The organism is Lentzea flaviverrucosa, assembly GCF_003350445.1.
Lineage (GTDB): Bacteria > Actinomycetota > Actinomycetes > Mycobacteriales > Pseudonocardiaceae > Lentzea > Lentzea californiensis.
Genome location: NZ_QQAU01000017.1, coordinates 113,124 through 170,794, shown reverse-complemented (window position 1 = coordinate 170,794; position 57,671 = coordinate 113,124). Strand labels below are relative to the sequence as shown.

Below are 57,671 nucleotides of genomic sequence, written 5' to 3'. Positions count from 1 at the left end.
TGTCGGGTGCGGTGTTCGGGCTGGTGCGGCGGGTGCTGCGGGACCATGCGCAGTCGGAAGAGGTGTTCCAGGAGGTGATGCTCGAGGTGTGGCGGACCGCGAGCCGGTTCGACCCCGAGCGGGGCAAGGCGATGACCTGGATCCTGACGATGACGCATCGGCGCGCGGTGGACCGGGTGCGGTCTGCGCAAGCGGCGGCCGACCGGGACGAGCGGGTCGCGGTGCTGGGCGCCACGACACCGTTCGATGAAGTGGTCGAACAGGTCACCGAACGTCTCGAGCAGCGCAAGGTCCGGCGGTGCCTGGGCTTCCTGACCGAGCTGCAGCGCGAGTCCGTGCAGTTGGCCTACTACCAGGGTTACAGCTATCCGGAAGTGGCGAGGCTGCTCGATGTTCCCCTGGGCACGGTGAAGACCCGGATGCGTGATGGTCTGATCAGGTTGCGCGACTGCGTGGGGGTGACGGCGTGAGCGCGACTGTGGATCCGCACACGCTTGTGGGCGTCTACGCGGTGAACGCGCTGAGCGACACCGAACGCGCCGAGTTCGAGGCGCATCTGCACGGTTGCCCGTCATGCGCCGAGGAGGTCGCCGAACTGCAGGCCACCGCGGCCGTGCTGGGGACGGTGGCCGAGATCGCACCGCCCGCGCATCTGCGCACGCGGGTGCTGACCGATGCCACTGCCCTACGTCAGCTGCCTCCGCAGGCGTCTGTCCACGTGGAGCCGATGGCCGCGTTGCCGACGCGCAACCGATGGTTGGTCCGTGCCAGCGTGCTCGCGGCGGCGGCCAGTGTGCTGGTGGCCGTGGTCGTCGGTGTCCAGGGCGTGCAAGACCGTCGTGAGCTCGACACCCTGAGGCAGTCCGCGGCCGGCTACAGCCAGGTGCCGGACCTGCTGAGTGCTCCTGACGCGAAGGTTCTGAGCGAGCCGGGTGCCGGTGGTGGCAAGGCCACGGTGGTGATCTCGCCCAGCCGCAGCAAGGCGGTTTTCCTCGCGAGCGGGTTGCCGAGCCTGTCCGCGGACCGCGACTACCAGTTGTGGGTGGTGGGAACCGGTGACCCGCGTCCGGCAGGGTTGCTGCGGGGCGAACCCGTGGTCGTCGGCGGGCTTGCCGACGCGCGGGCGTTCGCGTTGACCGTCGAACCGAGTGGCGGCTCCCCGGCTCCCACGACGGAGCCCGTTCTCGCGATCGCGGTGGCCTGACCCGCGGAGGCCGCCGCTCGGCACCGGGGGCAGCGCGGCTGGAGGATGCCTGCGTGATGCGGTCGGTGTCGCAGAAGTGATGAGACTTAAGGGAAGCGGGCGGTGTCGATCGTCGACTGTGGACCGAGGAGCGCCTGGTTCGGCTTCGTGCTGGTCATGAGCGTTCTGCGGGAAGTTTGGTAACGGATCGGTAACCGCACCCATCCGTTCTTGAGGGGGTGGCGAATCACGGGCAGCAAGTCCCCCGTTCACTTCCTTGGAGATGTCTCGTCATGAACAAGACCGTCCGCAACACCGTCCTCGCCATCGGAGCCGCCTCGCTCGCCCTGTTCGGCGCGGCATGTGGCTCGGGCGACATGGCCAGCTCCAGCTCCAGCACCGCGCCCACCTCGGCGACCTCGATGGCGCCGTCGTCGTCGGCGATGGCTGACCCGGCCGCGAACCTCGTCGGCCCCGGTTGTGCCGACTACGCGAAGCAGGTGCCGTCCGGTGCCGGTTCCGTGTCGGGCATGGCCGCTGACCCGGTTGCTGTGGCTGCGAGCAACAACCCGCTGCTCACCACGCTCGTGAGCGCGGTGTCGGGCAAGCTGAACCCGAAGGTGAACCTGGTCTCGACGCTCAACGGCGCCGAGTTCACGGTGTTCGCGCCGGTCGACTCGGCGTTCGCGAAGATCGACGCCGCGACGATCGAGAAGCTCAAGACCGACGACGCGCTGCTGACCAAGATCCTCACGTACCACGTCGTGCCTGGCCAGATCTCCCCGGACAAGATCGCCGGTGACCAGAAGACCGTGCAGACCGGCACCGTGAAGGTCACGGGTTCCGGCAACGCCATCAAGGTGAACGACGCCAACGTGATCTGTGGTGGCGTGAAGACCGCGAACGCGACGGTCTACCTGATCGACTCGGTGCTGCTGCCCGCCTGACATCTCCAGAGGTGGCAGTACCGCGACTCCGGGAACCGCGCTGTGTACGCGGTTCCCGGAGTTTTTGCGTACGCGGAGCTTGATCCGCGTATCGCATGTGGACGGTCACCGCACCTTCGGAGACGGCCAGCCCGTTGTTCTCAGCTGCGCATCCGGTTGCGAGGCCGGGACCGAGTTGGCGGCGTTGCGACCTGTGTCGCCGTACCCGATGACGAGGAAGTTATCGGTCACGCCTCAGGATTGGCGCGTCACCCGAACCGGATCGGCTCTGTGCTCAGCTCAGGGAGAGAGTGAGGACCGGAGCGCCGGTCGGGCCTGATGATCCTCCCGCGGGCTCGATGGTGAGGATTGCCTCGCTGGCCCCGTTGAATCCACGCACCAGCAATGAGGCCACGCCACCGGCTTGGTGGGTGGTCCCGGCTGAACGCGGGCCGTGGTCGTCCACGAGCCACAGCTGGTAGGCGCGGCCGGGCGGCGGGGTGCGCAGGCCGTCGGCGAGGAAGAGCATCTCGTTCCGGCTGTCCGACAGCGCCGCGCTTCCCGCGAGATCTGCCGTGCTGACCAGGCGCAGGTCCGCTGCTGCGAGCAGATCGCCGGTCGGAGTGCGCGAGGTGGCCGTCACCGGTTTGGTGGACGCCGAGGTCAGTGTGCCGTGCACGCCGGCCACCGCCCCCGCCACCAGGCAGGCGGCCGCGACCAGTACGGCGGCGCGCTGGAGGCCTTGACGCCGTGAGGAGACGTTGACGTGCTCCGAACTCGACGGCACCTGCTGCACGAACTTGACCGCGTTCAACACCCGCGCGCGTAGAGCTCTCGGATGGAGGTGGTCCACGGCGCTCCCGAGCAGGGCGGCGGTCTCCCGCAACCCCGCTGTCTCGTCCGCGCAGGCCTGACATCTGTTCAGATGTGTCTCGAATTCCGCGTGCTCGAAGTCCGGCAGCGCGTCGAGTGCGTGTGCACCGGTCTGCAGGTGCGGGTTGATCGCACGCGTCCTTCCCGGTTTCACACCGGTACTTCGGCGCAGTCCGGCGACCGGATTGCCGCGCTCCGTCGATCTTGTTCCTCGGAACTGCGAGAACACCGCCGCTGTCAGTCCGAAGTGGACGGTTTTCGTGGTGTTGACACCAGAAGGCCGCCCCGGAGCGCGGTCGGGGCGGCCTTCGCAAGGGGGTGTGTCAGAGACTCAGGTCGAGGTCGTTGAGCACGCCGCCGACGTTGACGTCGCCGAGCTCGCCGGAGAGGTCGCCGATCTTGCCGATGTCGCCGATCTGGCCGACGCCGGTCACGTCGCCGAGGTTGCCCACGTTGGACACGACGTCGGTGACGTTGCCGACGTGGTCGAGCGAGAGGTCGTTGCCGGTCACATTGCCCAGGGTGGAGGTGATGTCGCCGTTGAGCACGTCGGTCACGCCCAGGTCGCCGGTGTGCGCGGTGCTGGTGACATCGCCGACGACGTCGGTGATGTGCGCGGTGTCGAGCAGGTCGGTGCCGTTGCTGATGTCGCCGACGGTGTCGGTCACCTCGAGGTCGGTGACGGTCTTGGTGACGTCGGTGATCTCGGTGGTGCCGGCGACGTCCAGCGCACTGGAGGGGTCGCTGAGCACGTCGAAGCCGTTGGTGACGCCGTGCACGGCGGCGGTCAGGCCGGAGACCGAGCCGAGGACGGAGTTGTCGTCGATCTGCTGGCCGACGGTGTTCTGCAGCGTGCTCATCAGGTCGAGCTGCTGGTCGAGGTCCAGGCCGGAGATCGTCGACCCGAAGTCGCCGACGGCGGTGGCCGGGGCGAAGTCCAGCACGAGGGGCAGCAGCTCCTGGATGTCGGACGGGTGCACGTCACCGAGACCGGCCGCGTCGAGCGAGCCCTGGGGGTCGAGCTGGAAGGCCGAGCGGGCGTCGGGGTCGCCGAGCAGGTTGAGGGTGAAGTCGTGCAGCGTCTGGGGCAGGTCCACGTCGAACTCCAGGTGCGTCGTTGTGCTGGTGCCACTGAAAGCTACGAAGAACGGTGCTCTCACCGCATCGGGTGACATGCCTGGTCTCGTCCGGCGTTCGCGGATCGGGGATTTGCTCGACTCCGAGTAGGGGGATAGGGGTATTTCCCGATCTTGAGGCGATGACCAAACCTGAACGGGTGACGCACCGAACCAGAGAGGTGAGTCCGACCCGCTGGAGGTGCACGCGCCCATGTCCCCGCTGTCGGACACGCCCTTGTTGATCGACGACGGGACCAATCGAACGCTCGAACGCGCACGCGGCGCGGACCACGTCGTGCTGACCGGACCGGCGGGGTGCGGCAAGACCGCACTGTTGACCACCTTCGGTCATCCGATCGTGGTCGACGACGGCCACCTGCTCGGTGATGACGAAGCCGACCGGTTGCTGGAGGAGGCGGACGCCGGAGGCCGGCTCGCCGTGGCCCATCGCACGTGGCCGGACAACCGGGCGCTCGCCCGTCTCATCGGGAAACTGCCCGGTTCGGTGGTCCGGGTGCAGCTGCGACCGCTGTCGCGCGAACACGTGCGGTCTCTCGCCGCGCACGTCCAGGACGCCGAGGTGAGCGAGGAGTTCGCGGAGCTGCTGCACGAGCGAACCGGTGGCACCCCGGGGTTCGTGCTCGACGAGCTCTCGCAGGATCCGCGCACGACGTTCACCCGCCACTTCGACGGGCTGTCCATCGCCTCGCACGACGTCCTGCTGGCTCTCGCCTCCGGCGCTCCCTTCGACGTCGGCCTGCTCACGGCGGTGCTCGCGCTGGACCTCGGAGCGGTGTCGGAGTCCGTCGAAGCCCTCAGGTCGGCAGGTCTGCTCAGAATCGACGGAACACCGCTCGCCGTCGCGGCGGACGCGATCGAGACGTACGCCCCGGCGGAGCAGCGAGCGGATCTGCTGCGCAAACTAGCCCTCAACCAGGTTGAGCGCGCCCAGCCGGTGGCCGGCTACGCACGATCCTTGCTGGACCTCGGTGTGGCGGATCCCGGACTCGCTGCCGTGTTCGTGGCCGCCGGCCAAGAGGTGATCGACGACGATCCGATGTTCGCGGCGCGCTTGTTCACCCTCGCCGGCACCGGGTCCTCGGCGCTTCTGGCGAGAGCCCGCGCTCTCAGCGGTGATCTCGACGGCGCGGTGAGCGCCGTGGACCTGGAACACGCCGACGCGGACGCGTTGCTGGTGGCCGCGACCGCGCTGACCCTGCGAGGACAGGTCGGCCGAGGAGGTGAACTGCTACAGCGCTCGGACAACGGTCTCGCGCTGGGCTTCGCGGTAACGGGCCTGCTCGGCGCGGGGCGGCTGCAAGACGCCCTGACCGTCCAGGCCGGAGCCCGGTCGCATCCCGCCACGTCCTTGACCGACACGCTCGGGCACCGGCTCGCCGACGTGGTTGTGGGGACCGTCACCGGGGCGCCGATGGCCGCGGTCGCCGCCTCGGTCGCCACGGCCGGGGTGAACCAGGCCGGAGTCCGCGCCTTGGTGCAGCCGGACAGTCCCACCGCGCTCGCCGCGTTGATCTGCGTCCATGCGGGGGAGCTGACGGTGGCGAGGTCGTTGCTGGCCAAGGCCGTCCAGGACGATGGCGGCAGGGGATTGCACGCGGATCGCCATGAGCTGTTGCTCGCGTGTGTGGAACTCCTCGGCGGTGACACCGAGGCGGCACAACGACTCTCGCGTCCGGACCTCGCCAGGGAGCCACGCGAGGCCTTGCTCGCCGCAGCGCTGGAGCTCGGCATCGCCCGCCGCGCCGGAGATCTACGCGCGTTGTGGTCGGCATGGGAGCCCGCCCAGCGGGCCCTGGTCGTCCACCCCGTCGACCTCTACACCTTGATTCCGCTGACCGAGATCGCCGTCGCCGCGGCCAGAATCGGCCAGTTCCACCGAGTCGAGACGCACCTGAACGAGGCGTGGACGCTGTTGGCCGATCTCGGTGATCCTCCACTGTGGTCGGTTCTCCCGCGCTGGAACGCCTTTCACACCGCGCTCCTGCTGGGTGATCACGGATCTGCGAAGGAACATCTCACGATCTTGGACGCGGCGGCGGACGCGCTGCCGTTTGCCCGTGCGCTCTCGCTCGCCGCGCACTGCTGGAGCCGGGCGGGCTTGGGGGACGTGGACCACGCACGCGTCGAAGCGGCGGCGCGGGAACTGCACGCTCACGGCATGCGCGCGGACGCCGCCAGGCTCGCCGGACACGCGGCCATGCACACCACCGACCGCAAGGCGATGACCCGACTGCTCGACATCGCCCGCCAGTTCCACGGTAGCGGCGGACAGAGCAGTGGCGGCGCCCAAGTCCTGAGCGAACGCGAACAGGAGGTGGCCGCACTGGTCCGGGACGGGCTCACCTACCGCGAGGTCGGCGACGCGCTGTTCATCTCGGCCAAGACCGTCGAGCACCACGTCACCCGCATCCGCAACAAACTCGGTGCGAAGAACCGGCGCGAGCTCGAACGCGCCCTGGCGGACGTCGACCTGTCCTAGGCAAGTAGTAACCCGATCAGGTGGACTGGGCCTCGGTGTCGATCCGGCTTCGGGACCTCGTGCGGATGTGGTGTGCGCGGATCCGCCAGATGCGGTTCAGCCGGTTCGGGACGGCGCCACGCACGTCCCTGTGCGTCCAAGATGGACCCGGACGCACAGGGACAGGGCGTCGTCCTTCGCGGCTGGCACCGTCTCGGGCGTCGCCCCGCGGTGGTGAGTTCGGTCGTCGTCCAATCTGCCGCAGGGTTCGTCCCGAACCACTGGTGTGAAGGCAACGCGATCCATCCTCATCGGCCTCGTGTCCGTGGCCGCGGCATTGGCCGTGGGACATCTCGTCGCGGGACTGGTGAGCCCGCTGGCCTCGCCGTTCCTCGCGGTGGGCAACACCGCGATCGACCTGACCCCGCACCCGGTCAAGGACTTCGCGATCCGCACGTTCGGCGAGAACGACAAGCTGGTGCTGCTCGGCGGCATGGCGGTCGTGCTCGCCCTGCTCGGCGTTGTCGCGGGTGTGCTGTCGCGGCGCAGCCCGTGGCCGGGTACCGCGCTCGCCGGCCTGCTCGGCCTGATCGGGATCGTCGCGGTGCTGGCTCGGCCGACGACGACGGCGTGGTCGGTGCTCGCCCCCGCGGTCAGTCTCGTCGTCGGTGTCGCGGCCTTCCGCTGGTTGTGGTCCCAGGCTCCCGCGGTGGCGCCGGGAAGGCGGAAGTTCCTGCTGTCGACGGCGGCGGTCGCGGCGGGAGCCGCGGTTGCGGGAGTGGGTGGGCAGTTGCTCGCGGGCCGGGTGGACGTCGAGGCCTCGCGGCGCGGAATCACGTTGCGGCCGGGGAAGAAAGCGCCGGAGATCCCGTTCGACGCGGACTTCTCCCGCGAGGGCACACCGACTTTCCTGACGCCCAACGACAAGTTCTACCGCGTCGACACCGCGCTCTCCATCCCACGCCTTCGGGCGGAGGACTGGCGGATGCGCGTGCACGGCATGGTGGACAACGAGATGGTGCTCACCTACGACGACCTGCTGCGGCGTCCGCTGGTGGAGAAGACGATCACGCTCGTGTGCGTGTCCAACGAGGTCGGTGGGCCGTACATCTCGACCTCGAACTTCATCGGCGTGGACCTGGCCGACCTGTTGCGCGAGGCGGGCGTGCGGTCCGGCGCCGACCAACTGGCGACGCGCAGCGTGGACGGCTGGACGTGTGGCACGCCGGTCTCGTCGATCATGGCGCCGGGGTCGAACGCGATGCTGGCCATCGGGATGAACGGTGAGCCGCTGCCGCTGGAACGCGGGTTCCCGGTGCGCATGGTCGTACCGGGCCTCTACGGCTACGTCTCGGCGACGAAGTGGTTGGTGGACATGGAACTCACCACCTTCGACGCGTTCGACCCCTACTGGGCGCAGCGCGGCTGGGCGAAGAAGGCCCCGGTCAAGGTGATGTCGCGGATCGACCGGCCGAAGTCGTTCGAACGGGCGCCGGCGGGCCGGTTCGTCGCGGCGGGCATCGCGTGGGCACAGCACCTGGGCATCGACAAGGTCGAGGTCAGGGTCGACGGCGGGCCGTGGCAGCAGGCGAGTTTGAGCAAGGAGGTCAACGTCGACACCTGGCGGATGTGGCGGATCGAGCTCGACGTGGCGCCGGGCAACCACACCGTGGAGTGCCGGGCCACCGACCGCAACGGACTCACCCAGACCAACGACCGCGCCGCCCCCATCCCGGACGGCGCCACCGGCTGGCACTCGATGGTCTTCACCGCCGTCGCCTAGCGTCGTCCGGCCGCCTGTTCCTGCAGGACCGCGAGAGCCTGGTCGGCGTGGGCGTCGAACTTCAGCTCGCTCTTGATCACTTCGAGGATCCGGCGGTCGGTGTCGATGACGAAGGTGCGCCTGCGGGTGTGCAGGGGCAGGAAGCGCCGCCAGGCACCGAACTGCTTCGCGACAGCGCCGTCCACATCGGACAGAAGAGGGTAGTCGAAGCCGTGGGTGGTGGAGAACTCGCTCTGTTTGCCCACGGTGTCCGGGCTGATACCGATCCGGTGTGCCCCGAACGCGCGGAACTCCCTGGCGAGATCGCGGAAGTGGCAGCTCTCCTGGGTGCAGCCGCCGGACAGCGCTGCAGGGTAGAAGAACAACACGACCGGGCCGGTGGCCAGGAACTCCGACAGCGTGCGAGGCGTGCCCGTGTCGTCGGGCAGGGTGAAGTCGGGGCAGGTGTCTCCGCGTTTCATGCTGGTGCTTCGGGCCGGTGGCCGACGCGGATTGGTGCCTGCTGCGGTAACGGCATCGAGCCGCCGGGTGTGCCGGGCACGTGCCCGGGCCTCGTCGATGGCGACGTTGCGCGCGATCGTGAACAGCCACACGCGCAGGCTCGCCAGATCCGGGTCGAAACGGTCCGCGGACCGTCACGCTCTCAGGAACACCTCGTGCACGGCCTCCTCCGCGGCCTGGCCGTCCCCGAGTTGCCGGAGCGCGAAGCGGTACAGCTCAGGTCCGTGCGCGGCGTAGACGTCCCGGAGCTCCAGATCCGTCCGCCTGCCGATGATCGCCATGAGCTCCCATCACCGCACCTGAAAGCCGGTTCGTGGCGGAGCCGGTATGGATGAGTTTGATTTGTCCGGTTCGCCCTTCAAAGCCGGACGAGGACGTGTCGTAGACACCCGTGTTCCGCGTTCACGGCCTTTGGGAGAAACCATGCGCATCGTCCGCACGACCGTCATCGCCGCCGCGGCAGCACTGCTCGCGGACGTGCTCGGCGCGGCGCCCGCCTCGGCGTCCGGCGACCAGCTCCGCGTGCACCTGCTCACCGACGACGGCGTGCTCAGCACCCGGACGTGGTCGTCTCCGCTATTCGCCCAGTACCGCGTCCGCGTCACCGGCTTGAAGGCGCACGACCGGCTCGCCGGCATCGACGTGCGGCCCGCCACCGGCGTCCTGTACGCGATCGGGCGCTCGGGCCAGCTCTACACCCTCGATACCCGCACCGGCCGCGTCACCACGGTCTCGCTGGTGGCGAAGTGGTCACCCGCTCCAGGAACCGAACGGCGGGCCGAACTTCTACCCGATGGCGACCGATGCGCGCTACGACATCAACAACGACAACGACGGCGATGAAGTCCGCCGCATTGTCATGGTCGGTCACCATGCCATGCAACCAGAGCACGAGATAGACGGGCAGAGGTGGCGAGGGTGCTGACCCGACGTACCCGGTATACCCAGTGATCAGTGGTCGTCATGCTGGGTGACTTCTGCTGCAGCGCATCATCCCATCGTGGCGATAGCAATCCGGATGGCCAGCGCGCCACGAACTAGAACGACACGACATCTGCACATCTGCAGTGCGCCAGCGAGGGGAGATCGACCGATGCCCGATCTGGACGATCCAGCGAAATCCGCATCAGCAAACGCGGTCGAGGTCACCGGTCCGGACGCCGAGGGCTCAGTCACGGTGCGGGCGCGTGGAGTGGTGGACGCGGCCGCGTTCGCTGCGGCGTTGGCCCGTACCGGCGACCCCGAGACCAGCACTGTGGTGGTCGACCTGCTCGAAGTTGACTCCTTCTCCATGGAAGCCGCCAGTGCGTTGTTGAGCCACCAACGCGCTGTCAGCAGAGCAATGACGCCAAACCGCCGGCTGCTGCTTCGGCCGTCTCCTGCCGTCATCCGCAAGCTCGACTTGCTGGGACTAACCGCGGTGCTCTTGGGCAACAGCGAGTCCGCCAAGTGAACGCCTGGACTGGACAGGGCAGGTCATGAGGGATAGGGCGCCAGCAGTTCCGGCGGTGAGTCATGGTGTGGCCGTGCGTCCCAAGGCGGAGAGGATCTCGACGATGGTGGGGAGAGGCTCGGGTCAAACGCTCAGGGGCGTGGCTGGCGCCGAGGCGGGCCTGCGGATGATCGGTGCCGGTGCGGTCGAGTTGGTCGATGGCCTTGGTGAACCGGTAGGCGACGTGTCCCTGCTCGGTCACCATGTTCCGGGGGCGTGGGGCATCGAGGGTTCGGCCGGTGCAGCAGACGCCGGCTGCGGAGGCCGGCGTGGCGATGACGACCGCGATCGCGGTCCAGGTCCACGACCGGCCCAAAAGTAGTCGCAGTCTGCAGCAGGCGGGAGGGCGACGCAGAGTGACCGGGCTGTGCGCTAGGCGCCGCGAGCGGGCCGGGCGCGGCGGAGGTGGGACACGCGGCGAGGGATCACAGGCCGAGGGTGACAACTTCTCGGATCTGTATGTGCTTTACCCCGGCGGTTCCACCGTCGACGACAGCGACGCGGAGGCGGCTGTGCGCGCCGGATGTAGACCCTGTTGACCGTTCCCGGCATACCTTCGGCGGTGTGCGAGCCGAGGTGGCTGACGGGCCATAGCTCCGCGCTCATGGACGGCTGAGCCATTCCCTGTCCGCTGCGGCGTCCAAGGCTTCGAATGACGGGCTGCTTACAGTCGCGGCCGCGTACACCGGATTGCGGTGGGGCGAGTTGGCTCGACTGCAGTAGATCAGGATTCAACTCTCTGGACGACCCCAGGATCGAGGTATCCCGAGTTCGGTGCCCTGCACGATGTTCGAGGCCGGACGCTCGAACCTGGCCCGCCCAAGACACCTGCCAGTGAGCCTTTCATCCTGGGCTGGATGCGCTGGCGGGCAGATACCTGTCCAAAGGCGAGCCATTCGCCGACATCGGCGCCGGATTCGCGGTCTCGACCACGACCTGCTGGCGCTAGGTCAACGAACCCGTCGAGCTGCTGGCCCAGCGGTCCCCGAAGCTGCGAGAAGCTCTGCGCAAGGCGGAACGCAAGGGCATCGCCTACGTGGTGATCGACGGCACGCTCATTCCGATAGACCGGATCGCCGCAGACCGTCCCTCCTGCTTCGGCAAACACAGGATGCACGCGGTGAACCTGCGGGTGATCGCCTCCCCGGACGACACGATCCTGTAGGTATCCGGCGACCTGCCCGGCAGCATCCACGACACCGCCGCGGCCTGCATCTGGAACATCCTCGCGGTTCTGCGCGATGCCGGGCTGATCGCCTTGGGAGACAAGGGCTATCACGACTACGACCAGACTGGTCGACTCGTGATCACCCCGTACAAGGGTCGTAACGAGCCCGAGTCGCAGGAGGACGTCAAGCGCGCTCATGCCGCCTGTGCGGACCTGGTGAACGCGCCAACGCCCAGCTCAAGACCTTGCGCATCCTGCGCAAGCTCCGCTGCTGCCCCCGCCGCGCCGGCCGACTGGCCAAGGCCATCCGTGTCCTGCGAACTACGAGGTCACCGCAGAATGAAAAGGCTCGATGAGAAATACTTCGCCGAAGGCGCGAGTTCTGATATTCCGGGCTCCATTATGGATCGGACAATCATTCGACGCGAATGAGCGGCAATATTGAGAATTTTGCGTAAGACATTGCGATATTTCCGGAGTTGGTCGTCTGCTGGAGTGCTCTGCGTCTACATTCGATTGGTCGGAGACGTTCGCAAAAGTGAGGAGAATCGATGAAACAGTACGTCAAGAGGGTGACGACAGTTGTCCTCTCGATACTCAGTTTCTTGGCTGTGGTGAGTGTTTCAGAAGCTTCCGCAGCTCGTGTCTGTGAAATTCGACGGCCATGTGAGGTGACACTCGAAATCCTTGAAGCTTGGGGTGATACGCGATCGCGCGCCCTGTCGGGTGCGTATGAGGTCTACGGTGGGGGAGCATACAAATGTGTTCCTCGAACCGGCGCGTCTCCGTCTCATGCAAATATTCCAGTTACCACGTACTCAACTATTCGCTCAGGACAGGCATTCGTTGCAGGTCAAGCTTATGCAGGCTGCAACGGGATCGACAACAACACGCATATCTGCGAATTTTCCGTTCCCTCCAGTCCGTATCTGGCGGCAATGAGGGTTCGGCTGTACAAGCACAGCTGTTCAGTTCAGCAGATCTATCACTAAATATCGAAATATTTGTGCTCGCCGCAACGTGGATCCGGTAATGGAGTGTCCGGGCGACCGGCAGGCTGGTCGCGCATATCGAGTGTGGAAGGTGGTCATGGCGGGCCTGGAACGGTCAGCATGGGCCGCAGTCTGTGGAAGACGGCCCGAAGTCAGCGCGGATCAGCAGTACTGCACGGACTCCGGGGAAGCCGCGCCGGGCGATCGTGGCGTTGATGTCGGGCCATAACCAGATGGTCAGGTACATCACGTCGCCGATGCAGGTCAGCGACGTGATGTGCGAGACGTGATCATACGTTCAACGAGCAGGTTCGACGCGCTGGAACCCACATTAAATGGGAAACGCCCGAAGATGTTCGGGCAGATCCGCGAACGGATCTGCCCGAACGTCCCCGCTGATCGGGGCCTCACTGCGTTCGCCACGTGGTCACTATCGGCGCTGCGTGAGCATCTGCTCGACCGCGGCACGGTCGCCGCGATCAGCCGGAAACCTGCGCCGAATCCTGTGCGCCGACCTCGCCTCGCGACAGAATGTGACAACCTGGAAGCCTTCACCGACCCAGGACTTGCTGATCAAGATGCATCGGATCCTGGGCATCTACTAGCATTCATCTGCGGGATGGGTGGGCGATCTGAGTGGACGAGTTCGGCCCGCTCCGCCTTACACCCCGCATGGGAAAAGCCTGGCAACCACAAACCAGACTGCTCCGCTCACAGGCGATCTGCAATCCTGCGTTCCGACCGCGGCGGCGAGAAGCCATGTCCCTCTGGCCGACAATGGCCGCGTGAGCTCGATGCGGTTGTCACGTTCGTCCATCGCTAGCGCGACCTTGGCGAGCAGCTCCAGCGACGTCCCCGCGCCGAGCGTGACGGCGTTGACCAGGATCACTGCGGTGATCACCTTGTTGAACCACGGGGCGTCGACCAGGACGCGCAGCCGATCACGGGAAACGCGGAGATCAACATCGAGTTGATCTCCGCGCCCGGTGGTTCGCCCGAACGGCCGCTACACGGTCGAGGCGACCTCGATCTTGCCTTCGATGATCTGCTGCTTGTAGCCCTCGAGGATGCCCTGCAGCTTCGCGTCGATCTTGCCGCCCGACGTCGCATACCCCATGCCGTTCGACCTGAGGTCGAACACCTTCGGCAGCGACGCCAGGTCGTTCTTCGCGGCGGCGTGGAAGAAGTCGTACACGGCGACGTCCACGCGCTTGAGGCTGGAGGCCACGATGACGTCGCGGTTGGCCGCGAGCGCGGGCTGGTTGTACTGGTCGGCGTCGCAGCCGATCGCCAGCACGCCGGACTGCTTCACCGCGGCGAACACACCGATGCCGGACACCCCCGCAGCCGGGTAGACCACATCGGCACCCTTGTCGATCAGGCCCTTCGCGGCCTCCTGGCCCTTGGGCGGGTCCTGGAAGCCGGTGAAGTCGCCGGCCGGGGTGATGTACTTCTTGTCGAGTGAAATCTTCGGTGCGGCGGTCTTCGCGCCTTGGTAATAGCCCGCCTCGAACTTCTGGATCAGCGGGATGTCCACGCCGCCGATGAAACCGACGTGGCACTTCTTGCTCTGGTACGCGGCGACGACGCCCGCGAGGAACGCGCCCTCCTGCTCGGCGAACACCAGCGGCGTCACGTTCGAGACCCCGTCCACGACTGAGTCGACGAGGCCGAACTGGACGTTCGGAAACTCCGGCGCGACGACCCGCAGCGACTCGGTGTAGGCGAAGCCGACGCCGACGATGGGGTTGAAGCCCTCGGACGCGAGCTGGCGCAGGCGGGTCTGCTTCGCGGACTCGTCCTCGTTCGGCGCTGCGGAGAGCTCGCGGGTGTTCTCCTTCTTCACGCCCATGTCCGCGATGGCCTTGTCGAACCCGGCGGCGGCCAGGTCGTTGAACGACGCGTCGCCGCGGCCGCCGATGTCGTAGGCCAGGCCGATCTTCAACGCGCTGCCGTCGACCTTGTCCCCGCTCACCGCATCGGTGCTCGACGTGACGGGCGCGGTGGGCGCCTCCGCGAACTCACAGCCACCGGTCGACCCGGTGGACGTGGTGCTACCGCCGGAGTCCTTCGCGCAGGCGCTCACCATGAGGCTGGTCAGCGCGATCGCGGCCACGGCGGTGCCACGCATACGACGACGCACGGTTCGTCTCCTCAAACTCGGCTAGGAGGCGGACGGTACCTCGCACGCAGAGCAAACCTGTTGAGTACGAACACTTTTCGGAAAACGAGGAAGTCGTACGGGTAAGCGAGGTACGGCGCCAGGAACGTGTAGTCGTCCTCGCGCACGACCGGTAGCCGATCCGCGTGTACCAGCCCGCACGAACTCTCCACTGGGCGCTCCCACGCAGCAAGCCCTTGCGGGGCAAGAGATTCCCGCAGTTGAGGAATCGCCCGACACGATCGCGCTCACCGACGTCCTCCTTCCTGAAGAGGAGGCCATGGAGACGGCTCACGAAGACACGAGCGCACTCACCCGGCAACTGGCGCGCATGGCAGCCGATAGCCCGGCGGAACCCGAGAAGTTCTGGCAGCCGGTCGCGGACAGGGTGCACGTTTCTCGGCTTGCCCGTAGAGGGCTGCACCGCCGTGCGCGCCATGGCCTACGTCCTGCGCGAGCACCTGCAGTAGACCGATCTACCCCGGCGTCATCACACGAGCGTCAGGGCGGGTTCCGGTGATCTCCTCGTATATAACCCGCACGGTGGCCGCGTGGCGACTGAGCCACTTCCCGCGGCTCGGTGTCTCGTTCGTCCGTGCTGTTCACGATCGGTGCCGCCAACCAGCGTTGCGGTAGTGAGCGATGATCGCGAGTTTCACTTCTCGTCATCGCAATCGCCACCAACCTGCGGGCTGCGTGGGCGGCCGTCATCGCGCTGCAGACCCGCCGAGCAGGGCACTGGCCACGGCGCGGCCGGAGAGCCAGGCCGTCTGCACGCGTGGGCGCCCGAACGCGTCTCCGCACAGCCACACCTGGCCGTCCCTCGCGTACGGGGCCTCGGAAGTCTTCCCGGGCTGGGCGTAGGTCCAGCGGTGCGTCTCGATCTGCGGCGAGACGGTGATGCCGAGCAGTTCCCCCACGGCTGCGGCGAGTATCGGACCGGCCTCGGCAGGCGAGTGCAGGTGTTCGGAGGCCAGTTCGGCGGTGGAGTGGGCGACGAGGACCGGTGCGGCGTCGCCTCGGCGGTCACCGTCGTCGCACACGGTGGCGAGCACCGGGTGGTCGTTGACGAACGCACCGCGAAGGCCACTCCACGAGCGGGCAGGATAGGTGAGGATCGCGGCGATCACCGGCCGCCAGTTCTGCGAGGTCGCGGCGGAGACGATCGCCGGCGGCGGCGACAGCCTCAGTGCCTGGGGTCCGGGCATGGCCAGCACCACCGCGTCCGCGCCCTGCGCGACGGATTCGATGGAGGCGACCGGAGTGGAGAGGCGGACGTCGAGTCCGTCAGCGAGATCGGTGGCGAGGCTGCGCAGCCCACCGGGAGCGGCCCAGCGCATGGGACCGCGCGTGTCCGTGCCTGCGGGGTAGACCCGGAAGGTGTCGGTCCAGGGACGGGCGAGGCCCCGCGCCTGCCAGGACTCGGTCTGCTCTGCGAACGCGGGGTCGTCGGCGACCAGGTAGGCGGCGCCGATGTCCGCGTATCGGCCGTTGATGCGCCGGCTGGCCAACCGCCCGCCCACGACACGGCCTCGGTCGAGAACACGTACTCGTGCTCCGCCTTCTGCCAGCGCACGTGCGCACGAGAGACCCGCTATGCCTGCCCCGACCACGACGACGTCCACGAAAGACACATTAAGTGCCCCGCAGGGAGGTCACAGGACGACGTGCCTTCGCAGCACCAAGAGCGCGAGAACAATGCCGCCCTGCTCGTGCCCTGGCCCGCACGACGCTGCGTTGGGTCCTGCTCCTGGTCAGCCTGGACACGGCTCGGCCTGCTCATGGTGGCCGCGGTGCTGGTCAGGGCCACCATGAGGGGTGGCGGTCATCGCCCTGCTGGTCAGTCTCGCGAGCGGTGTCCTGGCGTTCCGCCGGTTGTGGTTCCAGGTGCCCGTCGAGGTGCCCGGACTGCGGAAGTTCCTGCTGCCAACCGCGGCGATCGCGGCCAGCGCCGAAGTCGCGGCCGCGGGTGGTCAGTTCCTGGCCGGCAGGGCGGAGGTCCCGGCCTCCCGGCGTGGCATCACGTTGCGGCCCAGGGGAGAAAGCGCCGAAGATCTCGTTCAACGCCGACTTCGCCCGCGAGGGCACGCGATTGTTCATCACGCCGAACCGTCGGCTGGCGCCGTCCGGCTGCCTGTTCCTGGTGCACTGCGAGAGCCTGGTCGGCGTGGGCGTTGAGCTTCAGCTCCTGTTCGCATGAGCCGCAACCGCGGGCGACGCCGAGGAATTGTTGCCTCCACGGCTAGAACAGGCTGACCCAGGGGAGTTCCTCGCTGCGATCGCGGACTTCACCGCCCGCCGCAGCATACCTCTTCTCGCCCGGCAGCCGCTCGGATTGGACGCAGACAGCGCAGTCCACGATGGTCGCTTCTCGAACGCGCGGACAGTCCTGTGCGACCTACTGTTCGCGTCACTGGGAACGCAACTGGTAACCCACTCCGCGTATCGTTCGAATCAGCTGCTCGTCCGGCAAGTTGAGCTTACGCCGCAGGTAATGAACGTATATTTCTACATTTCGCGAATCGCTTGCGAAATCCACGTTCCAGACGTAGCTTAGAATCTGCGCTTTGGAGATCACTCGCTCTTCATTGATCATCATGAAACGCAGTAACTTAAACTCAGTGGCCGACAGTCTGATGGGTTCCCCGTTTCGCCACACCTCTAGGCTGTCTTCGTCCATTTCAAGAATTCCCGCCCTCAGTCGCTCTCTGGGTTTGTGTTCAATTCGTCCCCGTTCGAGCAGGCTGTTGATCCTCGATATCAGATCATGCAAGGAGAATGGCTTGGTCAGGCAGTGGTCGCCGCTCGGTGCGAGGCCGCCGCCGTTGTCCTGGAATGTCTCTCGGGTGGTGAGGACGAGGACTGCTGCGAAAGCGCTCGCGTTTCTCAGTCGCCAGTAGATCTGCGCTTCATCTGCACCGGGCCGCGCGATGTCGAGTAGAACGACTTGCGGACGGTGACGTGTCACCTGGGCTAGGGCCGTGCCGTACGCGGACGCAACTACGTCAAAGCCTGCGGACTGCAGCGAGGCAGCCAACCAGGACCGGCTCTTGTAGCTGCTTTCGACTACAAGAACCCGAGGTGATGAAGGTGACGTACCCATCATCGGATAGCACCACAAATTCCCTTCTTTGTGAGTGTGGCTGAACGATTTTCCGAATTTTTCCTGCAATGTAGCGAGAGAGGGGAGCTGATCTTCCTTGAGTTCGGAAGGATCAACGTAGTTGTTGGTGTTTAGTGTTTGTGCTCGTAAGAGTCCTTTGTGGACCAAGTTGGCAGTGGGGGTCAGTGGCTCGAGTGCTCCGCGGTTCCGAGAAGGAGTGGATCTTCAGGGCTGGGGCCAACGGCGGTTAACCCACTTGATCATTCGTCAACTGCGCTCAACTGTGCGGAACGTTCTGTTTATGCAGGTCAGCGGCCTGCGAACCCGTCTGGGGTCAAGGGGTCGCAGGTTCAAATCCTGTCGTCCCGACGGTCGATGACCAGCGGTTTTACCTTTCGAAGTAGACCCGCCGATGTCGTTTTGCCCGATTGTCGTCGCGAAGTGATCGCGCTGCGGCGAAAACCCGCCAGGGCGACGAAGGCTGCCACGCGAACCAGGTGAGCTGGATGGCCAGGTGACCCGGCACCGGACTGGTGGAGAACCCCGCCGCCGTGCTGGCCTGCATGGCCCCGTAGGACGGCAGGAAGCGCATGATCGGGTTGTCGGCCCCAGCGGCAACAGCGGCGGCGTCGAGTACCTCGACATGGCCTATTCGTTCAACCCGTCACGGCTGACGCCGTGGGGACAGCGGTTCTTCAACGGCGCCAACGGGATCTGGCAGACCTCGAAGCAGGCCACGATCTACGGCTAGCTGGTCGATCTTCACAGGTGGTCGACGTACCCGTGACCATCAGCGTGATGGTCACGGGAGGCGCAGCCGCTTAAGTCCCTGCGTGCGCCGCCCGCGCCACGGTCAGAGTTCCCAGGTGATCGAGGGCAAGGGGTTGTCAAGCGTCGGCGAGGTCTGCCATGAAATCGGCCAACAGGGCGGCGAACGCTTCCGGTGCTTCCAGGTGAGGAGTGTGACCGGCGTCGGGAATCACCTGCACTTCGCCACGCCAGAGTGCGGGGAAGTCCAGCCGCCGTAGGTAGTCCAGGCTGACCAGTTGTTCCTCGACGCCGTGTAGGACGGCCATCGGCTGGCGGAGTGCCGCGACGATCGCGAGCTCGTCGGCGAACCGGCCGGCGCCTGCGCTGACGCCGAGTCCCGCTCGGGCCGCGCCATCGGTGGCCAGGATGTCAGCGATGATCTCGTCCAGCGCCAGCGTAGAACCCGGCGCGGTGAAGCTGGCGGCGGCCAGTTCGGCCTCGTCTCCGCTGACGTGTTCGCTGAAGAGCGCCCCCATCGCCGGGTTGGGCAGGAATGCCTCGGCCATCTGGGCAGGAGTGGCGACCGGTGGTGCGCCGGAGAGGACGAAACCGCCTGCCTCCGGCAGTTCGGGGGCGGCTTCCAGCACGATCTGCCCACCTAGGCTCCAGCCGACGAAGACCGCGTCGGTGACTCCGAGATGGTCGGCGAAACCGGTGAGCACCGCGGCGTGTCCTGGCAACGAGTAGTCGGCGTGGTTACGGGCGGGTTCGGACTGACCATGACCTGGCAGGTCCACGGCGAGGCACCGGAAGCGCCTGCCGATGTCGCCCTTCAGCACCGGAAGCCAGGTCTTGGCCGAGGAGGAGTTCCCGTGGACGAACACCATCGGGCGGGCGTTCTCGCGACCCGAGCGGGAATCGACATCCAGGTAGGCGATCCGCTGTCCGTTGATCTTCATGCTCGACTGCTGCACTCGAAGTCCTTCTGTTCGGTTCATTGATTTCGCCATCACCTCAGCTGAGGCCGGGCAAAGCAGGAAGAAGTGCGTGAAATGATGGTGCGGCTCGGGTTCTCGAATTTCTGTCCCGCTCGGCATGGCGATCGCCGTGAGCTCCTTTCCAACCTAGGTGGCGATCAATGCGACGACAAGTGCGTTCTCGACAACGGCGCGTTCACTCTCGCGCAATCGGGCCGGGTTAGTGAGCGGGCTCTGCTGGAGCTGGTGGACCCCGATGTACCGGAACGGTTTCGCGCCCGCGGCGGCGGCTGTCGCCATGACCACTCTGTAGGGAGTAGTCGTACTCGGCGGCCAGGTTGCCGAAGGTGACCACCAGGCCGATCACGCTGCCTTGGTGGTCGGTGATCGCCCTATACCGGGGCCGGCCCCGTCCTTCGGCCCGATGAACAGCAGGGCGGTCGGGTGCGCCGTGGCGCCCCAGAACGCGGATCCGGCGACTGCTGTGTTCGATGACCGCGAGCACGTACAGGCGGGTGCCGCTCAAGGTCGCGACTTCGAAGAAGCCACAGGCCAGCAGGGCTTCGGCCTGGGAATGGAGAAAGTCGGCCCAGGTGGTGGAGGTGCGATCGGGTGCCGGGTCGATGCCAGCGTCCTTGAGGATCTGCCACACCGTGGATGCGGCGATCTTGATGCCGAGTACGAGCAGTTCGCCGTGGATACGGCGGTAGCCCCAGGTGGGGTTCGCCCGTGCCAGACGCAATACCAGGAGCCGGATCGAGCGCACGGTCCGTGGACGGCCGGGACGCTTGGGGCGAGATCTGGCCGCGTGGCGGCGGGCGAGCAGGTCTCGGTGCCAGCGCAGCACCGTTTCCGGGCGTGCCGGCAACGTGAACTGACGAAGTACTTTCGCCGGGAGCCGGTGCAGCAACGCCGCGAGGAACGCTCGATCGACGGGGGAGAACCGAAGTTCGAGTTTTGCCCAGTGGCGTTCCAGGACGGTGATCTGGTGCCATAGCACGAGGATCTCCACGTCCTTGTCCTGGTCGCTTAGAGGTCCTAACAGAATGATCGACGTGCTGGCGCGCAGCGCGTCAGATGGGTCAGTCGCCGCCGTGGATCGTCTCGGACGATCTGTGGGAGCGGATAGAGCCGTTGTTGCCGGTGGTGCCGCGCAGACCTCGTAAGCCTGGCCGTAAGCGGGTGTCGGACCGGCAGGTGTTGTGCGGGATCCTGTTCGTGCTGCATACCGGGATCCAGTGGGAGTTCCTGCCGCAGGAGTTGGGCTTTGGCTCCGGGATGACCTGCTGGCGGCGGTTGCGGGACTGGAACGAGGCTGGCGTGTGGTCGCGGCTGCACGAGGTTCTGCTCGCGGAGTTGCACTCGGCGGGCAGGCTGGGCTGGGACCGCGCCGTGATCGACACGTCGTACGTCCGGGCTGCTCGACGCGGCCCAAAAGCGGGCCGAGCCCGGTCGACCGCGCCCGCCGGGCTCCAAGCACCACGTCCTGACCGACGGCGGCGGCATCCCGCTCGCGGTCCTGCTCACCGGCGGCAACCGCAACGACGTCACCGGTCTGGAGCCGCTGCTGGACGCGGTGCCCAACGTGCGCGGCAGACGGGGCCGGCCCCGCCGACGCCCGACGATCGTCTACGCCGACCGAGGCTACGACCACGACAAGTACCGCAGGCGCCTGCGCGCCAGGGGAATCACGCCTCGGATCGCTCGCCGCGGCGAGCCTCACGGCTCCGGCCTGGGAACAGTCCGCTGGGTCGTGGAGCGCACGATCGCCTGGTACCACGGCATGAAACGCCTACGCATCCGCTGGGAACGCCGCGACGACATCCATGAAGCCTTCCTCGGCCTCGCTACCTGCATCATCTGCTACCGCCACGTCCAACGATCCTGTTAGGACCTCTTATGGGTAGCAGGCGCAGTAGGGCGAACGCGTTGGTCACGCTGAGGTAGGCCAGTCGAAGCAGCATGGCTGATCATCATGCCCTTCACGTCTGGTCACGACAGCCGGTCTTGAAGACGAACCGTTGAGCCAGCGGAATTCATGCTGCACTCGCTTGGATCTCGGGAGTCCGCGTGACCAGTCAGACTTTGCGGCGGCCAATCTGCGCACGATGGAAGGTGTGCTCGTCAACTAGCGGCTTGTGCCCGTTCGGCGCCGAGGTGATCCACTGATCGGCGGGAGAGACGGTCGTCTACGGTGCAGGTTCGGACTGACGCCCGGTCTGCTTGGCGTTGCCGACGGCGCCGCCGAGTTCAGGCTGTGAGTAGACCACCCCGACGCGCATCAGAGACCCAATGCCGCTGCGAGTGCCCGCAGATTGGGCAGCGGGTCGTCGGTCGGCGTATCGACGGCGACCTGCACAACCACGTGGTCAGCGCCGGCGTCGAGATGTGCGGTGACCGAGGCGGCCGCCTCCTCGGCTGATCCCATGCCGACGAGCGCGCGAGGCAGCCGCTCGGACTCGCCGATTGCCAGGTCGGTCTCGTCGAATCCTTGTCGCAGCCAAGAGTTCCGGTAGTTGTCCAGCCGCGAGTAGAGATCCAAGTGGCTGCGGGCACGACGCAGTTGATCTTCGGCGCTGCCGCCGATAGCGATCGCTTGCTCGGTCACGATCCACGGGTCGTCACCGAGGATGGCGCGGGTGTTTCGCGTCTGTTCGGGCAGCACCAGATACGGATGTGCGCCGTCGGCGAACTCGCCGGCGAGTTCGATCATCTTGGGCCCCAACGCAGCCAGTAGACGCGTCGGTCGTGAGCCGCGCTCGAGTTCGGCCGGCACCGAGTTCATGGCATCCAGATACGTGCGCATCATCGTCAGCGGCTTGCGGTAGGCACCGCCGAGCGAGCCTTCGACGAAGGGGGCGTGGCTGACGCCCAGGCCGAGGACGAACCGGCCCGGGTACAGGGCGGTGAGCATCCGGGCGCCACTTTCTGCGGCTGTTGGCAACCGGACGTGGATGTTGGCGATGCCGGTACCGATGACCAGGCGCTCGGTGGCACCCAGGAAGGCCGCGGATTCGATCATCGCGTCCTTGCCGTTGCCTTCTGGCATGAACAGCGATCCGTAGCCGAGCGACTCGATCTCGCGGGCCATGCTCTGCGCGTCGAGGATCGGCCACGGCTCACTGTTCCAGAACACGCCGATCTTTGATGGAAAGTCGATGGCGCTGGGTTTGTTCGGCATCGTCACTACCTTCGTTCGTGGATGAGCGCACGCTCACATGAAGATCGCGCGCGTCAGCCGGACGGCGTAGTCCGAATCAGGATTCGTCGTTCCGTCGCCAACTCGTTCGGCGATGGCGGCGATGGAGATGTCCCGGCGCTTCGGCAGCCGATCCTTCTCGGCCGTGGCGAGCGCCTTTCCCATCTCCTCGCTGGTGAGGTCCGTGCAGTAGCACGGTGCGCCCGGTTGTTGACGCCATGACTCGGCCAGCGGGCCGGCGTCGAAGCCGTCGAATCCGGTCTGATCGACCAACATCATTCCCAGTTCGCGTGCGTCGGTGTCATCGGCAGCGACCGGGATGGCGATGCGACCGGGCGTTCCCGCGGGTGCCCCTTTCTCGGCCAGTGATGCCGATCCGATGGCGTTCCACGCCTTGACGATCGGGCGGCCGATCTGCTCGGTCAGCCACACGCTCTCGACCTCGCCGTCGTCGATGGCTTCGATCCGCCCATCGCGAAGCGGGTAGTAATTCGAGGTGTCGATGACGACGGCGTCGGCCGGCGCCGCGGACAGCACTGTCGCGAAGGCCGGCATGCGATTCAAGGGCATCGACAAGATGACGACATCGACGTCGCGCACCGCGTCGGCCGCTTCGACCGCGCGGGCACCGGTGGACAACGCCTCAGGATCGATCGTCTCCGGACCGCGGGAGTTGGCGATCTTCACGTCATGACCCGCTGCGCTCAACTTGTAACTCAACGTCTTGCCGATGTTTCCGGCGCCAACGATTCCGACCTTCATTCTCGCTCCTCCACGTTCTTCACGTCAGTCGACGGCCGGGTGTGCAGGTCTTCGAGCGCGTGCCGAAGCTCGTCGGTGCGGCCTCACACCCGCGGCACCATTCCGACACTTCCGGGCGTTTGGCCAGGGGCGCTGTCGTGTCGACCCAGCGGTGTTACCGCCCACGCGCACATGGCGCTGCAGCGCGCCGCGTTGGCGGGGCTGCTACTGGTCGAAGACTCCAGGGGTGTCGTGCAGGACGACGCTGTGTTCGAGCGGGACCCGACCGAGGCGGAAGCTGTTCTCGCGGGCTTCCAGATCGGCTGCGCCGAAGGAGATCCCGAAAAGCAGCTTGAGCTCCGCGGGAACACCCAGGACCTCGCGAACGGTGTCGGCATACATTCCGAGCATGGTTTGCGGGATGCCGCCGAGCCCTCGCGCGGTCAGTGAGAGCAGGAAGTTCTGCGCGTACATGCCGATGTCACCGGCTACCCGCACCCCGTCGCCGAACACCGGCATGAACAGGAGCGCAACGTGGGGAGCGCCGTGGAACTTCAGGTTCTCCAGGGCATGTGCCTTCCTGCCCTCCCGGTCCGAGCGCGGGATTTCCAGTGCTCCATAGAGAGTCGCGGCGTGGTCATGTGCCCGGTCGAGGTAGGCGCCCTGGCCGAAGTCGGCGTAGTCGAAGGTGAAGTCGAAGGAGAAGCGCTCTTCCTTGTCGGCCTTGAGCAGTTCGGTGCTCAAGGCGTCTCGTGCCGCGCCCGAGACGACGTGCACCGTCCACGGCTGGGTGTTGCAGTTCGACGGGGCGGCCTGCGCGTCCTGAAGCACGCCACGGATGACCGACGGGGACAGCGGGTAGGGCAGGAACCTCCGAACGGAGTGCCGGGACCGCACGACATCGGCAAAAGACGAGGTCGTCGCAGATAGGGTCGTGACAGACAAAACTGTTCCTCTCATGGGTGTTCCGCTCGGTTCGCGTGAACGCTGCGGCGTCACACGGAATCGTCACAGGGCATGACACAGCCCACTGCGTGTCAGCGAGTGCGGCGGCCGCACCTTCTGACAACGCCGACAGCGGATTGCGAAAGAAGCTGCCGGCGCCTAGTCCGCGTCGTCCTGTTCGCGGTATCCGCACTCAACGAGCGCGCGCAGACGGGCCAGCGCCTCCTCGTCGGTGTAGCCGGTGCCCCTGAGCCAGGCCACGGAGCCGGCCGCGAGGTACAGGTCGTATCCCTTCACCGACGCTCGCACGTGCCCCTCACGCTGCGCGGCGCGCACGTACTCCTCGGTGGTGGCAACGAGATCGTCACAGGGCACGGTGAGCGGGTTGTCCGGATTCTGCTCCCTGGCCGCGGCCACGAGCGGTTCTGGCAACCCGTTGAAGGCGCTGAAGTAGTCCTCCAGAGCCTGCAACCACTGCCGCAGCGCCTGAGAGACGTCATCGAGCCGTGCGATGTCCGCCCGCCGGGCCAACAACTCCGCAGAACGCGTCTCCAACACCGCCGCCAGCAGTGCCTCCCGAGCGGGAAAGTGCCGGTACAGCGTGGCGGGCCCGACACCTGCATCCTTGGCTATGGCCTCCAGGGAAGATCCGACACCGTTCTTCAAGAAGTGACGCTGCGCCACCTCCAGCAGAGCCGCACGGTTGCGCTGAACGTCCGCACGCGGCTTGCGCCCCTGCTGTCCTTTCACGCTCACACGTCCTCCGCTTGCGCGTCCTTACGGCACAGATGAAACGGAGGCTGCCTCCGCATAACCGAGCGTAAAGCGGAGGCAGCCTCCGGTCAAGTCCACGCCCGGCACTGTCAGTGAGCTACGAGGCTGGCCGAGATGGTCGGCAGTGGCGGTCTGATCCAGATGGCTGTACGCGCGGTCACGGGGAAGGAAAGTGGGTCGAAAGCGAGTCTGTCGGCGAGAACGCGCCGGTGCCCTCGGCTCCGTCAGTGCCACCCCGCCGGCACGTGTTACCCAGATGGCCCGAGTGGCACCCCAGTCCTTGGTCAGCCGGCTAACGATGATCATTCCTCGCCGACGCCCCTGCTGAATCACGCTGTACCTACGCTGTCACGTTGTGTGACCGACTCGGTACAGTTGTCGGGTGGGGACGCAATTCGCGGTGCTGGGCACCATCGAGGCTCGCGCCGGCGGCGAGGTGCTCGAACTGGGGCCGCCGAAGCAGCGCAGGGTGCTGGCCGTTCTGCTCCTGCATGCTGGGCAGGTCGTGCCGATCGAGCAGCTCGTTGACGCGGTGTGGCACACCGGCCGGCCGCACTGGCCCAAGCAGACGCTGCAGTCCTACGTCGCCAGGTTGCGACCCGTGCTGGGTGTGAAGATCGTGGGGAACTCAGACGGGTATCTGCTCGACACCACACCGGAATCGGTTGACCTGCACCGGTTTCGCGCACTTGTGCAGCAGGCTCGCGAGCTGCCCGACGCCGACGCGGCGGGAGCGATCGAGGAGGCCCTCGGGCTGTGGCGCGGCGAGCCGTTCCACGGCGCCCGCACGCCTTGGTTCGTCACGCAGCGTGCCACGCTTGTCGAGGAACGCTTCTCAGCGCGCCTGCTCCGCACCGACATCGCGTTGCGGCGCGGCGGGCACAGCGCGCTGGTGCCCGAGCTGATGGCGGCGGTCGCCGAGCATCCCCGCGACGAACGGCTGGCCGGCCAGTTGTTGCTCGCGCTCTACCGCGACGGGCGTCAAGCCGAGGCGCTGCGGTATTACGAGGACTTGCGCGCGCGTCTGCGCGAGGAACTGGGTACCGATCCCTGTGTCGAGTTGCGCCGCCTGTACCAGCAACTGCTCGCCGACGACAACGCGGCTCCGCGTCAGCTTCCCGCGCCACCGCGCGCGTTCGTCGGGCGTGCGGGTGAACGGGCCACTTTGGACAGTGCGGTCAGCGGCGGCGTGGTCGTCGTCGGCGGACCTGGTGGTGTCGGGAAGACCGCGCTCGTCCTGCGCTGGGCGCACGACCACGCCCACCTGTTCCCGGACGGGCAGCTGTACGTGAACCTGCGCGGCTTCGACCCGTCCGCTCCTCCCTCCCAGGCGAGTGTGGTGCTGCACGGGTTCCTGGGCGCGCTCGGTGTACTCCCGGAACGCATGCCGGACGACCTCGACTCCCGCAGCGCGCTCTTCCGGGAACGCGTCGCGGAGCGGCAAATGCTGATCGTGCTCGACAACGCGTGGAACGAGGACCAGGTCCGGCCGTTGCTGCCGGGCGGGGAGGCCTGCCTCGTGGTGGTGAGCAGCCGCAACCGGCTCACCGGGCTGACCGTGGGCGAGCAGGCGCGGCCGGTCACGGTGCCGATGCTCGCCGTCGACGAGGCGATCGCTCTGCTGGGCCAGCGGCTGGGCGGCGAGCGGCTCGCGGACACCGATGCGGCGCACGACCTCGTCAGGCTCACCGGCGGGCTGCCTCTCGCGCTCTCCGTGGTCGCGGCACGGGCGCTGGCACATCCCCGCTTTCCCTTGCGGGCACTGGTGAAGGAGCTCCAGGACGAACGCGGCCGGCTCGACGCGCTGGACGCGGGCGAACCGGCGTCCAGCGTGCGGGCCGTGACGTCGTGGTCCTACCACCGGCTCTCCGCGCCCGCCGCTCGGTTGTTCCGCCTGCTCGGCGTGCACCCCGGCCCCGATATCGACGTGGCCGCCGCGTCCGCGCTCGCCGGCACGGAGGCCGGGCCGTTGCTCGCCGAGCTGACCAGGGCGCACGTCCTGGACGAGCCAGTGCTCGGCCGGTTCGCATCGCACGACCTGCTGCGCGCCTTCGCCCGCGACGAGGCCACGCCCGAGGAAGCGCGGCAGGCGCTGGACCGGGTGCTCGACCACTACCTCCACACCGGGTTCGCCGCCGAACGCCACCTCTCGCCGCACTGGCCGCCCATCGACCTGACGCCGCCGAGTGCCGGTGCCGCCGGTTCCTACGACGAGGCGATCGAGTGGTTCACCGCGGAACGAGCGGTGCTGCTCGCCTGTGCCGACCTGGCCGCCCGTGAGGGCTGGGACGTGCACGCCTGGCAGTTGCCCTGGGTGCTGTCGACCTACCTCACCCGCAGCGGCCACTGGGACGACCGGGCCGCGACCCAGCAAGCCGCTCTCGCCGCCGCACGCCGGCTGGGCGACCACGCCGCACTGGCGGAGACGTTGCTGCTGCTCGGCCGTGGGCACAGCGTCCTGGGTGATCAGCCGCGCGCGATCGACGAGCTCACCGAGGCGCTCGCGTCCTTCCGCGCAGTCGCGAACCCCACGGGCGAGGGCATCACGCACTTCTCGCTCAGCGTCGCGCACGCCCGCCGCGAGAACGCCGTGGCGGCGCTGGACCACGGACGGCAGGCGCTGGCGTTGTTCCGCACCACAGGCGACCGCGCGTGGGAGGCGTTCAGTCTCTGTGCGACGGGCTGGTACCACGCGCAGCTCGGAGACCTCGACCTCGCGGTCGAGGAAAGCCTCGCCGCCCTGCGGCTGCTTGAGGACGAGGGCGACCGGGACTGCGAGGCGCATGCCCAGCGCACCCTTGGGTTCGTGCAGCGGCAACGCGGTGATCTCGCCGCGGCCGTCGGCCACCACGAACGCGCCCGTGAGCTCTTCCACGAGCTGGGCGACTCCTACAGCGAAGCCGTCACCGCCGACTGGCTGGGTGACGCGCTGCACGCCGTCGGCCGTGTTCCCGCCGCACGAGAGGCGTGGCGGCGTGCGGATTTCCTGTTCACCGAACTGGAGCTGAAAGAAGTATTCGCAGTGCGGGCGAAACTGGCGGGCTGATCCTTCAGAAGCCTGAAATTGCCAGCTCAGGCAGCCGGGACGGCATGTAGGCGAATCAGTAGAATTCGTCTACATGCGCAACGCCAAAACTGTTGTAGTTCCCCGCTCCTGGTATTTCAGCAAATCATTTTGGCGATACTGCTGGCTCAGGTTCTTCGACCTTCGCGATCGTCCTTTTCTCGCCGTGTCGGCGGTCGTCGTCCTGGGCGCGGTGTTCCTGATCGCCAGCCTCCCGGACGGGACCAGGCTCCTGGCCAAGCGCCCCGGCTGGTCCTGGCTCGAGGGACCTGGCGAGGCCAGCGCGGCACTCAAGGCCGCCCTGCCACCCGTCGCGTCGCTGCTGACGTGGATCAACTACGCCCTGGCGGCGTACCTGGTGGCCCTCGCACTGGTGTCGTGGCGGCACAAGCGGGCGGACCTCGTCCGGTGGGGGCTCGGAGTGCTGGTGGTGTCCACGTTCGTGTTGCACGGCATCACGTGGCTCTTCGTTCTGGGGCGGTTCCTCGTTCGCCTCTTCGTCGCGTTCGTCAGAGGGGCGGTCGGCCTCATCGCCCTGGTCGGGACGGCGATCAACGAATACGTGATCCAGCCCGTCGTCGGACTGTTCGTGTTCCTGCTGGGCGACCTGGTGTGGATCGGGGTGCTGATCGTCGTCGTGGTGGTGCTGGCGATCCTGGGTGACACCTGGCCGAAACACCTGAAGAGAACAATGTTGATCGTCGGTGTCTACTCCGTGGTGGTGGGCGTAGTGGTGGGCATCGCTCTCGGCTTGCGATCGCTGTTCGGCCTCATTTCGGGGCGGTTCTGGCAGGTGGTGGCATCGATCGGCGGCACCGTGCTCGGGTGCCTGCTCGCCGCCGTCGTGTGCTGGATGGTCGGGCGACTGTTCCTCGACCAGATCCGCAGTGGCGCGCACGCCGGCAGTGGCCGCAGGGGAGTGGTGATGGGCGCGATCGCCGTCGGGTCCACGCTGGCCGTGCTGATGCTCGTGGGCAACGTCCACGGGGCCTACGCGCTCTACCCGGCCGGCGTCGAGGCCTGGGCGCGGGCTGTCGTGCTGAGCGACGCGCCGAAGCTGGACGCGACGGTGACGCTGCTCGTGATCGGCCTGTGCGTGCTGGGAGTGCTGCGGAACCTGGGCCGGATGCGAGCTGAGCCGAGCGTGGAGGAGTTCCACCGCTCACTGATCTTCACGATCATCGGCGTCTACGTCGCGGGAAGCATCGCCGCGCTGGACAAGGAGACCTCGAACTGAAGCGGTTCCTGTCGGACCGAGGGGGTTCGCGAGCGTGAGATTCCAGGTGCTGGGGCCTGTGGAGGTTCGTGTCGGCGCGCAGCGGGTGGAGCTCGGGGGAGCCAGGCCCGCGACGCTGCTCGCCGTGCTGGCCACGGCCGTCGGTGAGGTCGTGGGGATGGACGAGATCGTCGAGGCGGTCTGGGGGAGCAGGTCGCCCCGAAACTCTCGCGCGGCGGTGCACACCAACGTCTGCGCGTTGCGCCGGGCGCTCACCGCCGACGTGATCGTGCGCCGGGGCGGCGGGTATCTGCTGGACGTGCCTCCGGAGCAGGTGGACGCCTGGGAGTTCGGCAGCCGGGCGGCGCGGGGGCGGAAGGCTCTCGGCGAGCACCGGCACGCGGAGGCCGCCGCCGAGTTCCAGGCCGCGCTCGCGTTGTGGCGGGGTGGCGCGCTCGGAGGTGCCACGGGGGCGTGGGCGGACGGGGAACGCGCGCGGCTGGCCGACCTGCGGCTCGCGGTCGTGGAGGACCAGCTCGACGTCGCCGCGACCACCGGGCTCGCCGTGGCACCCGTCGCCGAACTCGTCGCGCTGGTGGCCGCGAACCCGTTGCGCGAACGGTTGCGCGCCCAGGTGGTGCTCGCGCTGTCCGGCCTCGGCAGACAGGCCGAGGCGCTGGCCTGTTACGAGGCGGGCCGCCGGATCCTCGCGGACGAACTCGGGGTCGATCCCGGTCGTGAACTGCGGGACGCCCACCGGCGGGTGCTGGCCGGACAGCCCGCCGTCACCTCACCGGCGCAGCTGCCTCCGGACATCGCCGACTTCGCCGGTCGCGATGACGAGCTGGCCCGGCTGTGCCGCAGGCTGACCGGCACCTCGGACGTCATGCCGGTGGTGGCCATCTCCGGCCAGGCGGGAACCGGGAAGAGCACCCTCGCCGTCCGCGCCGCGCACCAGGTGCGGGAGCGGTATCCGGACGGTCAGCTCTACGCGTCGCTGCGAGGTGTGCGGGAGCCGGGCGAGGTGATCGTGCGCTTCCTGCACGCGCTGGGAGTGTCCGACGCGGCGATGCCCCGGTGCGCGGACGAGCGGATCCTGCTCTACCGCTCGCTGGTGGCGGGCAGGAGGGTGCTGGTGGTGCTCGACGACGCGGCGGACGAACGCCAGGTCCGGCCGCTGCTGCCGGGGTCGCCGACGTGCGCGTGCGTGCTGACCAGCCGGTCGCGGCCCAGCGCGCTGGAGGGTGCCGCGCACGTCGAGCTGGGCACGCTCGGCGAGGGCGAGTCGCTCGTGCTGCTGGACCGGATCGTCGGAGCTGGGCGGGTGGCGGCGGAACCGGGGTTCGCGCGGGAGGTCGTGCGGCTGTGCGGCCGGCTGCCGCTCGCACTGCGCATCGCGGGGGCCCGGCTGGTGTCGCGGACCGACTGGTCGCCAGGGCGGCTCGCGTCCCGGTTGCGGGAACAGCACAGGCTTCTCGACGAACTGGCGATCGGCGACCTGGAGGTGCGCGGCAGTCTCGCGCTCAGCTACACCGGGTTGTCCGCGAGTGCCAGGGCCGGTCTGCGCGGGCTCGGCTGGTTCGGGGTGCCGCACTTCGAACCGTGGCTCGCCGCCGCGCTGCTCGGCGTCGCGGCCCAAAACGCTGAGGACGTGGTCGACGAACTGGTGCGCGCGCGGTTGCTCGACGTCGTGGGTGCCGGGCGCTACCGGCTGCACGACCTGACGAGGACGTTCGGCTGGGAACTCGCGGAGGCCGAGGACGTGCGGCAGGACCTGCTGGACGCGGTGGAAAGGGTGGCGCGCGGCTGGTCGCGGCTGCTCGCCCTGCCCGCCACGCAGGAGTGGTTCGACGCCGGGCAGGCCGCGGTGGTGCACACCGTGGAACGGGCCTGCGAGCTCGGCCTCGCGGACGTCGCGGTGCGCCTGACGGTCGACGTGTGTACCTCGAAACTGGCCGCTGACAACAAGTTCAGCCTGCGCTGGCAGACGCACAGCGTGGCACTCGACGCCGCCGTGCGGGCCGGTGACGTCGCGGGGCAGGCCGAACTGCTGGCCGGACTCGGGTGGTTGCGCCGCGAGCAGGACCGGCTCGACGAGGCAACCGCCTACTACGAGCGGTCGAAGGAGAAGTACGGCGAAATCGGTGACAGCGGTGCGATCACCGCGATCAAGGTGATGCTCAGCGAGGTGCTGCGCGAGCGCGGCGACCTCGCCGGCGCGCTGGACCTGGTGACTGCGGTGATGCCGGACCTCGCCGACGCGGCGCTGACGGCGCGGGCCTGGCACGGCAGGGGCAAGGCATTCACCGAACTCGGCCGCCTGCCGGAAGCCGTCGGGGCACTGGAACGTGCCCGCGAGGCGTATCTGCGGCTGGTCGAGCCGAGAGAGGTCGCCCTGGTCGAGCGGTCACTGGCCATCGCACACCGAGCGGCCGGGGCGTTCGGTACCGCGGAACGGCTTTCAGCCCGCGCGCTGCGCACGTTGCGTGACCTCGGCGACCGGCACATGACCGCCTACGCCGTGCAGGCGTGGGCGAAGGCCCGGATCAGGCAGGGCGGGCCGGACGAGGTGCACGACGCGTTGCAGGAGGCGCTCGTCACCTGCCGCGGGCTGCAGGACGGGTTCGGTCAGGCACTGGTGCTGCGCACGCTCGGCGAGCTCGAACTGGCCCGTGGCCGCCCCGAGGAGGCCTGCCGTCAGCTCGGACTTTCGCTGCAGTGGTGGGATGCGTTGTCCCTGCCGTTGTGGCGCGCACGATCTCTGCGCGACATGGCCGTGGCGCACCGAGTGCTCGGCCGCCCGGCTGAGGCGGGCAGGGCGTGGGACGAGGCCAGAGCGTTGTTCGTGCGGCACGGCAGCAGGGAGGCGACGGAACTGTCCCCGCCCCTGCCGGGCTCGCAGGATCTTCACAGAATTCTGTGAGAGCTACTCCCTAGCGTCGATCCCATGAAACTCAGAGCACTGGCAGCGTGGCTGATGGCCGCGCTGCCGATCACCCTGGTGGCGGTGAACCCGGCTCAGGCCGACACCGCCTACGTCACCGAGGCGGCGGGGCACGCGCAGGCGGAGAAGACCGAATACGGCATTCCCGCCTCCGTGAGCATCGCCCAGTCGATTCTGGAGTCCAACTGGGGCAAGAGCGGGCTTTCCAGGAACTACCTGAACTTCCACGGCCTCAAGTGCGGGGCGCCGGACCGGCCGGGACCCATCGCGACTGGGTGTAAACAGCTCCCGACGGTCGAGTGCCCCGGCGGCAACTGCGGTGGCACCAAGGCGTACTTCCGGGTCTTCGCCTCGATGCGGGACTCGTTCCGCGACCACGGCCGCAACCTGACCACGAACTCCGCCTACGCGCACGCGATGCCGTTCCGCAACGACCCCGACCGCTACATCCGGGAGATCGCCCGGCCGTACGCGACCGACCCGGCGTACGCCGACAAGGTCATCAAGGTCATGCGGGACAACAACCTCTACCGGTTCGACAGCGGTGGCCCGCTGCCCGCGCCGCAGGAGCTGGTCATCGGCGGAGGCGACACGGACTTCACCGGTGACGGCAGGGCGGACATCGCCACCTTCACCCGTGGCGCCGCCGCGGACGTGTTCGTCGCCTCCTCGACCGGGACCGGCTTCTCCGGCACGGCGGCGAAGTGGCACAACGACTTCGCCTTCCACAACGAGATTCCTCTGACCGGTGACTTCGACGGCGACGGCAAGGCCGACGTCGCCACGTTCACACGCGGCAGTGCGGCCGACGTCTTCGTGGCGTTGTCCACGGGCAGCGGCTTCAACGGCACGAGCGTCAAGTGGCACGACAGCTTCGCCTACAACGACGAGGTCCCGGCCGTCGGTGACTTCAACGGTGACGGCAAGGACGACATCGCGACCTTCACACGGGGTGCCGCGGCGGACGTCTTCGTGGCGTTGTCCACCGGCTCCGGCTTCTCGGGCACGACCGTGAAGTGGCACGACTGGTTCGCCGCGCACAACGAGGTCCCCGCCGTGGGCGACTTCAACGGCGACGGCAAGGACGACATCGCCACCTTCACCCGCGGCTCCGCCGGTGACGTCTTCGTGGCGACCTCCACCGGCACCGGTTTCTCGGGCACGACCGTGAAGTGGCACGACAGGTTCGCCTTCGACGGTGAGGTGCCGCTGGTCGGTGACTTCAACGGGGACAAGAAGGCCGACATCATCACGTTCACGCGCGGTGCGGCCGGTGACGCGTACGTCGCGCTGTCGGACGGCGCCCAGTTCGTCGGTGACGGCCTGAAGTGGCACGACAGCTTCGCTGTCGGCACCGAGACGCCAGGGGTCGGTGACTTCAACGGCGACGGCAAGGACGACATCGTCACCTACACCCGAGGCGACGCAGCCGACGCCTACGTCGCGACCTCCACCGGCGGGGGATTCTCCGGTGACGGCGTGAAGTGGCACGACTGGTTCGCGACGGGTGCCGAGATCCCGGCGCCCGCAGTTCTCTGAAACACCCAAGGGGAAAGCCATGCACCACAGGAAACTCATCGCCGCCGCGATGTGCGGGCTGACGGCACTGACCGTCACCACAACCTCGCCCGCGAGTGCGAACGACGCAATGGGCGACGTCTACGTGTCGCTGTCCGACGGGGGCAAGTTCGTCCAGGACGGCTGGAAGTGGCACGAGTTCTTCGGCGTGGACAACGAGATCCCGCTCACCGGTGACTTCAACGGTGATGGCAAGGACGACGTCGTCACCTTCACCCGCGGCGACCGGGCCGACGTGTACGTCGCGCTGTCGTCAGGAGAAGGCTTCAGCGGCACGGGTGTGAAGTGGCACAACGACTTCGCCTTCGGCACGGAGACGCCACTGGTCGGCGACTTCAACGGTGACGGCAAGGACGACATCGCCACCTTCACCCAGGGCAACACCGGCGACGTCTTCGTGGCGCTGTCCACCGGCAGCGGTTTCGACGGCACGTCGGTCAAGTGGCACGACTGGTTCGCCGTCGGTGGCGAGGTTCCGGTGGCCGGCGACTTCAACGGCGACGGCAAGGACGACATCGCCACGTTCACCCGCGGCGAGGCGGGTGACGTCTTCGTGGCGTTGTCCACCGGTTCCGGCTTCTCGGGCACGACGGTGAAGTGGCACGACCGCTTCGGCTTCCAAGGCGAGATCGTCGACGCCGGCGACTTCAACGGTGACGGCAAGGACGACATCGTCACCTTCACCCGCGGCGACGCGGGCGATGTTTTCGTCTCGTTCTCCGACGGCACCAAGTTCGTCCAGGACGGCTGGAAGTGGCACGAGAACTTCGCTTTCCGCGCGGAGATCCCCGAGGTCGGTGACTTCAACGGGGACGGCAAGGCGGACCTCGCGACGTTCACCCGTGGTGGCGCGTCCGACGTCTACGTCGCGACCTCGAACGGCACCGCGTTCGTCGGCGACGCGCTGAAGTGGCACGACCGGTTCGCCCTCGGCACCGAGATGCCGCGCATCGGTGACTTCAACGGGGACAAGAAGGCCGACATCGCGACGTTCGTGCTCGGTGGCGCTGCCGGACTGCGGACCACCATCGTGAACATCGCCAAGGGCGAGATCGGTGTCGCCGAGCCGAACTGCAACAAGTACGGGCCGTGCAACGGCGGTGGTACCCCCTGGTGCGCCATGTTCGCGACCTGGGTGTGGGAGCGGGCCGGAGTGAAGGGTGTGCCGCGTCGCGAGTACGTCGCGACCGCCCTCGGCAGCTGGGGCCAGCAGCAGGGCACGTGGAAGCCGCGTCCGGCAGGCCAGGTCGGCAACCCGCAGGTGGGGGACTGGGTCGTCTACGGCGCACCGGGTAGCGGTATGGGCGGACACGTGGCGGTCGTTGTGGCGGTGAACGGCAACGGCACGATCACCACGGTCGACGGCAACTCCGGCCCCGGCACGAGGTACGTGCACCAGTCGACGATCGACCCGCGCACCGCGAAGGCGAACGCCAACAGGTCCGTCTCCGGCTACGTCAGCCCTCCCGGCGCCTGAAAGGCATCCGATGAACTCCCGTTCACTCGGGGGCTCCGCACTCGCCGCGATCATCCTCGCGGCGAGTGCGCTCGCCCTCCCCGCCGCACAAGCGGCACCGGCACCGGACAACGGGCCGGTCGGCTGGGACGCCTACCGCAGACTGGACCGGCTTCCTCAGCTGAACCCGGCGCGCACCGGGCAGTTCTCCAGCTTCGGACGCGACGGCAGCAACACCGGCGACGGCTTCAGCGGTGAGTACTCCTGTCTGCGCAAGGACGACACCGGATGCGTGCTCGCCGAACGCAGCGGTCCCGGCGAGGTCGCGTCGATCTGGTTCACCCAGGGCGCAGGCGGCCGGGAGGGCGACGTGAGCGCCACCGGCTGGATCCGCGTCGAACTCGACGGTCACACCGTCGTGCAGCGCTCGTTGCAGGAACTGGTCGACGGGAGGGAGGGCGCGCCGTTCGTGCACCCCCTGGTCGCGAACGCCGACCAGAGCTCTGGTGGCGTGTACGTCAAGGTTCCCATGCCCTATCGGGAGTCCATGCGGATCACCGTGCAGCACAACCCGAACTTCTACCACGTGGCGTACCGCGACTTCGCCTCGGCGGACGGGGTTCGCGCGTTCGACAGATCCGATCGCGCGGAGGACGTGCTGGCGACGTTGCGCGCCTCCGGCACCCGTGATCCGAAGCCGCCCGTGCCCGATGCCAAGACCGCCACCAGGACGGTGAGGGTTCCGGCCGGCGGCCGGGTGCAGCTCGCGCAGCTGACCGGACCGGGCACCATCAACGCCCTGCGGCTCAGGTTGCCCGCGTACGACAACTCGCTGCGGCTGCGACTCACGTTCGACGGCAAGACCACTGTGGACAGTCCGGTCGGCGAGTTCTTCGGCAGCGGGCTAGGACAGGCCGGCGTGCGGTCGCTCATGTTCGCGATGGACGGGCCGTGGCACACCACCTGGTGGCCCATGCCGTACCGGTCCTCCGCGCTGCTCGAGCTCGTGAACCCGGGAAAGGCCGTGACCGTCACCTCCGAGGTGACATCGGCACCGCGTGCGTGGACCGAGTCGTCCGGCCACTTCACCACCCAGTCACGCGCCGGCCGGACCGAGGACGGCCGGGACTGGACGATCGCCGACGCGGGCGGACGCGGCAAGCTCGTCGGCGTCACGCAGACGATGCGCGGCCTGGAATCCACCGGACATTTCCGCGAATACCTGGAGGGCGACGAACGGGTGCACGTGGACTCCTCGCCCTCACCGTCGTGGCACGGCACCGGCACGGAGGACTTCTACGAGGGCGGCTGGTACTTCCACCGCCAGGAGTTCAGCGCACCCCTCAACGGCAACACCCTGCACCAGAAGGAGACAGCCGGCTGCCCGCGCGAGTGCGACAGCGTCTACCGGCTGCTGCTGTCCGACGCGATCGGCTACTCCAGCGCGCTGCGGTTCGGCATCGAACACGGTCCGAGCAACACCTTCGACGCCGACTACGCGTCGACCGCGTACCTGTACACGCGGCCGGAGCCGGCGAGCAGGCGGACCGACGTGCTCGATGCCGGAGATGCGGCGAGCCGGGCCGCTCACGGCTGGACCGAGACGGGCGGCACCCAGTCGGAGCTGACCGCCCAGTTCGAAGGCGACGACAACGACGTGCCGGTGCGCGACGACGTTCGCACGAGCACGGGCCCCGTGTCGTTCCGGATAGCGGTCACACCGGACAGTCGTGGTGTCGTGCTACGCCGCACGAGCGACCAGTCCGTGCCGGCGCGCGCGGAGGTGCTGGTGGACGGAACCCCCGTCGGCACCTGGCACCAGCCGTTGTACAACAGCACCTCGCGCTGGCTGGAGGACTCGTTCACGCTGCCCGCCACGGACAAGGCGCAGCTCACCGTGACACTGCGACCGAGCGGCCCGTGGACGGCGGCCCGGTACGCGGTGGAGTCACTGGGCGAACCGGTAGCGGACACGAGCGCCCCTGCCACACCCCAGGTCACGCTCACCGGCACGCGGGCACGTTCACTGGGCCTGGCATGGAAACCGGGCACCGACGACGTCGGCGTCGACGGGTACCGGGTCCACGGCTCGCGGTCGGCGTCCGTGCCGATCACCCCGCAGACGCTGCTCGGCACCAGTCGCACCACGTCGTTCCGGCACGCCGCGCTCACCGTCGGCTCGACGTGGCACTACCGGGTCGTCGCGGTGGACGCGGCGGGCAACGCGAGCGCACCGTCGGCCGTGGTGTCGGCGACCGTGAAGCAAGCACTGGCGTCTGATGTGGACGGTGATGGCAGGGCGGACGTCACGACGTTCACCCGTGGTGACACCGCCGACGTGTTCGTCGCGAGATCGGACGGCTCCAGGTTCGTGGGCACGTCCGCGAAGTGGCACGACGACTTCGCGGTCGGCGGAGAGATCCCACTGACCGGTGACTTCGACGGTGACGGCAGGGCGGACGTCGCGACGTTCACCCGAGGCCGGAGCGCGAAGGTCTTCGTGTCGCTGTCCGACGGCTCCAGGTTCGTGCAGGACGCCTGGCAATGGCACGGATTCTTCGCGGCGGACGACGAAATCCCTCTCGTCGGCGACTTCAACGGCGACGGCCGCGACGACATCGTCACGTTCACCCGCGGCGACAGGGGTGACGTGTACGTGGCGCTTTCCACCGGCTCGTCGTTCGCCGGAACCTCCGAGAAGTGGCACGACCACTTCGCGGTCGGCGTGGAGACTCCGGCGGTCGGTGACGTGAACGGCGACGGACGCGACGACATCGTCACCTTCACGGGTGGCGCGGTGTACGCCGCGATGTCCACGGGTTCGTCGTTCGCAGGTGACGGCATCCGCTGGCACGCAAACCTTCCTGGACGGCCATCACTGGGTGACGTGGACGGTGACGGCCGGGCGGACGCTGTCACTTTCAACGGCGGCAAAGTGATCGTGGCCCGGTCGACCGGGTTCGACTTCGGCGCCGCCACGGTGTGGCACGAGCGGTTCGCGGTCGGGGACGAGGTTCCCGGCGTCGCCGACTTCACCGGCGACGGCCGCGCGGACATCGTCACGTTCACCCGAGGCGGCGCGGGGGACGTGTACGTGGCCACCTCCACCGGCGCCGGCTTCGCGGGTGACGGCGTGAAGTGGCATGACCAGTTCGCCCTCGGTACGGAGCTGCCCCGCCCGTCGATCTGACGGGTCCGCCCCTGAGCCCGGCCGCCGTTGCGGCCGGGCTCAGAGTCAGCTCTGCGCCGGAGGAGTTCGACTGCGGGCGGCGCAGTCCCTGATCGGCTTCATCACGGGCAGCCTGCACAGCCGTGTGCTCGGGCCGGTCGAGGACGACAACGCCGTCGGCGAGTTCCGGTCGATCGACGAAGAAGAGTGGCTGAGCTCGTCCTAGGCGAGCTCCCCTCAGGTACGTAGATCCCGCTGTGCGACCTGGACTTGCCCGGACGCTGCCACTTGGAGAAGAAACTGGCAGCGAGCAATGTCCCACGCGCTAGGCGGAGGGCAGTCGCTCGTGATGGCAGGCTCGGCAGTGTCGAGCGTGTCGTCAGTCTGTCGTTTGTGGCGACTTGTCCAGGACGCGCACCTGGGCCGCGAGCTTCTCCGGGTCACACTTGGCAAGGTGCTCCTGCACGAGCGCGTGGACGAACCGGAACTCGCCTGCGGCTTCGATCAAAAGGCTCCGGTCGGCGGCGTACTGGAGAAACTGTCGGGGGCGAACAGGAACATGGCCGCAGACTGCGATCGCGACGCGCACGACCGGGGGCCGAGGTATCCGATTGGTCGGCCAGATCCACCGGGCGATGTGGCCGTAGAGCAGCCCAATGCCGCATCCGATCAACGCGGGCCATGCAGCCGCTGCCGGCTCGCGGGACAACACCGTACCGGCGGCCGTGCCGATGAGTGTCCCGATGATCAGTGCTTGCAAGTTCCACGAAAACGCGGAGCGTTGTTCTCGTTGATCGATCATTTTGTCGCTGGGGTCGTCGCCGAGCACGTCGAAATCGCGAACGAGACTGAGCGCCAGGCCGAGCCCGAGACCCACGCCCCAGCCGACGAACAACTCGCGCGGCGTTCCCCAAAGCGCCACCATCCCGCCGGTGATCACTCCTGCGGACGCACCCCACCTCACCGTCGCCCACGACCACTTGAAGATGTCCCACTGGAATCCGCGCCAGCCACCGACCAACACACCCGTCAGGAGCGTGAACAGAGCACCGGCCAGCACGGGCGGCAGCAATGAGACCAGGAAGGCCACGACCGAGCCCAGCACAACGCCGACGGAGCCCAACACGACGCCGAGGATCGCACCTGAGGCAGCCCAGCCGAGCGGCCTGGTCACGGGTACAGGACGAAAGCGGGCGCTGTATCCGAACAGGAGCCTGAAACCCAGAAGGGGTGAGAGTACGAACGCGAACGCGGATGCCAGCAGGCCGGTCCAGCCGCCGAACCACTCCGTCAGCATCATCGTCCCGATCGTGACCGCACCGGCACGCGCGAACGGCGCCAACCACCGTTTCACCGAGACCTGCACGTCCCTCGGCGGTCTGTCAGGAACCGTGTAACGAACCGGCCTGACGGGGCCCTCGGCATACGTGGCCAGGAATTTGAGCCACCGCAACACGTCTCGTGCCGGAAAGTTCGTCTGCCCGCGCTGCGACGACAAGACCTCAGCGACGTAGGCGTCAAACAGCTTGCGGCGGTCGAGTCCGATCCGAGCACCGGTTTGGCGGCCGAGCATGACGATGTTGAGCATCAAGGGAGAGCCGAGCATCTCCAGCAGTTCGTGGTCGACGTCGATCTCGTGGAACTCGAGGAAGTCGAGCACCTGGAACCGGCTGAGCGGCCTGATCACCACCGCTCCGTGCATACGCAGGCGAGTGGCGAGCCGGTCGTAGTCCCGCTCTCGGCTCGACACCGCCAGTTGCGGAATGAGCAGCTTGTCCTGCAGTGCGTTCAACGCCTGCACACAGCTGTCGCGATCGGCCGGTTCCACTTCGTCGAGACCGTCCAGCAGCAGAGCCAGTCTGCCGTCGTTCAGCCACGCTTTCGTTATCCGGTGCGGGATGTGGTACTGGTGTTCGACCTCGGCGAGAACCCAGTCGGTGAAGCTCAGAGACCCCTTCCACCGTGACCAGCTCGCGAGGTCCACCAGCACCGGCACCGGTCGCCGTTCATCGTTGCGCGCCAAGTCGATCAGTGAGACGGCCAGCTCCAGCAGCATGGTCGTCTTGCCCGAACCAGGCGCGCCGAGCACCAGCATCGACTCGTCGAGCGCCTCGAACGCTTCATGCACAGACCCGAAGTGCTCACGCGGCGGGCCGTCCGGCGCTCGCACCCGCAACGACGACTGCCGCAGCACCTTGGTTGACTGCTCGTTGAGCGACAGCGCGATGCGAACCTTCTCTGACAGCGAGTTCTCAAGGCGCTCCCGGACGAACTTGTCCACCCGGTCGAGCGCGTTGGGCCGGTTCTTCGGATGGTCGGGAAACCGAACGCTGATGCCGTCGTCGCGACCCCACTCGCGGACAGCGAGCACGATGGCCGCGACCAACAGCACACCGATGGCGGGCCACGTCCAGCTTCTGAGCGGGGCGAGAGCGCCGCCGGTCGCGACGTTGACCGTTACCGGCAGCAGGACCAGCGTCACGATCGCGCCGGCGATTAGAAGCGCCAACCGGCCACCGCGTCGCACCGCGCGATTATGCCCGTGGCGTGCGGAAACAGGAGCCGTTCACGCTCAATCCGGTAAAGGCCGCGTGGTGTTCGACACAAGATTCACCCGTCTGGCGGCATGTGACCTGAAGTTGTGGCTGCAAGGTCTGCGTCCGACAGTGTTTCGAACCTGGCCCGCTGCAATCTGACACCAACTTCGCGCCCGCGGCTCGAGTCTTCGGCGCCTGCTCGGAATGCAGGTCCAGCCGGTTGGCCTGCCAGATGTGCCACAGCGCCCGATCGGCCGCCGCTTCACCGCCGAGCCGGAAGATGGTGATGCCCAGACGTTCGTCCAGGCTGTCCACGATGAGCTGAGGCCGGTTTATGGCGACCGAGCGGAGCCGGGAGTCCAAGCACCACAACAGCTCCGCGTGCATGTGGGGCAGCGGCTGTTCGCCTGGAGTCACAGCTAAGAGGTCACCTTGGTCCGACCGTGACGTAAGGGACCGGACCGGACGACCGTTGCGGGAACTCAAGCACCGGAATCAGCTTGCCGATGGGATTTCCTGCGTTGTCGAACGAGATCGTGCCCGTGGCGCCGTTGATCTCTACTCGCCGCAACGCCTGCCGGACGCCCGCCGGTGTCGGTGGCCGGTCTCCGGGGGCGTTGATGGCGGTGAAGGCGGTGAGTGCGGCGTCGTGGTGCAGGAGTGCATAGCCGTCGTCCAGGGGATCGTCGAACCAATACGTGTACTGGGCGCGGAAATCCGCGAAACCCCGAGGCGTGAACGGGAGGTCGCCCTCCCAGCCCGCTGGGTCGACTGGGCTGGCGTAGATCAGTCTCACCCTGGTTGCGCGTATCTCCTGTGCGACCTCTGCGAGGCTGATCGCCTCTGTCACCACGGTGATCGGCTGGTTCGGGCAGTGGACGGCGATGTCGGTGAGCAAGTTCCTCAGCCCCGCCGTACGGCCGCTGTACAACGTCACCGCCGAGCGGCACAGCTCCTCGACGAAGCCCCGCACTCCAAGCGTGCTCTCCACGACGTAGTGTTTGACGCGTCCTCCCCACGCTGCCGCCAGGCTTTCGCTCAACGCGGCGACGTACAGGTCGCGTGGGCCGTCGGTGATCAGGTGAGTGGGCTCGATCGAGCGCTTGCGCAGTTCCGCGACCAAGGCCTTGGCGAACTCGGCGTTGCCTGGGGTGATCCGCATCAGGCTACTGGTCTGGAAGGCGTTGGCTGTGGCCGAGATCAGCGGAATTCCTCGTTCTGCCAGCCTCAGCGCCGCTTCACGCGTGTCGTGCGTGCTGATGCCCAGACCGATCACGCTCACCAGAGGGTGGTCCTCGGTGCTCGCCCGCGCCAGCTGATCGATTACCGGCGCCCAGTGCCGCTGGCGGCTTCCGATGTTGGCGAGCACGAGTTCCGCATTGACCGGATTGACGCGATTCGCTCTGGTCTGCGCGATGAACGCGCCCTCCAGGGCGTGCCGCACCTGGGCGGCGCTCAGGGTGCCCTCGTTGAGCGGCGCGAGCAGCGCCACCCGGACATAGGGCTCACCTGAGCGACGGACCTGCCCGTTCTCGCTGGCGATCAGGCGCGACACCTCGGCGACGTCCGGGCTGAACTCGTAGGAGCCGTCTGTCACGCCGACGCACTCGCTGTCCAGCCCGACCCGCAGGTAGCGGATCGAGGTGTCGAACGGCGAGACACCGCACCGCGTCTGCAGTCCGCCCGCTACCGGCAGGCCGGCGCCCAGTCCGACGCCCGCCAGCACCGACACCACGAGCGGCAGCACCATCCTGCGCGCAGGCGACCGCCGACGCACGGGCGTCGGCGCCGCGGCGACGACGTCGGCGGTTTCGACGGGACCGCCGGCGAGGTGGTCCTGCAACAGACTGTGCCGGAACTGGTAGGTGCCGCCGTTGGCGCGCAACACTTCTCGCCGGTGCGCATCGTCCAGGAACGCCATGAGCCGCCAGGGCAACTCGCGTCGCAGCGCCGAAAGGCATCGAGCGACAAGGAAAGTCGTCCACACGTGCGGGCCGCGGGCGAGGCCCACCACGACGCCGAGCAAGCCCGCGCCCACGCCGTCGATCAAGGCGATCCGAGGGCCCGCGACAACACCTGTCACCAACGCGACGATGAACCCGAACGTCAGGCCGAACACTGCGAGCCGCAACAACTTCGCTGTGCGATCGGCTCGCAGAGCCGCCCTGGGACTCGCGGCGCGCACCGTGTCGGCCGGGCCTTGCAGCCACCCCACCAGCCCGTAGGCGAGGCCGGTCACGCCACCGAAGATCACTCCCAGCAACAGGCCGAGCCGCGAGGGGTCGGATATGTCGAACGTGATCGTGTAGGTGACTTCCGCGATCGCGCCGATCCCGAGCCCCACCGCCGTACCCAGCACGACGCCACGGCTGAGCTGCCCGGCGAGCAGCAGCCGACGGCCGCGAATGCCCGCGTTGACACGGCTCGGTTCGGCGACCGCGCGAGCGCGCACAGCCCACCCGGTGGTCACGCCTGCCAGCACACCGGCCACCGCCCCGAGAGACAGGGCTCCTCCGTTTCCGGCGACGGTCGGCAACACCATCAGCCAGACCGCCACCGCGGCGAGCACCGCGCACACCAGTCCCGTGACGATGCTGGTGGCACGGCGGGTCGCGGACGCCCGCATCCGATACAGCTCCCACCACCCCAGGGCGTAGCCGCCTTCCCGGCGCAGGTGCACGGCCAGCGATCGCAGCCACGTCTGCGCCCGCGGGGTGTCCGAGTAGACGTCAGCGACGAAGCGGTCGAGCAGGCTCTGTTCGACCCCCGCGTAGTCGTCGAACGCGAGCAGTTCGGCGGGGTTGGTCGTGGTCCGGGCCAGACCGATCATCAACGGCGTGCGCAGCGCTGAGGCCAGCGGACTGGAGGCGTTCTCCCTCAGGTGCCGCAACACCGGTGCCCACCGCGTGTCACCATCAACCCGGCCCGCGGACAGGTAGGCGATCGTGTCCGCCACGGCCACGGGCCCGAGTTCTACGACCAGCGCGGTCGCGGGCACCGCATGGGCTCGGGAGACGGCTTGTTCGTACTCGTCGGCGCGGCACGTCAGCATCAGCGGCCTGCCCCGCAGCGCTCGGTCGATCTGCGCGATCGCCTCCGCGTGTAGGGCTTCGGGCAACTCGTCCATGCCGTCCAGCACGGGAAAGATCAACCCTGGATCGTCGACCAGGTCGACGGTCAGCTCCGGGTAGTCGGTGCGCAGCTGGTTCCTGATCCAGTCGAGGAGTTCTTCCTCACCGACCCGCCACGACGACACCGACAACAGCACCGGCACCGGTAGTTGCCGCTGTCGCTCGCGCCGAGTCAGCAGCGCCAGCGTGAACTGGATGGCCAGCACGGTCTTGCCGCCGCCCGGCTTCCCCAGCACGACCACCTGCCGGTGCGGCAGGCGCAGCACCGTGCTCACCAGCTCGTCGACCTCGCCACGAGCGACCAAGCCGACCGGCTCCGCGCGAGACCGCCGCACAAGGCGTTTCCACCACGGCACCCGCTCCGCAGAACGGGAATCCGGCCGGTCAGGACCGAGAACGCTCACTGCGGGCGGCGACACCGGGCGGTTGGTCGTGGTCCACGGCTGCGGCAACACCCACGGCCCGTGCAGCCCGCGCAACCCGGCCTCACGCGTCCACTGCTGCTTCACCGCCCCGGCCAACGCATCGACCGCGATCCGTACCCGATCATCCTCGGACACCGGACCGGCAACACGCTGACGTGCGATCTCCAGCCAGACGGCGACAACCGCCAGGACCGCGAGCACGGGCCACGCGACGGCCTCGAACGAGGACGGGAACGTGTCCGATGCGAGGTTCGTCGCGAGCCCCAGCGCGATCGCGAGCAACGGCGGCACCGCCAGCCCCAGCCACCGCAAACCTGACCCCTCTCGTCCCACCCGTCCGTTGTCGTGCCGGTCCGTACGATCGTTACCAAAGCGCTTCATAGCGCGCTGGTGGATCCGCGCCGGTACATCCGGCGCGCCGGTGCTCGTAGAGCAGCGGCTGATCGCCCTTGTCGTAGGCGCCTAGCAACTCCAGATCAGGGAGCTGCCAACCCCCAATTCTCGAAGCATCGTCGACCTACGGAACCGTGAGCAACGGCATGCGGTGGTGCTGGTACAGCGGCTGACGTCTGTACCGGCACCACCGCGACGGACCTAGTAGCCGGAGCCGAGGTGTTCGAAGTCGCCAAATGGCGACGTTTGCCAGCCGATCCCCGGCACGACCCACGTGTGCACGAGGTCGCCTCCCGTGCCCTGCCCGAAGATGTCGAGCTGGCCGTTGGCTTGCTGGATCAGCGAAGGCTCGCTGGCCAGGCCAGTGCCGAGACGTTCAGGTTCACCGAAGGCTGAAGGTTGCCAGCCGACACCGGACACGAACCACTTGTGCCAGAGAGCTACCGCGGCCGAAGATGTCGAGCTGCTCGTTGGCCTGTTGGAGCACAACCGGTTCACTCGCCAGGCCGCCGCCGAGCCGTTCGAAGTCGCCAAAGGGAGACGGCTGCCAAGCGCGGGGGTGCTGCGCCACGACTCCGTGCTCGTCGAGTCGTCCTACGGCAACTTGGGAGTCGCGCTGAGCATGATCGCGGCGAGCCGCGGGTACCGGTTCGTGTGCGTCACCGACCCTCGGTGCCCGGCCAGAACGCGGGCGAGGATGACCGCGCTCGGAGCGACCGTGCGGGTGGTCGACCAACCCGACCTGCACGGAGGCTTCCTCGGCACCCGCATCGCGGTCGACACGGCGGGCTCGGTCACGTTCGGGTCGCCGCCGCAGCGCCGCATGATCCACGGTCTGGGCGCGAGCGTCCGCCCGCAACTGCTGGACGAGTCCTTTGTAGATGACGTCGTGCAGGTGGACGCGGTGCACGCCTGCAGGCGACTGGCCGAAGCCGAGTTTCCTGTTCGGCGGGTCGACCGGAACCGGGTTGTCCGGCGCACTGTCCTGGTCCGATGTGGTCTTTCCGGTGTGGACGGCCGACCTGGTCCGGAAGGCGGAGGCGGAACCGCGCACGAGCGGCATCGGCCGGCGCGGTGTGCTCGCGGTGAACGAGGCCACGGGCGATGTCGCCGCGCTGACTCTGCTGGACTTCTACCCGACGCTGCCCAGCTGGGGCGTTCAGCGGGACAGCGTGGTGATCCCCTCCGAGCGCGGCCATGGCCTCGGGTTGTGCGTCAAGGCCCGGATGCTGCGGTGGCTGCGGGAACAACGCCCGGACATCGCCCGCGTGCACACCGGGACCGGCAGCGGCAACGAGCACATGATCAGGATCAACCACCTGCTCGGCCACCGGACGACCAGCGTCTCCGTCGGCGTCAACGCCAAGATCTCCGAACTGCGTGATCGCCCCGTCGAAGCCGCAGGCCGGAAGATCGAGTCGCCGACGAGTTCTGCTGAGATTGGTTGACATGGTTGGTGTGCGCGTCAATGAGCCGTGACGGAACTTGATCTGTGTCTGTGTCCCACACGGGTTTGCCAGTGGCGCGCGGTAGTTGGGTTCACGCTCGCCGTTGGGCGCGAACGGTTTCACGGTCCGGGCCAGTCGCAAGGGCCGCCGAGGGCGCGGTGCGGGGCCAGGTCCAGGCATACCGCACGATGAGGGCGAGAAGGATCAGTTCCAGAGCGATGCCAAGGCCGTAGAAGTACAGCCAGGACTCGCCCACCGCGTTGAACGCCGTGACGGGGACGTAGAGCGAGGCGACGGTGAGGTTGGTGATGCGGTTCGCCCTGGCGGGCAGCGTCATCGACAGCACGACCATGAGGATCGGGATGGCCACGAGGGTCAGCGCCGTGGTCGAAAAGGTCTGGGAAAGGTCGAACTCGAAGACCTTGCCGTTGAGGATGTCATCGATGACGCCGGGCGTGAAGAAGTTGAGGATGTCCACGTAGGCGTACAGGAACATGAAGCTCGTCCACGTGGCTGCGAGCTTGGCTCTCACCGGGATCCGCTGGTCTTCCAGCGTGGCGGTGGTGGGTTGACGGTTTGTCATCATGGGCTCCGTTGTTGTGGGGAGGATCGGTAGGTCCACGATCGCTGAGCCCGGCGGCGGGCGCCCCCGCCCGGAGGCTGGGGTTCGCCTGGCCGATGGCATGGTCTCTCTCCTGTTCTTTCGGCGGGTACGCCGAGGCGCGCCGATCCCTACGCTGGAGCCGTGGTCACCGTCCGGCGCTCCATCTGGCATGAGCCGCGGCCTGCTGACGCCCCACCCGTCGGCCGGCTCGACTGGCTGCTGGTGGGCGTGGTCGCGGCCGCCGCCTTGGTCGAGGGCATCGCTCGGCCGGGCTTGGCCTGGCGACCCCTTGTGACGGTGCTCGCCCTGGCACTGGTGCCTGCCCTGCTCTGGCGGCGGGGCCGCCCCCTGATGGCCGCCCTGGCCGGGTGGGGCGTCGCCGGGCTGCTCTCGGTCCTCCAGCTGACCGCGCACGCCGGGGACCTCGGCCTCTACTCCACCATGGCCGTCCTGATCCTGCTCTACTCGCTGGTGCGGTGGGGCTCGGGACGGGAGATGGTCTTGGGGACGGCGTTCGTGACAGTCGTCGTCGCGCTGGGGACGTACGTCTCCGCCGCGGGCTGGGCCGACGTTTTCGGCGGGACCGTCCTCTTGCTGTTGTTCGTCGCCCTCGCGGCGGTGTTCCGCTACCGCGCGGACCTCTGGCATCGCCAACAGCGCGAGATCCGCAACCAGGAGCGGGTGGCGCTGGCGCGCGAGCTGCACGACACAGTGGCCCACCACGTCTCGGCCATCGCGGTGCAGGCGCAGGCCGGTGGTGTGGTCGCCGGCATCCAGCCGGAGAAGGCTGCCGAGTTCCTGGCCGTGATCGAGTCTGAAGCGTCGCGAACCCTGGCGGAGATGAGATCCATGGTGCGGGTGCTGCGTGAGGAGGAACCCGTCGCCTACTCGCCGCAGCCGGGTGTGGCGGACCTGCCTGCTCTGGCGTGCGCCGACGCGACGCCCACCGTCGAGGTCTCGCTGGACGGTTCGCTTACTCGGCTGGCACGACCCGTGGAGGCCGCGCTGTACCGGCTCGCACAGGAATCGCTGACCAACGCCGTACGGCACGCCCGGAGCGCGACCCGCGTCAGGATCGACGTACGCCGGGAAGGCGACGCCGTCCGGTTGCGTGTCAGCGACGATGGGCAGACCGAGCCGGGGTCAGCTCCGGAGCTCGGGTTCGGGCTGCTGGGCATGGCCGAACGCGCCCAGTTGCTCGGCGGATCGTTCTCCGCGGGGCCGGGGCCCGAGGGTGGCTGGGTGGTCGAGGCCGTGCTGCCGGTGGAGGCGTTGGGATGAGCATCCGTGTTGTCGTAGCCGACGACCAGGACTTGGTCCGGATCGGGCTGGTGATGATCCTCGGTGCACAACCCGACATCGAGGTCGTGGGGGAGGCGGCAGACGGGCTCGCAGCGCTCGACCTGGCGACCCGGCTGCGTCCCGATGTCCTCCTCGTCGACATCCGGATGCCCGGGCTCGACGGCGTCGAGGTGACGCGGCGCCTGGCCGGGCCAGACGTGACGGACCCGATGGCGGTCGTCGTGATCACCACCTTCGACCTCGACGAGTACGTCCTCAGCGCCCTGCGCGCCGGCGCCCGCGGGTTCCTGCTCAAGGACGCCGGTCCGGCGCTTCTCGTGCAGGCCATCCACGCGGCGGCCAACGGGGACGCGCTGATCGCCCCCACTGTCACCAGCCGGCTGCTGGCGATCTTCGCCGGCCAGGCGCCGGTGGTACCGGTCCAGCCCGTCGACCCGCTCACCGAGCGCGAGGAGGAGGTGCTCGCGCTGGTGGCACGGGGCCGGACCAACGCCGAGATCGCCACCGAGCTCTTCGTCGGCCTGAGCACGGTCAAGTACCACGTCGCATCGTTGATGACCAAGCTCGGCGCACGCAACCGCGTCGAGATCGCGATGTGGGCGTACGACACCAGACGCGTGAGAGCCAATTGATGGGTGCAGTGCGGAGAGCTGCGTTGTCACAAGCTGTCGGTGTGCCTTTTGAGCGGCGCGACCAGCTCCGGGTGACTGCCCCTGTCTGCTCGGTGCAGGAGCCGGGCGGCCACGTAGAACTGGGCGAGCATGCCGGCGTCTGTCGTCAGCACGTCAGCGAACGTGTCGTGCACTCGTTCAGCGGCCTGCGGCACGAGAAGGCTGTAGCTGAGCAGGGTGGCCGCGTCTGTTCCTACTGGGCCGCGGCCCCACGTCTCCCAGTCCAGCAGAGCGAACTCAGGACCCATCAGGTTCGCCCAGTGCAGGTCGCCGTGCACCGTTTCCCATTGGCGGACAACGGGATTCACCGCGTTGCCGAACTGCTGCTGCATGCGGCCGCTGACCAAGGCCTGGTCGGCGTTGACGCGGTTGGTCGGCATCGCCGCGATCGACTCGCTTGTCCTGCGTAGTTCCGCCCACCACTTGTCTGGGAGGTCGGCCATGTGGCGGAGGACGTCGGTGCGGGAGCACGGTGCGCCTGGCATCAGAGTCATCAGTTCCGCGCGCTGGTGTCGTCCGTGTTCCCACTCGAAGATGTCGACGACTCGTGGCTTGGACAGGTTGGTGAAGGCGTTCGCTTCCAGGTTTCCGGTCCAGAACTCGCCTTCGATCCATTGCCTGTCCTCGGAGACCACCCGTAGCCACATCGGCTCGTCTGGTCCTCGCACGGGCGCGCTGATCGATCTGTCCAGGCAGCCGAGCAGAGGTGTCCCGATGACGGTGAGTCTGAAGTGCGCTGCGGCGCGATCGAGGTTCTCGTGCATCCACACCCGGAACCGTGCGTCGGCCTCTCTGAGGTGCGAGCTCAGCGCGTGGCCTTGGTGTCCGAGGACCGGTGAGTGGCCAGGTTGTTCTGACACTGGGTTCCTTCATCTTGGGCGCATCGGGCATCCTCCGTTACTCGTTTTAGTGCTTGGACTTCCTCTAAGCGAGGCGCCGCAAGGTCATTACGCCCTTCGGGTACAGCTCGCGGTGATGCGGTCACCGCGGCGTTCGAGCGTGCTGGACGCAGGGCCTGCCGCCTCGTCGACCTGCGGCTTTCGGCTGGGTGGTGCAGGCCGCCGAAAATTGTCGGGGGTCGGCGCTAACGTTCCTCCTGTGCCGCCGGACCGGCGGATCGGCTTGCTCGGGGGCGAGGAGAGGGATCGTTGTCGGACTGGGAAAGTGCTAGTGCCGCGCGGGCGTTGCCGCCCGCGCGGCCGCGCAAGCTTTCGAAGGTGCCGTTCGTCGAGTTGGCGGACGGGCGGTTGCAAGGGGTGGTGTCCAGCGGGTCGGACATCGAGCGGGTGTACGTGTCTTCGGTTGCCGCTGGGAGTTACGAGTTTGCCTGCAGTACCAACAACAATCGGCCGTGTGGTGGCGCGCGGGGGTCGTTCTGCAACCACATCTTCGCCCTCGTCACCGAAGCGGTGTTGCAGTACGGGGTGGAGCGGGTGGCCCGGTACCTGCGGGTGGACGCCGCGGACATGGACGCGCAGGCCATCTACTCGATCATGATGGGGGCGCGGCCTTCGCAGGCGGACAGTGCTGCCGCGGCACAGGTTTTCAGCCGGTTCCTGCGTCATCTGGCCTATGTGGAGCTTCCCGCTACCACGGCTCCGCTGCCTGAGTTGCAGTGGTTTCCGCCTACCAGGGTGGTGGTGTGATGCGCGCCGATCTGCTGGCTGATCCCGTCGACGGGGTTGACGAGGTGCTGGTGGCCGTCGCCGGTGTTGATCAGGCGTTGGCCGCTGGGCTGTTGCGGCCGCAACCCGCGCAGGTCGCTGGGCTGGCCGTGCTGGCCGGCGCGGTGGTGGGGTCTCCGCTGGGTGCCAGGGTGGCTGAGGCCGCGGAGAAGGCGGCGGCCGGTGCCGCGGGGGAGGAGCACTTCATTTCCCTTGCGGTGGCTCGGATCGCGCTGCTCGGGTCGGTGCACGACGCGCTGATGGAGCGGGTGGGGCAGGCGACCGGACGGGCACTGGGCGACTCGGGCGGTTCGGTGCCGGGTGGGGGACAGGCCGAGAACCTGGTGCTGGCGGCCCGGTCCTGGCTGGCTGATCTGGCTCGAGCCGGGTGGCAGGGCATCGACCACGACCTGGTCTCCGGTGCCGAACCGGTGATCTCCGCGTTGTTGCCCGAACCTCGGCTGCGCCGGTTGGCCGCGTTGCTGGACGGGTTCGCGGCCGAGTTGGCTGCGTCTTGCCCTGGGTCCGCTCTGGAACGGATTCCGTTGCGTCGCTGGGGAGATCTGTGGTCGCGTGCGATGGTGCTGACGTTGCCCGGTGCGACTGAGGTTGCTGTCAGCACGGTCACCGGGCGGCTGTTGCCGTTGGGAGTGGACCTGCACGAGCACGCGACCGCCGCGCAGGCTCAGGTGCACGCGGTGTTCGAACCGGCTGACGGTGGCACGCCGTACCTGGTGCGCGCCAGCGTGTCGGCGCCCAAGCCGGACACGATCATCGGTGCCGGGATCTGGCAGTTGCTGCGGCCGCACCTGTCGTTGCTGGCCGCCGTCAGCGAAGGCCGGTCCATGGAGCTGACCGACATGCCCATCACCGGTGAGGGCGACCTGTTGTGGCGCGACGAGCACGCCCGGCTCGGCGAGCCGGCCGACCCGTTCGTCACCGCGCGGGTCGTCCTGCCGGCCGCCGGTGCGCTGCCGACAGCACCGCTGGACCGGCACCCTGCCCGCATCGCCGTGCCCGTGTTCCTGGAGGGTTACCTCGCGGAGCAGGGGGAGGCGCTGACCTTCTCGCTCGCCGGGCAGCCCGTCGTCGTGGACACCGACCGGGTGCCGGCCGCCGGGCCGCTCACGCCGGAAGCGGTGGCGACGTCGAACGCCTGCATCGGGCTGTTGCGCTGGGACGCGGGTGTGTTCCGGGTCCAGCCGCTCGCCGTCGAGACCACCGTGCGCAAGAAGGTCGTGGCCCTGCACGCTGGTGCGTGGGCCGGCGGAGCGGTGGACAAGGCCGGTGTCAAGGCGGAGAAGGCCGCGACCGACGCCGCGACGGTGCTGCGCGAGCGCGCCGGAAGGTTGTTGCGCAAATGACCGACGCACAGGAGAACCGCCGGCAGGTCCTCTACTGGCGGTTGCTGTCCCGGCTGTTCGACCACGAGGAACAGTCCACTTTGGAGTCAGCGAGCCTCGCCGTGCTGCAGGACATCGGCTTGCCGCCCGCACTGCTGGACCCGCAGGCCGGTGTCGACTCGATCGTGCAGCGCCATCCCGGGCTCGCCGCCGAGTTCGACGGCGTGATGGTTCCCGAGGCGGGGGACGAACGCGACAAGGCGGCCGAGGTGCGGCGCGCCGCGCTGGTGTCGAAGGTGCTGCTGAACGTCTTCGCCACCGGGTCCGGCACCGTCACCGCCGGGCAGCTGTCCCGGTGGCAGGCCGACGCCGGCTGGCTGGAACGTGCCCTGGGCTGCCAGCCGGGGCAGCTGCGCGGTGGTGGCCGTCAGGCCTCCCCGACCGGCACCGGGACGGGCTCCGGCACGCCGGACCTGAGCAACCTGATCCCGCAGATCGGGCCTGAGCTCGGTGCCCTGGAAGCGGATCTGGTCAAGCGCATGCACCTGCGCGAGGTGCTCGCGGACCCGGCGCTGGCCGCCCAGCTCACGCCGAGCATGTCGCTGATCGAGCAGCTGTTGCGGGACAAGGACAACCTCTCCGGGGTGGCGCTGGCCAACGCCAAGTCGCTGATCCGCCGCTTCGTGGACGAGGTGGCCGAGGTGCTGCGCACGCAGGTGGAGAAGGCCTCCACCGGCGCGCTGGACCGGTCGGTGCCGCCGAAGCGGGTGTTCCGCAACCTCGACCTCGACCGCACGATCTGGAAGAACCTGACCAACTGGAGTCCCGAGGAGGAACGGCTCTACGTCGACCGCCTCTACTACCGGCACACCGCGCGCAAGACCACACCTCAGCGGCTGATCGCGGTGGTGGACCAGTCCGGTTCCATGGTCGACTCGATGGTCAACTGCACCATCCTGGCCTCGATCTTCGCCGGGCTGCCCAGGGTGGACGTGCACCTGATCGCCTACGACACCAGGGCCCTGGACCTGACCCCGTGGGTGGCGGACCCGTTCGAGACCCTGCTGCGCACCCAACTCGGTGGCGGTACCGACGGCACGGTGGCGATGGCGCTGACACAGCCGAAGATCGCCGAACCGCGCAACACCGTGGTGGTGTGGATCTCCGACTTCTACGAGTCCCAGTGCGAGCAGCTCTACGACTCGATGGCGGCGATCCACCGCTCCGGGGCCAAGTTCATCCCGGTCGGCTCGGTGACGAGCTCCGGCCGCGGCAGCGTGAACCCGTGGTTCCGCGAGCGGTTCAAGGACCTGGGCACACCGGTGATCTCCGGCCACATCCGCAAGCTCGTCCACGAGCTCAAGACCTTCCTCACCATCTGACTTCCTCGCCGACCTCCCGAAAGGCACCACGAGAACATGTCCGACCTGTTGCGCGCCCCCGCCGAGCTCAAGTACGCCGAGGAACTGGACTGGCTGGAGGCCGCCGACGACAACCCCAAGCCGTTCTCCTGGCGGCTGTCGCCGAAGATGATCCGCCTGTTCGTCCTGGGCGCCGAGCGGTCCGACGGCCTGGACCGGGAGATCGCGCAGAAGTGGTTCGGCGACCGCAGCATCGTCGAACGCGCCATCGTCACGCTGGCCTCCGACCGCGGTCTGCTGCTCATCGGCGACCCCGGCACCGGCAAGAGCTGGCTGGCCGAGCTGCTCGCCGCCGCGATCTCCCGCAACTCCACCCAGGTGGTGCAGGGCACCGCAGGCACCACCGAGGACCACATCAAGTACTCGTGGAACGTGTCGATGGTGATCGCCAAGGGCCAGTCCCGCGAGTCGATGATCCCGTCGCCGATCATGAACGCGATGGAGACCGGCACCATCGGCCGGTTCGAGGAACTGACCCGCTCGACCAGCGACGTCCAGGACGCGCTGATCTCCATCCTGTCCGAGAAGTACGTCTCGGTGCCGGAGCTGGACGACGACAACATCGTGTTCGCCAAGCCCGGTTTCTCGATCATCGCCACCGCGAACAGCCGCGACCGCGGCGTCAACGACCTGTCCTCGGCGTTGAAGCGGCGGTTCAACTTCGTGCGCATCCCGGTGGTGACGAACAAGAAGAGCGAGGCCGAGATCGTCCGGTTCCGCACGGAGGAACTGCTGCGCCGGCACCAGATCGAGCTGGACGTGCCGCCGAACCTGCTGGACGTGCTGCTGCGCAGCTTCGCCGACCTGCGCGCGGCGTCGGCCGCGGCGGGCAGCGACGACGAGAAGCTGGAGTCCGCGCTGTCGACCGCGGAGCAGATCGGTGTGCTGGAGGACGCCATCCTGCACAGCAACTTCTTCGGTGAGCGGGAACTGACCGCGCGCTCGCTCGGGTCCTCGCTGGTGGGGTCGCTGTCGCGGCGGGCGCCCGAGGACCTGGCGATCATGAACAAGTACCTGCACGGGGTGGTCGAGCCGCGGGGCAAGGACGAGGGTGGGCTGTGGCCGGAGTTCCTGGCCGGCGGCCGCGACACGATCGCCACCCTCTCGTGAGCTTCGAGTCGCTGCGCACGCAGCTGCAGCAGGCCGCGACGACCTTCGCCGACGGGCCCGGTGCCCTGGAGGGCATCCTGCTCGGCATGGTCGACGACGTGGACCGCGCCGTGTCCGAGCCGCTGGAGATCTTCCCGGTCTGCCACCACTCCCCGGCCTCCGCGGTGGCCATGGCCCGCCGGTTGCGGGACAAGCAGCCCAAGGTGATCTACCTGGAGCTCTGCGAGGACATGGCGCCGCTGCTCACCGAGTTGCGCAACTGCCGTCTTCCCGTTGCGGTGCAAGCGTTCTCCAGCGAGGTCGACGGGTTCCCGGCCGAGTGGGCGCCGCTGTCGGTGGTCGCGCCGATCACCGAGGCGTCCGCGGAGTACCAGGCGATCGCCTACGCGCTGGACACACCGGGGGTCGAGCTGGTCCTGGTGGACCGCTCCTCGGACCACGTGTTCCAGTGGCAGCCACCGGAGACCGGGCCGGCGGACGAGGACGCGCTGCACGGTGACGCGGTCGGTGTGGAGATCGGCGACCTGCGGCCGCGCTTCGCCGAGCTGGAGGAGCACCTGCTGCACCACGGCAAGGTGCGGCACTGGTCGGAGTGGTGGCACCAGTACGTCGAGCTCCCGCTCGGAGGCAGCGATCACGACACCTACCGGCAGGTGATGTTCCTGATCGGCAGCCTGTTCCGGCGGCTCGCCCCCGGTGATCCGCGCCGGGTGCGGGTCGACGAGGACCGCGAGCGGTACATGTGGACGCGGATGCGCGAGCACCTGGTCGCCAGCGGCGCGGACCCGGCGGAGTGCCTGTACGTCTGCGGCGCCTTCCACGCGGCCAGCCGGGTCGCGGAGTTCGGCGTCGGCGGGAGCGACGGCTTCGTGATCAGCCCGCGCAGTGCGACGAAGTGGCAGCACGGCCTGATCCCGTCGAGCCACGCGGCCATCGAGGCGCAGTTCGGCCTCGCAGCGGGCTCGGTGTCCATCGCGGCCACCGAGTGGGCGAAGAACCTGCGGCGCACCAAGGTGACACCGTTCCAGCTCGCCGGCCAGGCCGGTGGGAAGAAGGCCCGCAAGCCGGCGGCGCTACCCGGCCCGGCCGCGGAACTCACCGCCGCCGACCAGCTTTCCGGCTTCCTGCAACGGTCGCCGGTGCTGGACCGGCTCGACGAAGCCGAACTGCTCGGCTGGTCCGTGGAGATCGTGCGCGCGGCCCGCCGCAACGGCTACCTGGCCTCCACCGCCGACGCCATCGCGGTCTTCGAGACCTCGATCCTGCTGGCGGGCATGCGCGACCGGGCCCGGCCGACGCCGTACGACTTCCAGGACGCCGCCGTCACCTGCATCGAGAAGGACGTCGTCCCCGGACGCCGTGACGTCGGCCGCCTGGTCGAGATCATGATGGGCGGCGACCGCATCGGCCAGGTCGGCTACGACGCGCTGCCACCGCTGGCCCGCGACGTCCACGACCGCCTGGCCCCGCTCGACCTCAAGCTCCAGCAACGCGGCGTGCAGCGAGCCCTGCTCGACATCGCCTCCCGGCCGGAGCTCGAACCCTGCTCGAACCTGCTGTGGATGCTGCGCTACCTGCTGCCTCGCGGCGCCGCCCGTCCGATCATGGGGGAGCGGAAGCTCGGCGAACGCCCGATCCAGGAGTCGTGGGACCTCGCCCTCGGCACCCACCAGCGGGCCCTCATCGAACTGGGCTACGAGGGCGTCAGCGTCGAGCAGGTCGTGGAGCAACGCCTCCGCCGCAGCGCCTACGACCCGCAGGCCACCACCGCGAGCGTTCTCGAAGCCGTCGAGGACGCCGTCCGCTACCTGCACAGCCCGCGCCTGGCGGGTGACCTGGGCACCCGAGCGCTGGAGGTGCTGGCCGGCGAACGCACGGTGGACGGCGCGCCGGAGGTCCTGCGCCGGTCCCGCCGCCTGCTCGCCTACTACCGCACGAACGAACCCGTTCTGCCCCAGTGGATCGAGTCGTTCGTCCGCACCGGCTACGCCCACTACTGCACCCTGCTGCCGACGGCGTTCACCGACGAGGAGGCGGGCGTCGACCAGGTGGCCGCCATGCTCGGCTTCCTGTTCAGCATGGAGTCCCTGGCCCTGTCCCTGGGTTGCGACCGCACCCAGCTGGAACTCGCGGTGGCCCAGTCGCACCCGGAAGAGCCGTCGAAGGTGGCCCTGTTGTGGGCCGCGCAGGTCCACCTGGGCCGGCTGTCCCGGTCCGAACTGCGCGTCCGGTGCGACGACCTGCTGGGCAACCCGCTGTCGCTGCCGAGCTATCCGCGCTACCTGAGCGGTTTCGTGCACGCCCTCGACCCGGTGCCGAGCCTGGTGGACTTCGTGGTGGAGACGATGTCCACCGCGTTCGCCCGCCTGCCGGACCCGCTGCTGCTGCCATGGCTGCCCAGCCTGATCAGCACGCTGCGTTCCCGTGGCGCGCAGTTCGTCCCGCTGCTCATCCGGGAGGCGGGCCGCCTGTTCCCCGGCCGGCTCCCGGCACTCGACGAGTGGGTCCCGCCCTGGCTCGACCAGCCCGTACCCGTCGCGGTGCGCACGAGGTCCGGAAACGGTCTCGCACTGCTGGCCGCCCATCCGGCGACCTGTGACGCGGTGGCGGAGCTGCTGGGCTGCGAGGGTTCCTGGCAGGCCGCGCCGAACGGGGCGGTGCTGCTGAGCCGTCATCCGGACACCGCGGTGGCACTGGAGGCGCTGTTGGCCACGTGAGCAGCCGGGCAGGTACCACCGCAGTTCAAGCGGGCGACGAGGTCACGGCCGGGTTCGACCGGAATGGCCGGCCGCCGTGACCGGCCCCCGTGATCGGTGCGCCTGCGCTGGTGGCTCCGCGAGCGTGACGCGCTCGTACACGGCCATCGCCTCCTTCGCCAGCTGGCTGCGCGAGTACCGGCCCAGGACGCGGTCGCGGGCGGCGATGCCGAACTGCTCGCGCCGCGTTTCGTCCGCCAGCAACGCTTTCAGCGACTGCGCCAGCCGCCGGCCGTCCTGCGGCCCGATCAGCAGGCCGGTCACGTCCGGCAGC

General features: G+C 68.1%; 42 protein-coding genes and 4 pseudogenes (2 of these 46 cut by a window edge). 25 read left to right on the top strand and 21 right to left on the bottom strand.

The genetic code is table 11. The features are described 5' to 3' along the window. The 3 genes from DFR72_RS38645 to DFR72_RS38635 all read left to right on the top strand — a co-directional run. Positions 1-470 carry the 3' portion of a sigma-70 family RNA polymerase sigma factor gene (locus tag DFR72_RS38645; RefSeq protein ID WP_425459937.1) on the top strand. Its footprint begins 136 nt before the window's first position, so only the last 470 of its 606 coding nucleotides appear in the window; its start codon lies off the left edge, out of view; the stop codon is at positions 468-470. Next, positions 467-1,204, top strand: a complete 738-nt coding sequence (locus DFR72_RS38640) for an anti-sigma factor (RefSeq protein ID WP_090071873.1) — start codon at positions 467-469, stop codon at positions 1,202-1,204. The genes DFR72_RS38645 and DFR72_RS38640 overlap by 4 nt, the downstream gene beginning before the upstream one ends. 272 nt (positions 1,205-1,476) lie before the next feature. Further along, on the top strand, positions 1,477-2,130 hold the full coding sequence (locus DFR72_RS38635; RefSeq protein WP_090071630.1) for a fasciclin domain-containing protein: 654 nt from the start codon (positions 1,477-1,479) through the stop codon (positions 2,128-2,130). Between the two features lie 274 nt (positions 2,131-2,404). Here the strand turns inward: DFR72_RS38635 and DFR72_RS38630 are convergent, their stop codons facing one another. Continuing rightward, the gene (locus DFR72_RS38630) at positions 2,405-3,136 is read right to left on the bottom strand and encodes an anti-sigma factor (RefSeq protein ID WP_170176591.1); all 732 of its coding nucleotides are present in this window, start codon (positions 3,134-3,136) and stop codon (positions 2,405-2,407) included. 169 nt (positions 3,137-3,305) lie between these two features. Then, positions 3,306-4,079 carry an IniB N-terminal domain-containing protein gene (locus DFR72_RS38625; protein WP_143086960.1) on the bottom strand — a complete coding sequence of 258 codons (774 nt, stop codon included), beginning with the start codon at positions 4,077-4,079 and terminating at the stop codon, positions 3,306-3,308. A 232-nt stretch (positions 4,080-4,311) separates the two neighbouring features. Here DFR72_RS38625 and DFR72_RS38620 point away from each other — a divergent pair, with 232 nt between their 5' ends. Both DFR72_RS38620 and DFR72_RS38615 read left to right on the top strand, forming a co-directional pair. Continuing rightward, complete coding sequence (locus DFR72_RS38620) at positions 4,312-6,600, top strand: helix-turn-helix transcriptional regulator (protein WP_090071636.1); 2,289 nt, start codon at positions 4,312-4,314, stop codon at positions 6,598-6,600. A 265-nt stretch (positions 6,601-6,865) separates the two neighbouring features. After that, the gene (locus DFR72_RS38615; RefSeq protein WP_090071638.1) at positions 6,866-8,362 is read left to right on the top strand and encodes a molybdopterin-dependent oxidoreductase; all 1,497 of its coding nucleotides are present in this window, start codon (positions 6,866-6,868) and stop codon (positions 8,360-8,362) included. On the opposite strand, the gene DFR72_RS38610 is transcribed toward DFR72_RS38615, so the two are convergent. After that, complete coding sequence (locus tag DFR72_RS38610) at positions 8,359-8,823, bottom strand: peroxiredoxin (RefSeq protein WP_090071875.1); 465 nt, start codon at positions 8,821-8,823, stop codon at positions 8,359-8,361. The genes DFR72_RS38615 and DFR72_RS38610 overlap by 4 nt on opposite strands. Positions 8,824-8,907: 84 nt before the next feature. Then, a pseudogene (locus DFR72_RS38605) lies at positions 8,908-9,144 on the bottom strand (RNA polymerase sigma factor); the annotation flags it as partial. A 142-nt stretch (positions 9,145-9,286) separates the two neighbouring features. Between DFR72_RS38605 and DFR72_RS47300 the strand changes: the two are divergent. The 4 genes and pseudogenes from DFR72_RS47300 to DFR72_RS38590 form a co-directional block, all read left to right on the top strand. Beyond that, complete coding sequence (locus DFR72_RS47300; protein ID WP_245983823.1) at positions 9,287-9,706, top strand: DUF4394 domain-containing protein; 420 nt, start codon at positions 9,287-9,289, stop codon at positions 9,704-9,706. Next, positions 9,657-9,788, top strand: a complete 132-nt coding sequence (locus tag DFR72_RS48015) for a DUF4331 domain-containing protein (RefSeq protein WP_245983822.1) — start codon at positions 9,657-9,659, stop codon at positions 9,786-9,788. The genes DFR72_RS47300 and DFR72_RS48015 overlap by 50 nt, the downstream gene beginning before the upstream one ends. A gap of 168 nt (positions 9,789-9,956) precedes the next feature. After that, positions 9,957-10,316, top strand: coding sequence for a hypothetical protein (locus tag DFR72_RS38595; protein ID WP_143086961.1), 360 nt, complete (start codon positions 9,957-9,959; stop codon positions 10,314-10,316). A gap of 883 nt (positions 10,317-11,199) precedes the next feature. After that, positions 11,200-11,866: pseudogene (locus tag DFR72_RS38590) on the top strand (transposase family protein); the annotation flags it as partial. Between the two features lie 1,310 nt (positions 11,867-13,176). Here the strand turns inward: DFR72_RS38590 and DFR72_RS38585 are convergent. The 3 genes from DFR72_RS38585 to DFR72_RS38575 form a co-directional block, all read right to left on the bottom strand. Then, on the bottom strand, positions 13,177-13,416 hold the full coding sequence (locus DFR72_RS38585; RefSeq protein ID WP_090071642.1) for a hypothetical protein: 240 nt from the start codon (positions 13,414-13,416) through the stop codon (positions 13,177-13,179). A gap of 105 nt (positions 13,417-13,521) precedes the next feature. Further along, positions 13,522-14,646 carry a BMP family lipoprotein gene (locus DFR72_RS38580; RefSeq protein ID WP_090071644.1) on the bottom strand — a complete coding sequence of 375 codons (1,125 nt, stop codon included), beginning with the start codon at positions 14,644-14,646 and terminating at the stop codon, positions 13,522-13,524. Positions 14,647-15,383: 737 nt separating this feature from the next. Then, positions 15,384-16,301, bottom strand: a complete 918-nt coding sequence (locus DFR72_RS38575; RefSeq protein ID WP_090071646.1) for an NAD(P)/FAD-dependent oxidoreductase — start codon at positions 16,299-16,301, stop codon at positions 15,384-15,386. Positions 16,302-16,690: 389 nt separating this feature from the next. Between DFR72_RS38575 and DFR72_RS38570 the strand changes: the two genes are divergently transcribed. Then, positions 16,691-16,876: a hypothetical protein gene (locus DFR72_RS38570; RefSeq protein WP_090071648.1), complete on the top strand. Its 186-nt coding sequence runs from the start codon at positions 16,691-16,693 to the stop codon at positions 16,874-16,876. 210 nt (positions 16,877-17,086) lie between these two features. On the opposite strand, the gene DFR72_RS38565 is transcribed toward DFR72_RS38570, so the two are convergent. The 3 genes from DFR72_RS38565 to DFR72_RS38545 all read right to left on the bottom strand — a co-directional run bounded on the left by DFR72_RS38565 (position 17,087) and on the right by DFR72_RS38545 (position 20,518). Next, entirely contained in the window at positions 17,087-17,947 is an 861-nt protein-coding gene (locus DFR72_RS38565; protein ID WP_143086962.1) for a response regulator transcription factor, read from the bottom strand. Between the two features lie 719 nt (positions 17,948-18,666). Next, a complete protein-coding gene (locus DFR72_RS38550) occupies positions 18,667-19,626 on the bottom strand; it encodes an alpha/beta fold hydrolase (protein ID WP_090071654.1) in 960 nt (319 codons plus the stop codon). Positions 19,627-19,726: 100 nt separating this feature from the next. Beyond that, positions 19,727-20,518 carry a helix-turn-helix domain-containing protein gene (locus DFR72_RS38545; RefSeq protein WP_211335677.1) on the bottom strand — a complete coding sequence of 264 codons (792 nt, stop codon included), beginning with the start codon at positions 20,516-20,518 and terminating at the stop codon, positions 19,727-19,729. A gap of 65 nt (positions 20,519-20,583) precedes the next feature. On the opposite strand from DFR72_RS38545, the pseudogene DFR72_RS38540 reads away from it, so the two are divergent. Continuing rightward, positions 20,584-21,397 (top strand): annotated as a pseudogene (locus DFR72_RS38540) (IS5 family transposase). 390 nt (positions 21,398-21,787) lie between these two features. Here the strand turns inward: DFR72_RS38540 and DFR72_RS38535 are convergent. The 4 genes from DFR72_RS38535 to DFR72_RS38520 form a co-directional block, all read right to left on the bottom strand. Beyond that, complete coding sequence (locus tag DFR72_RS38535) at positions 21,788-22,687, bottom strand: TIGR03620 family F420-dependent LLM class oxidoreductase (protein WP_090071877.1); 900 nt, start codon at positions 22,685-22,687, stop codon at positions 21,788-21,790. A 33-nt stretch (positions 22,688-22,720) separates the two neighbouring features. Continuing rightward, positions 22,721-23,467 carry an NADPH-dependent F420 reductase gene (locus tag DFR72_RS38530; RefSeq protein ID WP_090071660.1) on the bottom strand — a complete coding sequence of 249 codons (747 nt, stop codon included), beginning with the start codon at positions 23,465-23,467 and terminating at the stop codon, positions 22,721-22,723. Positions 23,468-23,671: 204 nt separating this feature from the next. Next, positions 23,672-24,406 (bottom strand): nitroreductase, encoded by a 735-nt coding sequence (locus DFR72_RS38525; RefSeq protein ID WP_090071662.1) that lies wholly within the window; start codon positions 24,404-24,406, stop codon positions 23,672-23,674. 144 nt (positions 24,407-24,550) lie between these two features. Beyond that, positions 24,551-25,147 (bottom strand): TetR/AcrR family transcriptional regulator, encoded by a 597-nt coding sequence (locus DFR72_RS38520; RefSeq protein ID WP_090071664.1) that lies wholly within the window; start codon positions 25,145-25,147, stop codon positions 24,551-24,553. A gap of 400 nt (positions 25,148-25,547) precedes the next feature. Between DFR72_RS38520 and DFR72_RS38515 the strand changes: the two genes are divergently transcribed. From DFR72_RS38515 to DFR72_RS38490, 6 genes are all read left to right on the top strand, one after another. Further along, positions 25,548-28,211, top strand: coding sequence for an AfsR/SARP family transcriptional regulator (locus DFR72_RS38515; RefSeq protein WP_090071666.1), 2,664 nt, complete (start codon positions 25,548-25,550; stop codon positions 28,209-28,211). A 184-nt stretch (positions 28,212-28,395) separates the two neighbouring features. Continuing rightward, a complete protein-coding gene (locus DFR72_RS38510; protein ID WP_090071668.1) occupies positions 28,396-29,466 on the top strand; it encodes a hypothetical protein in 1,071 nt (356 codons plus the stop codon). Between the two features lie 34 nt (positions 29,467-29,500). Then, a complete protein-coding gene (locus DFR72_RS38505; protein ID WP_090071670.1) occupies positions 29,501-32,368 on the top strand; it encodes an AfsR/SARP family transcriptional regulator in 2,868 nt (955 codons plus the stop codon). A 24-nt stretch (positions 32,369-32,392) separates the two neighbouring features. Then, a complete protein-coding gene (locus tag DFR72_RS38500) occupies positions 32,393-33,928 on the top strand; it encodes a glucosaminidase domain-containing protein (RefSeq protein WP_245983821.1) in 1,536 nt (511 codons plus the stop codon). A 19-nt stretch (positions 33,929-33,947) separates the two neighbouring features. Next, on the top strand, positions 33,948-35,444 hold the full coding sequence (locus DFR72_RS38495) for an FG-GAP repeat domain-containing protein (RefSeq protein ID WP_114773925.1): 1,497 nt from the start codon (positions 33,948-33,950) through the stop codon (positions 35,442-35,444). Positions 35,445-35,454: 10 nt separating this feature from the next. After that, a complete protein-coding gene (locus tag DFR72_RS38490) occupies positions 35,455-38,613 on the top strand; it encodes a DUF2961 domain-containing protein (protein ID WP_114773924.1) in 3,159 nt (1,052 codons plus the stop codon). 358 nt (positions 38,614-38,971) lie between these two features. Here the strand turns inward: DFR72_RS38490 and DFR72_RS38485 are convergent, their stop codons facing one another. The 4 genes from DFR72_RS38485 to DFR72_RS47290 form a co-directional block, all read right to left on the bottom strand. After that, positions 38,972-41,119: an NACHT domain-containing protein gene (locus tag DFR72_RS38485; protein WP_143086963.1), complete on the bottom strand. Its 2,148-nt coding sequence runs from the start codon at positions 41,117-41,119 to the stop codon at positions 38,972-38,974. A gap of 7 nt (positions 41,120-41,126) precedes the next feature. Further along, positions 41,127-41,546: a hypothetical protein gene (locus DFR72_RS38480; RefSeq protein ID WP_147290348.1), complete on the bottom strand. Its 420-nt coding sequence runs from the start codon at positions 41,544-41,546 to the stop codon at positions 41,127-41,129. Positions 41,547-41,556: 10 nt separating this feature from the next. Then, entirely contained in the window at positions 41,557-44,997 is a 3,441-nt protein-coding gene (locus tag DFR72_RS38475) for an NACHT domain-containing protein (protein ID WP_170176590.1), read from the bottom strand. A 282-nt stretch (positions 44,998-45,279) separates the two neighbouring features. Then, positions 45,280-45,498 (bottom strand): hypothetical protein, encoded by a 219-nt coding sequence (locus DFR72_RS47290; protein ID WP_245983820.1) that lies wholly within the window; start codon positions 45,496-45,498, stop codon positions 45,280-45,282. Between the two features lie 133 nt (positions 45,499-45,631). Here DFR72_RS47290 and DFR72_RS47285 point away from each other — a divergent pair. After that, a pseudogene (locus tag DFR72_RS47285) lies at positions 45,632-46,067 on the top strand (pyridoxal-phosphate dependent enzyme); the annotation flags it as partial. Positions 46,068-46,617: 550 nt separating this feature from the next. Here the strand turns inward: DFR72_RS47285 and DFR72_RS38465 are convergent. Continuing rightward, on the bottom strand, positions 46,618-47,109 hold the full coding sequence (locus tag DFR72_RS38465; protein ID WP_090071879.1) for a DUF6326 family protein: 492 nt from the start codon (positions 47,107-47,109) through the stop codon (positions 46,618-46,620). A 162-nt stretch (positions 47,110-47,271) separates the two neighbouring features. On the opposite strand from DFR72_RS38465, the gene DFR72_RS38460 reads away from it, so the two are divergent. Both DFR72_RS38460 and DFR72_RS38455 read left to right on the top strand, forming a co-directional pair. Next, complete coding sequence (locus DFR72_RS38460) at positions 47,272-48,411, top strand: sensor histidine kinase (protein WP_090071678.1); 1,140 nt, start codon at positions 47,272-47,274, stop codon at positions 48,409-48,411. Continuing rightward, a complete protein-coding gene (locus DFR72_RS38455; protein ID WP_090071681.1) occupies positions 48,408-49,064 on the top strand; it encodes a response regulator in 657 nt (218 codons plus the stop codon). Before DFR72_RS38460 ends, DFR72_RS38455 begins: the two co-directional genes overlap by 4 nt. 26 nt (positions 49,065-49,090) lie before the next feature. Here DFR72_RS38455 and DFR72_RS38450 read toward each other — a convergent pair whose 3' ends face one another. Then, positions 49,091-49,750, bottom strand: a complete 660-nt coding sequence (locus DFR72_RS38450; RefSeq protein WP_245983819.1) for a phosphotransferase — start codon at positions 49,748-49,750, stop codon at positions 49,091-49,093. Between the two features lie 501 nt (positions 49,751-50,251). Between DFR72_RS38450 and DFR72_RS38445 the strand changes: the two genes are divergently transcribed. From DFR72_RS38445 to DFR72_RS38425, 5 genes are read left to right on the top strand one after another with little or no spacing between them, the layout of a single operon-like run. Further along, complete coding sequence (locus DFR72_RS38445) at positions 50,252-50,749, top strand: hypothetical protein (protein ID WP_090071683.1); 498 nt, start codon at positions 50,252-50,254, stop codon at positions 50,747-50,749. Beyond that, complete coding sequence (locus DFR72_RS38440) at positions 50,749-52,131, top strand: hypothetical protein (RefSeq protein ID WP_114773936.1); 1,383 nt, start codon at positions 50,749-50,751, stop codon at positions 52,129-52,131. The genes DFR72_RS38445 and DFR72_RS38440 overlap by 1 nt, the downstream gene beginning before the upstream one ends. Beyond that, positions 52,128-53,492: a VWA domain-containing protein gene (locus DFR72_RS38435; protein ID WP_090071685.1), complete on the top strand. Its 1,365-nt coding sequence runs from the start codon at positions 52,128-52,130 to the stop codon at positions 53,490-53,492. The genes DFR72_RS38440 and DFR72_RS38435 overlap by 4 nt, the downstream gene beginning before the upstream one ends. Positions 53,493-53,528: 36 nt before the next feature. Beyond that, a complete protein-coding gene (locus tag DFR72_RS38430) occupies positions 53,529-54,641 on the top strand; it encodes an ATP-binding protein (protein WP_090071687.1) in 1,113 nt (370 codons plus the stop codon). After that, positions 54,638-57,358, top strand: coding sequence for a DUF5682 family protein (locus DFR72_RS38425; protein ID WP_090071689.1), 2,721 nt, complete (start codon positions 54,638-54,640; stop codon positions 57,356-57,358). Before DFR72_RS38430 ends, DFR72_RS38425 begins: the two co-directional genes overlap by 4 nt. Before the next feature lie 42 nt (positions 57,359-57,400). Here DFR72_RS38425 and DFR72_RS38420 read toward each other — a convergent pair whose 3' ends face one another. Continuing rightward, positions 57,401-57,671, bottom strand: the 3' portion of a protein-coding gene (locus tag DFR72_RS38420; RefSeq protein ID WP_170176589.1) for a glycosyltransferase. 827 nt of this gene lie beyond the right edge of the window; the window shows 271 of its 1,098 coding nt (coding positions 828-1,098); its start codon lies beyond the right edge, outside the window — the gene reads right to left on this strand; its stop codon occupies positions 57,401-57,403.

Bases quoted from the DNA above. Each gene is read 5' to 3' on its own strand.
- DFR72_RS48015 (WP_245983822.1), top strand. From the start codon at position 9,657: ATGGCGACCGATGCGCGCTACGACATCAACAACGACAACGACGGCGAT.
- DFR72_RS47300 (WP_245983823.1), top strand. From the start codon at position 9,287: ATGCGCATCGTCCGCACGACCGTCATCGCCGCCGCGGCAGCACTGCTC.
- DFR72_RS38440 (WP_114773936.1), top strand. From the start codon at position 50,749: ATGCGCGCCGATCTGCTGGCTGATCCCGTCGACGGGGTTGACGAGGTG.
- DFR72_RS38535 (WP_090071877.1), bottom strand. From the start codon at position 22,687: ATGCCGAACAAACCCAGCGCCATCGACTTTCCATCAAAGATCGGCGTG.
- DFR72_RS38490 (WP_114773924.1), top strand. From the start codon at position 35,455: ATGAACTCCCGTTCACTCGGGGGCTCCGCACTCGCCGCGATCATCCTC.
- DFR72_RS38455 (WP_090071681.1), top strand. From the start codon at position 48,408: ATGAGCATCCGTGTTGTCGTAGCCGACGACCAGGACTTGGTCCGGATC.
- DFR72_RS38430 (WP_090071687.1), top strand. From the start codon at position 53,529: ATGTCCGACCTGTTGCGCGCCCCCGCCGAGCTCAAGTACGCCGAGGAA.
- DFR72_RS38465 (WP_090071879.1), bottom strand. From the start codon at position 47,109: ATGACAAACCGTCAACCCACCACCGCCACGCTGGAAGACCAGCGGATC.
- DFR72_RS38635 (WP_090071630.1), top strand. From the start codon at position 1,477: ATGAACAAGACCGTCCGCAACACCGTCCTCGCCATCGGAGCCGCCTCG.
- DFR72_RS38530 (WP_090071660.1), bottom strand. From the start codon at position 23,467: ATGAAGGTCGGAATCGTTGGCGCCGGAAACATCGGCAAGACGTTGAGT.
- DFR72_RS38500 (WP_245983821.1), top strand. From the start codon at position 32,393: ATGAAACTCAGAGCACTGGCAGCGTGGCTGATGGCCGCGCTGCCGATC.
- DFR72_RS38450 (WP_245983819.1), bottom strand. From the start codon at position 49,750: ATGTGGCTACGGGTGGTCTCCGAGGACAGGCAATGGATCGAAGGCGAG.
- DFR72_RS38550 (WP_090071654.1), bottom strand. From the start codon at position 19,626: ATGCCGAGCGGGACAGAAATTCGAGAACCCGAGCCGCACCATCATTTC.
- DFR72_RS38580 (WP_090071644.1), bottom strand. From the start codon at position 14,646: ATGCGTGGCACCGCCGTGGCCGCGATCGCGCTGACCAGCCTCATGGTG.
- DFR72_RS38620 (WP_090071636.1), top strand. From the start codon at position 4,312: ATGTCCCCGCTGTCGGACACGCCCTTGTTGATCGACGACGGGACCAAT.
- DFR72_RS38495 (WP_114773925.1), top strand. From the start codon at position 33,948: ATGCACCACAGGAAACTCATCGCCGCCGCGATGTGCGGGCTGACGGCA.
- DFR72_RS38610 (WP_090071875.1), bottom strand. From the start codon at position 8,823: ATGAAACGCGGAGACACCTGCCCCGACTTCACCCTGCCCGACGACACG.
- DFR72_RS38525 (WP_090071662.1), bottom strand. From the start codon at position 24,406: ATGAGAGGAACAGTTTTGTCTGTCACGACCCTATCTGCGACGACCTCG.
- DFR72_RS38435 (WP_090071685.1), top strand. From the start codon at position 52,128: ATGACCGACGCACAGGAGAACCGCCGGCAGGTCCTCTACTGGCGGTTG.
- DFR72_RS38595 (WP_143086961.1), top strand. From the start codon at position 9,957: ATGCCCGATCTGGACGATCCAGCGAAATCCGCATCAGCAAACGCGGTC.